We start from the raw sequence: 56,648 nt of genomic DNA on the forward strand, positions 1-56,648 counted from the left end.
GCGTGACCCCGGACATCCTGACCAGCGCCAAGAGCCTGGGCGGTGGTTTCCCGATCGCGGCGATGCTGACCACCGAAGACCTGGCCAAGCACCTGGTCGTCGGCACCCACGGCACCACTTACGGCGGCAACCCGCTGGCGTGCGCTGTCGCGGAAGCCGTGATCGACGTGGTCAACACCCCTGAGGTGCTGGCCGGTGTCAACGCCAAGCACGACAAGTTCAAGGCCCGCCTTGAGCAGATCGGCGAGAAGTACGGCCTGTTCACCAAGGTTCGTGGCATGGGCCTGTTGATCGGTTGCGTCTTGAGCGATGCCTGGAAAGGCAAGGCCAAGGACATCTTCAACGCCGCTGAGCAAGAAGGCCTGATGGTCCTGCAAGCCGGCCCGGACGTGGTGCGTTTCGCCCCGAGCCTGGTGGTGGAAGACGCCGATATCGATGCCGGTCTCGACCGCTTCGAACGTGCCGCAGCAAAACTGACGCAAGCCTGATAGATCCTTCGATGCCTGACCTTTCAGGCGTCGAACCCAATTTTGATGCCGGTCCCGCTTTTCTGTAGGAGCGAGCCTGCTCGCGATGGTGTGTCAGTCGACATCTTTGTTGCTGACCCACCATCGCGAGCAGGCTCGCTCCTACCAAGGTCTTCAAAAGGCAGGGCTGGCTTATTTTCCTCAAAGAGTTTTTCGAAAAAGGAGTGACACCATGCTGGTGATGCGCCCTGCGCAAATGGCTGATCTGGGCGAGGTACAGCGTCTGGCTGCGGACAGTCCGATTGGTGTCACTTCCTTGCCGGATGATGTTGAACGCCTGAGCGACAAGATCGCCGCAAGCGAAGCCTCGTTCGCCGCCGAAGTGAGTTTCAATGGTGAGGAAAGCTATTTCTTCGTCCTCGAAGACTCTGTCACCGGCAAGCTGGTCGGTTGCTCGGCCATCGTGGCGTCGGCCGGTTATTCCGAGCCGTTCTACAGCTTCCGCAACGAAACCTTCGTGCACGCTTCCCGCGAGCTGAAGATTCACAACAAGATCCACGTGCTCTCGCAGTGCCATGACCTGACCGGCAACAGCTTGCTGACCAGCTTCTATGTGCAGCGCGAGCTGGTGGGTTCGCCGTGGTCGGAGCTCAACTCCCGTGGCCGTTTGCTGTTCGTGGCCAGCCATCCGGAGCGTTTTGCCGATTCCGTGGTGACCGAGATCGTCGGTTACAGCGATGAAAACGGCGACTCGCCATTCTGGGATGCCATCGGTCGCAACTTCTTCGACCTCAACTACGCCGAGGCCGAGCGTCTGTGCGGGCTGAAAAGCCGTACGTTCCTCGCCGAACTGATGCCGCATTACCCGATCTACGTGCCATTGCTGCCGGACTCAGCTCAAGAAGCCATGGGCCAGGTGCATCCACGGGCGCAGATCACCTTCGACATCCTGATGCGCGAAGGTTTCGAGACCGATCACTACATCGACATCTTCGACGGCGGCCCGACCTTGCACGCCCGTGTCTCGGGGATCCGTTCGATCGCCCAGAGCCGTGTGGTACCGGTGAAGATCGGCGAGCCGGTCAAAGGCGTCGGTCGCCAGTATCTGGTGGCCAATGCCCAGTTGCAGGACTACCGCGCTGTGATGCTCGAGCTCGATTACGCGCCAGGCAAACCGGTAACCCTGGACCTGGAAGCGGCCGAAGCCCTGGGCGTCGGCGAGGGTGCCAGCGTGCGCCTGGTCGCGGTTTAACGTCGCAATTGATGCCTAGAAAGCAGCGAAGTTTCACGGGTGGCGCAGGCGGCCCGTTTGAGGAGATAGCATGATCGTTCGTCCCGTACGCAGCAGCGATTTACCCGCTCTGATCGACCTGGCCCGCAGCACCGGCACTGGCCTGACCACCTTGCCGGCCAACGAAGAGCGGCTGGCCCATCGGGTCGGCTGGGCCGAGAAGACCTTTCGCGGCGAAGCCGGGCGGGGCGACGCGGACTACCTGTTCGTGCTCGAAGATGACGACGGTCGCGTGGTGGGTATTTCCGCCATTGCCGGCGCCGTCGGTCTGCGTGAGCCCTGGTACAACTTCCGGGTCGGTCTGACGGTCAGCGCTTCGCAAGAGCTGAACATCTATCGCGAAATCCCGACGCTGTTCCTGGCCAACGACCTGACCGGCAACTCCGAGCTGTGCTCGCTGTTCCTGCACGCCGATTACCGTACTGGCCTCAACGGCCGCATGCTGTCCAAGGCGCGGATGCTGTTCATCGCCGAGTTCCCGCAAATGTTCGGCAACAAGATCATTGCCGAAATGCGCGGTGTGTCCGACGAAGCCGGGCGTTCGCCGTTCTGGGAAAGCCTGGGTCGGCACTTCTTCAAGATGGAATTCAGCCAGGCGGACTACCTGACCGGCGTTGGCAACAAGGCGTTCATCGCCGAACTGATGCCGAAATTCCCGCTGTACACCTGCTTCCTGTCGCCGGATGCGCGCAACGTGATCGGTCATGTTCACCCGGACACCGAGCCAGCGTTGGCCATGCTCAAGAGCGAAGGTTTCAGCTACCAGGGCTACGTCGATATCTTCGACGCGGGCCCTGCGATCGAGTGCGAAACCAGCAAGATCCGCGCCGTGCGCGACAGCCAGGCGCTGGTGCTGGCCGTCGGCACACCGGGTGACGACGCCACGCCATTCATCATTCACAACCGCAAGCGCGAGGACTGCCGCATCACTGCTGCACCGGCACGTCTGGCCGCCGGCACCCTGGTGGTCGATCCGCAGACCGCCAAACGTCTTCAACTCAACGCTGGCGATCAAGTGCGCGCCGTGGCGTTGTCCGCAGCTCGGGAGTCGAAATAATGAAGTCGCTTTACATCGCAGGTGAATGGCTGGCAGGTGGGGGCGAAACCTTCGAGTCGCTGAACCCGGTGACCCAGCAGGTGCTGTGGTCCGGTGCCGGTGCCACCGCCGCTCAGGTCGAGTCGGCTGTGCAAGCTGCGCGTCAGGCGTTCCCGGGCTGGGCGCGGCGTACCCTGGAAGAGCGTATTTCGGTTCTGGAAGCCTTTGCCGCCGCGCTGAAGAATCACGCTGACGAACTGGCCCGCACCATCGGTGAAGAGACCGGTAAACCCCTGTGGGAAGCGGCGACCGAAGTCACCAGCATGGTCAACAAGATCGCGATCTCGGTGCAAAGCTACCGCGAGCGTACCGGCGAGAAGAGCGGCCCCCTGGGCGACGCCACCGCTGTGCTGCGCCACAAGCCTCACGGTGTGGTGGCGGTATTTGGTCCTTACAACTTCCCGGGTCACCTACCGAACGGACACATCGTGCCGGCACTGTTGGCCGGTAACAGCGTGCTGTTCAAGCCAAGCGAACTGACACCGAAAGTCGCCGAGCTGACGGTCAAGTGCTGGATCGAAGCTGGCCTGCCGGCCGGCGTATTGAACCTGCTGCAAGGCGCTCGCGAAACCGGTATCGCCCTGGCGGCGAACCCGGGCATCGACGGGCTGTTCTTCACCGGTTCCAGCCGCACCGGTAATCACCTGCACCAGCAATTCGCCGGTCGTCCGGACAAGATTCTGGCGCTGGAAATGGGCGGTAATAACCCGCTGGTGGTCGATCAGGTCGCTGACCTCGATGCCGCGGTGTACACCATCATTCAGTCGGCGTTCATTTCTGCCGGCCAGCGTTGCACCTGTGCCCGTCGCTTGCTGGTGCCGCAAGGTGCTTGGGGCGACACGTTGTTGGCGCGCCTGGTGGCGGTCAGCGCGACTATCGAAGTCGGTGCCTTCGATCAGCAACCGGCGCCGTTCATGGGGTCGGTGGTTTCCCTTGGCGCTGCGAAAGCGTTGATGGATGCGCAAGAACATCTGCTGGCCAATGGCGCCGTGGCGCTGCTGGAAATGACTCAGCCTCAGGCTCAATCGGCCTTGCTGACCCCGGGCATCCTGGACGTGAGCGCCGTTGCCGATCGTCCTGACGAAGAGCTGTTCGGCCCGTTGCTGCAGGTGATCCGCTACGCTGATTTTGAAGCGGCGATCGCTGAAGCCAACGACACCGCCTACGGTCTGGCCGCCGGTCTGCTGTCCGACTCCGAAGCGCGCTACCAGCAGTTCTGGCTGGAAAGCCGTGCCGGTATCGTCAACTGGAACAAGCAGCTGACCGGTGCCGCGAGCAGCGCGCCATTCGGCGGCGTCGGCGCCTCGGGCAACCACCGCGCCAGCGCCTACTACGCGGCGGATTACTGCGCGTACCCGGTGGCCTCGCTGGAAACGCCGAGCCTGGTGATGCCTGCCGCCCTGACGCCTGGCGTGAAGATGGCGTGATGCCCAATCGCGAGCAGGCTCGCTCCTACAGGTTCGATGGTGGACACACATTTTGTGTGCGACACAAATCCTGTAGGAGTGAGCCTGCTCGCGATGGCCGCTACGCGGTCTCAAAGAACAGTTACTGAAGCCTATAACAACAGATTCTCGTGGAGCCTCGCTGATGAAATCCTATGAAGTCAATTTTGACGGTCTAGTGGGGCCGACCCATAACTACGGCGGCCTGTCCTACGGCAACGTCGCGTCCCAGAGCAACAGCCAGCAGTCTTCCAACCCCAAGGAAGCGGCGCTGCAAGGCCTGGCAAAGATGAAAGCGCTGATGGAAATGGGTTTCCAGCAAGGCGTACTGGCACCGCAAGAGCGCCCGGATGTGGCCGCACTGCGTCGCCTGGGCTTTGGCGGCACCGACGCTCAAGTGATCGAGCGCGCTGCCAAAGACGCGATGCCGCTGCTGGTGGCCAGTTGCTCGGCCTCAAGCATGTGGGTGGCCAACGCCGCCACCGTCAGCCCGAGCGCCGACACCGCTGATGGCCGCGTGCATTTCACCGCCGCCAACCTCAACTGCAAATATCACCGCAGCATCGAGCACCCGACCACCAGCCGCGTGCTGGGGGCGATGTTCGCTGACCAGCAACACTTCGCCCACCACGCCGCCTTGCCGGCCGTGGCGCAGTTCGGTGACGAAGGCGCTGCCAACCACACGCGTTTCTGCCGTGAATACGGCGAAGCCGGTGTCGAGTTCTTCGTGTTCGGCCGCAGCGCGTTCGACACCCGTTTCCCAGCACCGCAGAAGTACCCGGCGCGCCAGACCCTCGAAGCGTCCCAGGCCGTTGCCCGTTTGCACGGCTTGAGCGATGACGGCGTGGTCTACGCGCAGCAGAACCCGTCGGTGATCGACCAGGGCGTGTTCCACAACGACGTGATCGCCGTGGGTAATGGCGAAGTGCTGTTCTATCACGAGGACGCGTTCCTCGACACCGAACAGATGCTCGCTGAACTGCAGAGCAAACTCGCCAAAGTCGGTGGGAAATTTCAGTCAGTCTGCGTACCGCGTTCCGCAGTAAGCGTGGAAGATGCCGTTCGTTCCTACCTGTTCAATAGCCAACTGCTGTCGCGTCCTGATGGCTCCATGCTGTTGATCGTGCCGGAAGAATGCCGTGGCAACGAGCGTGTCTGGCAATACTTGCAGGGTTTGACCAGCTCCGGCGGCCTGATCCGCGAAGTGAAAGTCTTCGATCTCAAGCAGAGCATGCAGAACGGCGGTGGCCCGGCTTGCCTGCGGTTGCGCGTCGCACTCAACGAAACCGAACTGGCGGCCGTCAACCCAGGGGTTATCATGACGGCACCGTTGTACGGCACACTGACCGAATGGGTCGAGAAGCACTACCGCGACCGCATGACCGAAAACGATCTGGCGGACCCGCAATTGCTGCTTGAGTGCCGGACGGCACTGGATGAACTGACGCAAATCCTTAAACTGGGCGCGGTTTATCCATTCCAGATCAATTGATCGACGGCGCGCCGCCTTCTACGGCAGCGCGCTGCTTCATCTCAAACGAGAGCGTAAAGACATGAGCGATACCCTGCAGCTGATCCTTGAAGACACCGACGGCACGCAACTGGAGACTTCCTGCACCCGCGTCGCGGTCCTGTGGCAAGGTAAAGAGCTGTGGATCCAGCAGGACGGCCGTGGCCAGTTACTGATCGGTGTGGACGTCGAGGAAGGTGACGCCGAGTACGCCAACCTGCTGTTGCGCCCATTGGCGACTAATCTGGTAAGTCTGCAACTGGAGATGGAACCGGCTGAACTCGGCGACGACGAGGATCACGTTCACGGCCCGGATTGCAACCACGACCACTAAGGAAACCGCTCTATGCTCGCCCTCGGCAAACTGCTTGAACTGACCCTCGCCGGCCGCGAACCGGCGGAGAAGACTCAACTGACTGTCGAAGGCGTGCGCATGCGCTGGTTGAGCGAAGGTGCGCTGGAAGTCCGACCACCTGAAGCGCGTGACAACGGCCTGGACCTGCTGCTGTCGGCGGGGATCCACGGTAACGAAACAGCGCCGATCGAGCTGCTCGATCGTCTGTTGCACGACATTGCCCGCGGCGACTTGAAGCCGCGCGCACGTATTCTGTTCCTGTTCGGTAATCCCGAAGCGATTCGCAAGGGCGAGCGTTTTGTCGAGCAGGACGTCAATCGGCTGTTCAATGGCCGTCACGAACAAAGCAGCGGTTGCGAAGCCCTGCGCGCCTGTGAGCTGGAGCGTTTGGCTGCCAGCTTCTTCAGCCTGCCGGATCGCCAGCGCCTGCACTACGACCTGCACACGGCGATTCGTGGCTCGAAAATCGAGCAGTTCGCCTTGTATCCGTGGAAGGAAGACCGCCAGCATTCGCGTCAGGAACTGGCGCGCCTGCGGGCTGCTGGAATGGAAGCGGTGTTGCTGCAGAACAAACCATCGATCGTCTTCAGTTCCTATACCTACGACAAGCTGGGTGCCGAGGCCTTCACCCTGGAGTTGGGCAAGGCGCGGCCGTTCGGTCAGAACGACGGGGTCAACGTCTCTCTGCTGGAGAAGCGTCTCAAGCAGATCATCGAGGGCACCGAACCAGAACTGACTGAGGGCGCGCTGGACGGTTTGCAGCTGTACAGCGTGGCGCGAGAAATCATCAAGCACAGCGACAGCTTCCGCCTGAACCTGCCGGCGGACATCGAGAACTTTTCGGAGCTGGAAGTGGGTTACCTGCTGGCGGAAGACATCGCCAACACCCGCTGGATCATTGAGGAAAAGGGCGCACGGATCATCTTCCCGAACCCCAAGGTGAAGAATGGTTTGCGTGCCGGCATCCTGGTCGTGCCGACCACGGACGAAAACCTGGCATAAGCCCAACACAAAACCAATGTAGGAGCGAGCCTGCTCGCGAAAGCGATGTATCAGTCAACATATTCGTCGACTGACAGTCCGCCTTCGCGAGCAGGCTCGCTCCTACAGGTTTTTGCGGTGATTACACGGCTACCGCACGCGGCTCACTGCGACGCAGCGAGCGGATCTTCAGCAGCGTATCCGCACAAGTCTTCGCCGCTTCCTGGCCTTTATGCAGGAAATGCTCGAAGAAGAACTTCTGGTGCTCTTCGCCGGCATGGAAGTGGTGCGGGGTCAGGGACACCGAGAACACCGGCACTTCGGTTTCCAGTTGCACCTGCATCAGGCCGCTGACTACCGACTGGGCGACGAACTCGTGACGGTAGATGCCGCCGTCCACCACCAGAGCTGCCGCGACGATGCCGGAATAACGACCGGTCTTGGCCAGCAACTTGGCGTGCAGGGGCATTTCAAAGGCACCGCCGACTTCGAAGAAATCGATGTCGGATTCCTGATAACCCTGGGCAATCATTTCGGCGACGAAGCCTTTACGGCTCTGGTCGACAATGTCCTTGTGCCAGCAGGCCTGGATGAACGCAACGCGCTCGCCGTGATGGTGTTTGCTTTTGCTGTCGATTGCGGTGGGTTGCATGTTCTGACTCCTGTTTGTGTGAAAAACAGGGCGTTATGAATCGAAGGGGATCTGAGGGTACGCACGCTTGCACGAATGCCGGCGGACGGCCCTTTGTTGTCAATCCCGTTCTCTCTTCATCCGGACTATGACCGTCGGCCCCAGGATCACACCGGGTCTGCTGACCTTGCTGCCGGCACCGCCGAAGCCATGCTGTCACCAAGCGCTCGCGGGCTATGCGCATTGCGCGCAATTACCGCCGGTGGGGAGTTGCACCCCGCCCTGAGAACGTTTTTGCCGCCCAAATGTTTGGCGGCGCAGCGTTTTTATCACATATTTCCGGTGTGCGCATGGCCCCTTCTGGATGATTGCTATCGAGTATTTCGCTTTATTAGTGAGCATTATCCGAGCCCAAGGGTTGATTAATCGTCGCCATGCCCGCAGTAATTCCTACCTGAAAGGGATTTCCCCTGCTTACCGAGGCCAGATTCATGAGCGTTATCGATCTTCGCAGCGACACCGTCACCCAACCTTGCGCCGGCATGCTCGATGCAATGACCAAGGCCGCCACCGGCGATGACGTGTATGGCGAAGATCCGACGGTCAATCACCTGGAAGCCGAACTGGCCAGGCGCCTGGGTTTTGCCGCGGCGCTCTTCGTGCCGACCGGCACCATGAGTAACCTGTTGGGGTTGATGGCCCATTGCGAGCGCGGTGACGAGTACATCGTCGGCCAGCAGGCCCACACTTATAAGTACGAAGGTGGTGGCGCGGCGGTGCTTGGCTCGATCCAGCCACAGCCGCTGGAAGTGCAGGCTGACGGTTCGCTGGACCTGGCGCAGGTTGCGGCGGCGATCAAGCCGGACGACTTCCATTTCGCCCGCACCCGTTTGCTGGCGCTGGAAAACACCATGCAAGGCAAGGTTCTGCCGCTGGAGTACCTGGCCCGGGCGCGCAGTTTTACCCGCGAGCATGGCTTGCAACTGCACCTGGACGGCGCACGTTTGTACAACGCGGCAGTGAAACTGGGTGTGGATGCCCGGGAAATCACCCAGTATTTCGATTCCGTCTCGGTGTGCCTGTCCAAAGGCCTGGGTGCGCCGGTCGGTTCGGTGCTGTGCGGCTCGGCCGAGCTGATCGGCAAGGCCCGGCGCCTGCGCAAGATGGTCGGTGGCGGCATGCGTCAGGCCGGTATTCTCGCGGCGGCAGGCCTGTATGCGCTGGATAACAACGTACAGCGCCTGGCCGATGACCATGGCAACGCGCAGTTGCTGGCCGAAGGCCTGCGCGCGGCAGGCTACGAGGTCGAGCCGGTGCAGACCAACATGGTTTACGTGCAGATGGGCGACCAGGCCGGGGCCATCAAGGCCTTTGCCGCCGAGCGCGGGATCAAGCTCAGTGCCGCCGCTCGTCTGCGCATGGTCACGCACATGGACGTCAGCCGCACGCAAATCGAGCAGGTCGTCGCGACATTCGTCGACTTTTCGCGCAAGTGATAGCGTTAGCACTCCAATTGACCGTTTCTATCGTATAAACACGCTGTACCCCGCGCGCAGGGCCGATATAATGCGGCCCTTTGCCGTCGCTTCGTCTGTTGACGTTTCGAACAGGCCTTTGGCCGCAGCCTCCGTGGAAGAACCTAATGAAAAGCGCAGAAATCCGTGAAGCCTTCCTTCGCTTCTTCGAAGAGCAAGGCCACACCCGTGTAGCCTCCAGCTCTTTGATTCCGGGCAACGACCCAACCCTGCTGTTCACCAACGCGGGGATGAACCAGTTCAAGGACTGCTTCCTGGGCCAGGAAAAGCGCGCGTACACCCGCGCCGTCAGCAGCCAGAAATGCGTGCGCGCCGGCGGCAAGCACAACGACCTGGAAAACGTCGGTTATACCGCTCGTCACCACACCTTCTTCGAAATGCTGGGTAACTTCAGCTTCGGTGATTATTTCAAGCGTGATGCCATCAGCTACGCCTGGAACTTCCTGACTTCCGACAAGTGGTTGAACCTGCCGAAGGAAAAGCTCTGGGTCACCGTCTACGCCAGCGATGACGAGGCGTATGACATCTGGACCAAGGAGATCGGGGTTCCGGCCGAACGCATGGTGCGTATCGGCGACAACAAGGGCGCGCCGTACGCCTCCGACAACTTCTGGACCATGGGCGATACCGGCCCGTGCGGTCCTTGCACCGAGATTTTCTACGATCACGGCGCCGACATCTGGGGCGGCCCACCGGGCTCGCCGGAAGAAGACGGCGACCGTTACATCGAAATCTGGAACAACGTATTCATGCAGTTCAACCGCACCGCCGATGGCGTGTTGCACCCGCTGCCAGCGCCGTCGGTCGACACCGGCATGGGCCTGGAGCGGATCAGTGCCGTGCTGCAACACGTTCACTCGAACTATGAAATCGACCTGTTCCAGAGCCTGCTGAGCGCTTCGGCCAAGGCCATCGGCTGCACCAACGACGCCCAGGCGTCGCTGAAAGTCGTGGCTGACCACATCCGTTCCTGCGGCTTCCTGATCGCCGATGGCGTGCTGCCGTCCAACGAAGGCCGTGGCTACGTGCTGCGCCGGATCATCCGTCGCGCTTGCCGCCACGGTAACAAGCTGGGCGCCAAGGGCAGCTTCTTCTACCAGATCGTTGCGGCTCTGGTCGCCGAGATGGGCGAAGCTTTCCCTGAGCTGACATCCCAGCAGGCGCACATCGAGCGCGTGCTGAAGGCTGAAGAAGAGCAATTCGCCAAGACCCTGGAGCAGGGCCTGAAGATCCTCGAGCAGGATCTGGCTGACCTCAAGGGCGACGTGGTGCCGGGCGACGTGGTGTTCAAACTCTACGACACCTATGGCTTCCCGATGGACCTGACCGGCGACATCGCTCGCGAGCGCAGCCTGACCATCGACGAAGAAGGTTTCGAGCGTGAAATGGAAGCCCAGCGCGTCCGTGCCCGTTCCGCCAGTTCCTTCGGCATGGACTACAACAGCCTGGTCAAGGTTGACGTGGCCACCGAGTTCACCGGTTACATCGCTCACAGCGGTTCCGCCAAAATCGTTGCGCTGTATAAAGATGGCCAGTCAGTCGACGTATTGAGCGAAGGCGATGAGGGCGTAATCGTTCTCGACAAGACGCCGTTCTACGCCGAGTCCGGTGGCCAGATCGGTGATTGCGGTTACCTGCAGGCGGGCAGCGCGCGTTTCGACGTGCGTGACACCACCAAGACCGGCGGTGCATTCCTGCACCACGGTATCCTGGATTCGGGTAGCCTGATCGTCGGTACGCCGGTCGAAACCCACGTTGATGCCGAGGTGCGTCACGCCACGTCGTTGAACCACTCCGCGACTCACTTGCTGCACGCCGCATTGCGTCAGGTGCTGGGCGATCACGTTCAGCAGAAAGGCTCGCTGGTAGACAGTCAGCGCTTGCGCTTCGACTTCAGCCACTTCGAAGCCATCAAGCCTGAACAACTGAAAGCGCTGGAAGACATCGTCAACGCCGAGATCCGCAAGAACTCCGAAGTTGAAACCGAAGAAACCGATATCGAAACCGCCAAGCAGAAAGGCGCCATGGCGCTGTTCGGCGAGAAATACGGCGACAACGTGCGCGTGCTGAGCATGGGCGATTTCTCTGTCGAGCTGTGCGGCGGTATCCACGCCAACCGTACCGGCGACATTGGCCTGCTGAAAATCATCAGCGAAGGCGGTGTGGCATCGGGCGTACGTCGTATCGAGGCAGTTACCGGTGCGCAAGCGCTGGCCTACTTGAACGCGGCGGAAGAACAACTCAAGGAAGCGGCCAGCCTGGTCAAGGGCAGCCGCGACAACCTGATCGACAAGCTGTCGGCTGTGCTGGAGCGCAACCGTCTGCTGGAGAAGCAACTCGAGCAGTTGCAAGCCAAGGCTGCCAGTGCTGCAGGCGACGATCTGTCGGCCCAGGCGCTGGACGTCAAGGACGTGAAAGTGCTGGCCGTGCGTCTGGACGGTCAGGATGGCAAGGCGCTGCTGGCGCTGGTCGATCAACTGAAAAACAAACTCGGCCGCGCAGTGATCCTGCTCGGCAGTGTCCATGAGGAAAAGGTCGTTCTGGTTGCAGGCGTAACCAAAGACCTGACTGGCCAACTCAAAGCCGGTGATTTGATGAAGCAAGCCGCTGCGGCAGTGGGCGGGAAGGGTGGTGGTCGTCCAGACATGGCGCAAGGCGGCGGTACCGACGCTGGCGCACTGGATGCGGCACTGGCCCTGACCGTTCCGTTTGTAGAGCAGGGTCTTTAAGGCAGTGCTTGCGGCCCGCAGTCTAGTGGTGGGCCGCAACGCTGTTTGAGTGATTATTTGGGCGCCCTTCATGGGCAGAGGCGGCTTTGAAATGGCTTTGATCGTACAGAAATTTGGAGGCACCTCGGTCGGCACTGTCGAGAGAATCGAGCAGGTCGCCGACAAGGTTAAGAAATTCCGCGATGCCGGCGATGACCTGGTGGTTGTGCTGTCTGCAATGAGCGGCGAAACCAACCGTCTGATCGATCTGGCCAAGCAAATCAGTGGCGACGGCCAACCGGTTCCGCGCGAGCTGGACGTGATCGTTTCCACCGGTGAGCAGGTGACGATTGCCCTGTTGGCCATGGCGCTGATCAAGCGCGGCGTGCCGGCGGTGTCGTACACCGGCAACCAGGTGCGGATTCTGACGGATAGCGCGCACAATAAAGCGCGTATCTTGCAGATTGATGACCAGAAGATTCGCGGTGACCTGAAGGCAGGTCGTGTGGTGGTTGTCGCCGGTTTCCAGGGCGTCGACGAGCACGGCAACATCACCACCCTCGGTCGTGGCGGTTCCGACACCACCGGCGTGGCACTGGCGGCAGCCCTGAAGGCTGACGAATGCCAGATCTACACCGACGTCGACGGCGTTTACACCACCGACCCGCGTGTGGTGTCCGTGGCTCAGCGCCTGGACAAGATCACCTTCGAAGAGATGCTGGAAATGGCCAGCCTCGGTTCCAAGGTGCTGCAGATCCGCGCGGTCGAGTTCGCCGGCAAGTACAACGTTCCGCTGCGCGTACTGCACAGCTTCAAGGAGGGTCCGGGCACCCTCATTACTATTGATGAAGAGGAAACCATGGAACAGCCGATCATTTCCGGTATCGCTTTCAACCGCGATGAAGCCAAGCTGACCATCCGTGGCGTGCCAGACATCCCGGGCGTTGCCTTCAAGATTCTCGGCCCGATCAGTGCCGCGAACATCGAAGTCGACATGATCGTGCAGAACGTTGCGCACGATAACACTACCGACTTCACCTTCACCGTGCACCGCAACGACTACCAGGCGGCGCAGGCCGTGCTGGAAAAAACCGCTGGCGAGCTGGGTGCCCGTGAAGTCGTGGGCGACACCAAGATCGCCAAGGTGTCGATCGTCGGCGTTGGCATGCGCTCTCACGCAGGCGTGGCCAGCCGCATGTTCGAATCCCTGGCCAAGGAAAGCATCAACATCCAGATGATCTCGACTTCGGAAATCAAAGTCTCCGTAGTGATCGAAGAGAAGTACCTGGAACTGGCTGTGCGCGCTCTGCACACGGCTTTCGAACTGGACGCACCGGCCCGCCAGGGCGAGTGATGCGTTTGCCAAAAGGCGCGGTCTGACCGCGCCTTTTGTTTTTTTGAATGGCGTGACCCTCGAGCCTGTTCTTTTGCTCGCGCTAGTCAATACTCAGGCATGTAGGGCTGCGACCGCTCCGGTTGTGGGTCGAGTGCCTTTTTTTTGCAGACTGTTGTCCCTGAAATGTAATGCGTGAGGAGAAAGGTATGCTGATTCTGACTCGTCGGTGCGCAGAAAGCCTGATTATCGGTGATGGCGAAATCACCGTGACCGTGCTCGGCGTCAAAGGAAATCAAGTGCGCATCGGTGTTAATGCCCCCAAAGAGGTGGCTGTTCACCGGGAAGAAATTTACCTGCGTATCAAGAAAGAGAAGGACGAAGAACCAAGCCATTAATTTTTATCGTTTTTTATGTTTGCAAACGGGGAAGAAGCTGGTTAATATACGCCCCGTGTTGCGGAGAGCTGGCCGAGTGGCCGAAGGCGCTCCCCTGCTAAGGGAGTACACCTCAAAAGGGTGTCGGGGGTTCGAATCCCCCGTTCTCCGCCATTATTTGCGTAGTACGTTGTAATCTGGCTTCTTCGGTAAGTTGTTGAAATTACTAGAAAAAGTGTTTGACATAGAGATTAGACGGCCTATAATGCGCGGCAACAAATGCACTCGTAGCTCAGCTGGATAGAGTACTCGGCTACGAACCGAGCGGTCACAGGTTCGAATCCTGTCGAGTGCACCATTTAAGAGTTAGTTGCAGCAATGCAGGTAACTTGGCTTCAACCAGTTGTGATCTGGTCTAAAAACACAAATTGCACTCGTAGCTCAGCTGGATAGAGTACTCGGCTACGAACCGAGCGGTCACAGGTTCGAATCCTGTCGAGTGCACCATACAACAGAAAGCCCGCATTTAATGCGGGCTTTTTGCCGTCTTGGATTTGGCTTTTCCTTTCGTACATCCCCTCTCGTCGAACTCTACCTGTGCGCTGCGACCTCTCTGGGTATCGTAGCGGTAGCTCGTGGCTGAATTGCGAATACTGATCCTGTCCGGCTTGCCGAGGGCGCTTTCGACGTCTTGCTGGCTCATGCCGGCGACCACTCGCTGATTGATGATTGCCTCCCGGCGCTCTCTGGCACTGATCAGGTTTCCACACTTGTCCTGCGCCTGACCGACCACGGTCGGCTCTTTCCTCTGGATTTTAATTCCTGATGTTTCACGGGGTTCGGCCGGCGGCAAAAGCGCCCTCGTGCTGCCAGGGGTGAAGGCACGGACGTCCTGGAGTGAAACGCTCTCTTCCGCGGCACAGCCCAGTGTGGTGAAGGTAATGCGCCCATTGGCCGCCTCGCAGCGCTGAACGGTGGTGGCGAGCGCGAAGGGCAGGGGGTTGAGCAGGGTGAAAAGCAAAAAGAATTGTGCAACTGATGGCATCAGGCGTCCTCCGTGACGTTCCTTTTCAAGGGTAACGGCTACAATTTTCGAATAGGAGGTGTGTTTTCTTTTCTGGATGCTTCGTCGCATTTTCCTGGATCAGGACGATGCTCAGGTTTGTTATGCAAGCGCTTGTTTCAGCCGAGATTTTTTAACGTTTAAAACCGTCAGGCGGTGTATCATTGCGCCCGTCAGCCCCGCCGGGGCTTGTGGAATACCTCCATGGACTTACCCAGTAGTTACTCAGTACCCCGTTTCACCAATCATGAATTGACTGATTGATCCTTCCGGCGTGCCCCGCTGCTGGGAGTGGAGTTCGCCTATGTCCGATGTTGAAGTAAAGAAAACGCAGGAAAGCTTGCAGGATCGCCTGGCTCAGGTGGTTGAGTTGCTGCAGCGCCAGCGAGTTGTAGAAGACCTGACTCACCGCCAGGAAGGCCCGCATCATGACCGGGTCGAGAACCTGGTTCACCGGCAGAACCTCGTCGAGTTGCAACGCAAGCTCGATGACCTGCACTCCGCCGACGTCGCCTACATCCTTGAAGCCTTGCCGCTGGACGATCGTCTGACGCTCTGGCAACTGGTCAAGGCCGATCGCGACGGCGACATCCTCCTTGAAGTATCCGATTCGGTCCGTGAAACGCTGATCGCCGACATGGACGATCACGAGCTCCTGGCAGCCGCCAAGGACATGGATGCCGACGAACTCGCTGACCTGGCCTCCGAGCTGCCGCGAGACGTCGTCCATGAGCTCATGGAGACCCTCGACCAGCAACAACGCGAGCGCGTGCGTTCGGCACTGTCCTACGACGAGGAACAGGTCGGTGCGTTGATGGACTTCGAGATGGTGACCATCCGCGAGGATGTCAGCCTTGAAGTGGTCTTGCGTTACCTGCGCCGTCTCAAAGAGTTGCCGGGCCATACCGACAAGCTGTTCGTGGTCGATTACGACGGCGTCCTCAAGGGCGTATTGCCGATCAAGCGTTTGCTGGTCAACGATCCGGACAAACAGGTTGCCGAGGTGATGGCCAGCGATCCGGTGAGTTTCCACCCGGACGAAGACGCCTACGACGCCGCCCAGGCGTTCGAACGTTACGACTTGATCTCGGCGCCCGTGGTCGACAAGAACGGCAAGCTGATCGGCCGTCTGACCATCGATGAAATGGTCGACCTGATCCGTGAAGAGAGCGAAAGCGAAGTTCTCAACATGGCGGGTCTGCGTGAAGAGGAAGACATTTTTGCGTCGGTCTGGAAATCCCTGCGTAACCGTTGGGCCTGGCTGGCGATCAACCTGATTACCGCGTTCGTGGCTTCTCGGGTGATCGGTTTGTTTGAAGGTTCGATCGAGAAACTCGTGGCGCTTGCGGCATTGATGCCGATCGTGGCGGGGATCGGCGGTAACTCGGGTAACCAGACCATCACCATGATTGTTCGGGCCATGGCGCTGGACCAGGTGAGTACCGGCAATACCTCGCGCCTGATGCGCAAGGAATTGGCGGTAGCGCTGATCAATGGCGTGATCTGGGGCGGGGTGATCGGTGTGGTTGCCTACCTGCTCTATGGCAGTTGGTCATTGGGCGTGGTGATGACCGCCGCGATGATACTCAACTTGTTACTGGCGGCGTTGATGGGGGTTTTGATCCCGATGACCCTGGCGAAGATGGGGCGCGATCCGGCAATGGGTGCCAGCGTGATGATCACGGCCATGACCGACAGCGGCGGCTTCTTCATCTTCCTGGGGCTGGCGACAATCTTCCTGCTCTGAAGTCCGCTTCACTAAAACCCGCCGTTTGGCGGGTTTTTTGTGCCCGGATTTCAGGCAAAAAAAAGCCAGCGATCAGGCTGGCTTGGGCTTTCTGGCTGAATCAGGACGCGTCGGCGGCCATTTCAGCGTCATGGGCGATCAGAGATACCAGGGCGTTCTGCTGTCGATGGGAGAGCTGGCGGAAGCGCTGCAGCAGCTCCCGTTCGTGCAAGGAAAGCTCGGGGCTGTCCAGGCGCATGCTCAACTCTTCTCCCAGTGCGCCTTCCTGAATAAGACTCTGCTCAAGGCGCGCAATGATTTCGGAGTTCATGCTGCGATGATGATTGCGAGCCACCTCGGCAATGCGTTCACGCATTCCGTCTGGCAGACGTACGACGAACTTGTCAGCCGTACGGCTGGAATAAATTGCCTGTTTCAATGGGCGCATATATTTAACCGGTTAGTTCAGGGGAGCGGTTTTCGGGATTGGCCGCAGGATGTCTGGTAGGACAAGCGCTCTGACCAAATGTTCAACCTGAATTGATAGAGGCGCGCATCATGCCTCAAAGCAGCCAGATCCTTGGCGTCAATTCTGTGACAAATATTGAACTGGATAAAGGCGTTCTGCCAGCACCAATTATCAGAAATGCGGACTGGTTTGAAAAGTTCGGCCAAGCCCCATCACTTCCTGCTTTCTCCACCCGACGAAAGGTTTCCGACGAGCAGGAAAAAGTGAACTCGATCCCTGTTCCTTGTCTTTTACAGAATAGTGGCAAATGGCCGATTTACTAGGGGGAGTCGTATGGATGGGGGGAATTCAGGATGGATGGCAGGCCCTTGCAACGGGTCTGCCATGTCGGGATCAGCGCAGTACCGGATCAAACTTGATCTTGCGCCCGGCGATCAATGCGAGCACGAACAGCGCGCTGAATACGCCACAGGCGATCAGGGGGAGGGTGACGACCATGCCCTGGGTCAATGACAGATGAAAAATGCCGCTCGACAAGGCGAGGATGAAGAAACTCGCGGCTGATCTGGACATGCTGTACTCCTGGTGAGGGTCATTCAAAATACCAAACGTTCGGCAGACGGAGCTGGTACCAGGGTGTTTTTCTGGCTGTTCTCCTGACTGACAAAGCCGTGCTGGTCGCTCGTCACTGCCAGCTGTGGTGCCTTCTGCAACTGAAGGTAATGCGGCATGTGTTGGGCAGCCTGCGTAGCGCTGCTCTCGGGAACAAAATGAACTCCCGCTAAAACCGCCAGTGCGATGGCATAGGAGAGTGAAAGGGCGCTCTTCATGGGGCGGGCCTCGGTTGTTCTGTGAGAACAGCAGAAGCAGCTCGCATGCCAGAGTTTATCGGCAATTAAATTCTTTAAAAACAATGAATTAAGTTATTTTTGGTAAAGCGCCATATTGCATTTTGCAATGATGGCTTTTTGCAGTGATGCAATTTGCACGGTAAACAAGTCCGCGCCCGGCCGAGGCGTCTGCCTACACTTAAAAAGCCTACGGACGACATGACAAAAGCCAGCCCGGCCGTTAACATGCACGCCGTCCATCGCACCGCGCATCGGCGCGGTCAACGTGTGTCTCAGTAGCTCAATTGGATAGAGCATCCCCCTCCTAAGGGGAAGGTTGGCAGTTCGAACCTGCCCTGGGACACCATATTTTGCAGCTCCCCCGCCTGTTCCAACGCTTCCTTTTCACGACTTGCACATTACGTTCGAAAGCCCAGGTCCCCGGGATCTATTGACGCCATCAACCCTGCCTTCGCGACTTTCCGTCTCCTCCCCCACGTAGTCTGAATCTCCCATCCCGTCTGGGAGTATCCGCCGATGTGCCGTCTGCGGTGCTTGTTCATAGTTGTGACCAATAGATCAGAAAATGGTCCAAGGTCGACCTCCGATGACTGGACCCCGCCCAGGAGAAAGTCATGGCTATGCGCAAGAAAATCTCATCGCTAACGAATGACCTGACCAGTAACGCCGGTGACCATCCTTCACCCGTCAACCACGACTGGACTTTTACCTACATTCCGACCGTCACCACCAACCTTAAAGACTACGCCCCCGGCAGCACTGCCATCATCACGGCCAGCGGTTTCGCCGCCGGCAGCACAGTGACGCTCGAAGTCGACCACGCTATCGGTGCCGGCGCGGATGGCGTGTGGGGTACGTCCGACGATGTGCTCGATACCAACACCGGAGCGGGTCACGAGCCCTGGTCCGTGACCGACGGCGGCGTCGGCGATCTCGATGGCCAAGTCAACGGCAGCGTCACCACCTCGTGGTACGTGAATCCCGACGACTCGGCAGGCGCAACGTTTCTGCTCACAGCGGCCTCTGCGGGCGCCGATGGAGTGGTCGGCACCGCTGATGACGCCGTGGCGACAATGTCGTTTACGGACAGCGTTTTGGGCGTCGTGGCAACCGGCGAGGACGTTACGCTGGACGAAACGGCCGGATTGCAGAACGCCACTGCCACTCCAACCCCTGCGGGGGACGCTGACGACAATGACATTCTGGTGGCGTCCCTGCCTTCGATCTTCACTACCCGTTTAGCCGCACTGGGGGCAGGTACCGCCACGGGGGCGGCCTTGAGTGGCTATACCGGTGCCGCGGACAACACCGGCAGCAATGCATTCACCATCACCGCTGACCCCGGAGCAAGCAGTATCGATATCAGCTTCGTCGGCTTCTCTGGCGCACCGCTCAATGGCGAGGACAGCGGACTGGATACCCTCGATGGCACCAGCATCCTTCTCTATACGGATACGAACAACAACATCGTTGTGGGCCGAGCCGGGAGTGCAACCGGCGCGATCGTGTTCGCTGCCTATATTGATGAAACCGGATCGCCGGCCACGGGTGGCAAGATCTGGACCGTGGAGTACCAACCGCTCAAACATCCCGTTATGACGAATGCCGATGATTCGCTCAATCTGCTGGATAAGGTTTTCATCGGGGCTAGCCAGGACCTGGAATTCAGTCTGACCGGTGTGCCCTCCGGTTCGAACCTGTTCCTGATGTTCACGAAGGCGAATCCGAACATTGTCGATGACGCTGGTGTGTTGCGGATCACGGATCCCACCATCATCGCCACCGGCAAGGACCCCGCTGACCAGTCAAGCGGCGCCAATATAAACACTGGCGACACGATCATTACCAGCCAGGCGGCTAACCCGACCACCTTAGGCACCAACAACCAGATGATTACGGAACAGGAAGGCATCCGTTTTTCGTTCGTCACGGGTGCCAGGCAGGATCTAACCATTCCCAACCTCAGTCAAAACGAAGCCGATGTTGAATCCAACATCGACTTTACCGACGTCTTCAATGCGAAGATGGCCAGTTTCGACGTTGTGCAGTTGCAAAGTGGCAAGAGTGCCGTGGTAAGAGTCAGCGCATTCAGCACCGCTGCTGAGCCTGGCGCGGATTTCATCAATGGGTATGCGGGTGATGCGTCGGTGGCCATCACCAATGTTCGAGTCTTCAACAATAGCACCGGGCAGGTGATCGAGAATTCAAACGGCTCGGTGAATGATCCGGCCATCACCATCAGCATTGCTGCAGGGGTCGCAACCATCACCGGCGTTAAAGCCGGCTACCAGATTGAATACACCACTACGTCGGACCACAACCGCGTGCTCGTCGAGAACGGCGCGGCCGTCACTGCCAAGGGCAATGAGCACGCCGATTTTGATATTGGTGGTTTCACGCTGGTCCAGGCCTCAATTACAAAAACCGAAATCGGCTCCAGGATCATCTTCGACGACGATGGACCGAGCATTACCACCACCGGCACGGAGCCGACATTGACGGTGGACGAAACGATACTGACGACCAATGACACCCAGAGCTTCGCCGCCAACTTCAACTCGGCGTTTGGCGCCGATGGTGCCGGCACGCTGACCTATGCGCTGGGCGTGGTGGCCGGGGCTTCCGGATTGACGGACACGGCCTCGGGCCAGGCGGTGAACCTGTCGCTCAATGGCACGGTGGTGGAAGGGCATACGGCCCTCAGCAACCTGCTGGTGTTCACGGTCAGCGTGGCCGCCAATGGCAGCGTCACGCTCGACCAGGTCCGCGCCGTGGTGCATGCCAACACCGCCAATCCCGATGATTCGACGAGCCTGACCTCGGACAGCCTGGTGACGCTGACCGCGACCAAGACCGACGGGGACGGCGACAGCGCCCAGGCGACGCTGAATATCGGGCAGAACCTGGTGTTCAAGGACGACGGGCCAAGCATTACCACCACCGGCACGGAGCCAACATTGACGGTGGACGAAACGATACTGACGACCAACGATACCCAGAGCTTCGCCGCCAACTTCAACTCGGCGTTTGGCGCCGATGGTGCCGGCACGCTGACCTATGCACTGGGCGTAGTGGCAGGAGCTTCCGGGCTGACGGACACGGCCTCGGGCCAGGCGGTGAACCTGTCGCTCAATGGCACGGTGGTGGAAGGGCATACAGCCCTCAGCAACCTGCTGGTGTTCACGGTCAGCGTGGCCGCCAATGGCGGCGTCACGCTCGACCAGCTCCGGGCCGTGGTGCATCTCGACCCGACCAATCCGGATGATTCAACGAGTTTGACCTCGGACAACCTGGTGACGCTGACCGCGATCAAGACCGACGGGGACGGCGACAGCGCCCAGGCGACCCTCAACATAGGGCAGAACCTGGTGTTCAGGGACGACGGGCCGGCACTCAGTTTCGGCAACTTGATCGGGACCGGTAGCGTCCTTGCGCAATCCGGGTTCTGGAATATGGCGACGGGAGCCGACGGGCTGGGTGCGGCCGGTCTGGATATCTCGTTGGTCAATGACCACTTCACCCTCGTCAGGCCCGACAACACGACCATGACCGGGACCGGCACGCTCCACGAGCTGGCGCAATCACCGGATGCCAATGGCGCGTACCACTTCGCGGGAACGTTGACCGGTGATTTCGACAACAACACCGCAACCTCGGATACCAACGTCGACTACACGCTGACCGCCTATGCCGATGGTCACTATGCACTGGATCTGGTGCAAGGCTTCAGTTCGACGATCGTGCTTAGCAGTGCAAACGGCTCGCTCGCTGCCGGCGGCCCGGATTCGGTGCGCACATTGTTAATCCCTCACACGGATAACCCGGCTATTCCTTCGACCTCCGAGGAGATCGTGTTCTTTTCCGCAAAGGCGCTTGCGTTGCCTGCGGACATCCTGACCGGCATCGGGCTCGGAGCATCCGACCCCACCGAAGCCACGCTACAGACCAACCCCTTGCCGGCGTACATCGACCCCGCATCCATGAACGTCAGCGCGTCCGGCATCGGCGTCGGCAATAACGTTTTCCAGGGCGATAACCTGGCGGCAATCAGCGCCGCCGATGAAAGTTTCGTCATCAATCCAGAGAGCCTGCTGACGGGCATGAAGGTCTTCATCGACAACTCCGTGGCGGGTTACAACACGGCGACCGAGGATCTGTACTACAGGATCTACTACGCGGATGGCACGCATTCGAACCAAGTCGAGGTGAACACCCTGACGTCGGAGGCTGGCGGCCAGGTGTCCTTCCTCGTCCAGAAGGAGGGTACGGTACTGATCGACGCTGTTCAGCTGACGATGGGCCGGGGCGATGTCAAGATCCCGGTGATCCAGTTCATTCAGCAGAGCGAGAGTCTGGCCAGCGATGTCCAGCTGGCGTTCAGCGCGACGTTGACGGACAAGGATGGGGATTCGGCGACGAGTACGTTTAACGCCAACCTGTTCGCCAACGACCCGGCCAACGCATCCTTCGACTTCTCGCTGGCTGGCACGATCGGAAAGCAGGATGCGTTCAACGTCGACCTGTCAGTCAATGAGAACAGGTACCAGGTCACCGGCTTCGATACGGGGTCTGGCGTGCAAGACAAGCTGGTGCTCAACGGCGACCCGAACGCCGTTGTCCAGATCGACAACTCGGGCGCAAACGGCGTCGTGACGGTTGCCGAGTCTGGCGGACAAGCAACGACCATCACAGTGGTCGGGGCCCATGTTCAGAATACCGACATCTTTTTTGGCAGCGCCTGAGGCTTTGCGCGTGAACGGATGCGAGGGTGGCCTAGGAAACCACCCTCGCATTCTTTTTGCGGTTCAGATACGAGATCCCCATGATCGCATGCGCTGTGAACTGGCGAGCAGCACAAGGCTTGAAAAGCGCGGCGGGTAGGTACAGGTTGGCGTGGCGGAATTTACCGAGAACGACATCAGTATTGCGGGGCACTCTGTCTGACCCGGTCTACCGACAAGGATGGCGGAACGGTGGCGGTCTACCCTCTGAAAGTGAGGAGCAGACCGTCTTGTATCGACTTGAAATTCAATCCAGCTCCACCCAGACGGACTCGGTCGGGGCTTCGTTGGTGAGCCCGTGTTTCAGCGCATACATCAGCAAGTCGATACGGTTGATCAGATTAAGCTTTTGATAGATGTTGCTGAGGTGGTTGTGCACGGTGTGCTCGCTGATCCCCAGGCGCCCGGCGATGCTTACATATTTGGCGGACGGTTCGCCGACGATGGCGCGAATCAGTTCTCTCTCTCGCAGCGTCAACCGCGCCTGTTTCGCCTGCTCCAGATTGCATTTAATGGGCATTTGCCCGGTCACGGCATAGCCGCAAAGGCCGCCAGCCCAGGCTCTGTCCATTGCAAAGTCGCTATGGTGGACCTTGAGGATGGCCTGGATAATCGATTCCGTCGGGTCTTCCGCCAGCACGATGCCGCGAGCGCCAGCCTCTATCGCCTGGGCAGCGGGGACGACTTCGTACAGACCCTTGAGCAGCAGCACTTTCATTTCGGCGCTACGGGTGAGTCCCGCGATGACATCCAGAGGATTCAGCGCATCCGGAAAGAAACTGAAAAAAATCACATCGGGCCGCAGTTGATCGGCAAGATCCAGCGCCTGGGTATAGGTGGTGGCCTGTGCTGTCACTTCCATCCGGGGCTTTCTGGCATTGATCAAGTCGTGAAGGCCCATGAGCACGAGGGGGCGACAATCGATCAACATCACACGAATTGGCTCTTTTTGGTCGGTCATGATCTTCCTGACCCCCTTGAAAAACCAATGATGGCCTCTACCCGCAGATCTTCCTGGGTCAACCATTTGCTCGCCAGGCAGGCGCGATCATTGGTAATCACCGACCCCGGAGCCATTTCCATCAACAGCACCGGCAGGCGACGTGAACGTTTCCAGAAGGCAGCCAAAGCCCGGGAGAGCAGATAAATACGAATAATTATCAGTGGTTTACGCATGATGATGTGCTCCCTCCCGCCTCTCAACTGATTCTAGGCCAACCCGGAGCGCTACCTGCCCGCCCGTCCGTCAGTCCTCGATCCAGGTTCGGTGCGGACAGGACTGTCCGATGCTCTCGAGAAGGGGGAGTAACCCTCGAAAATCAAGGTATTAGGCCTGCCATAGATGGCCAATGGCCAAGATCGGATCCACATCACGATCGTCAACTAATCGACGAGTGGCGTTCACTTAGGAGTGCTAATGTTGACTTAGTCAATTTATCGGCGAAATCTGCCTGGTCAGCCACCGGCAATTGTGGGTGTTCATGCATCAGCACTTTTTTGTGCGCGAGTTCTCGTTTTCAGTAGCGCCTTCGAATATTCAGAGTGAGCGTTGAGGAAGGTTCTCAAGGGAATGCCATGGCTGGCCGATAACACGGCAGTCACGAGCCTCCTCTCGCGGTCGATGCATGTGTTGATTGGCAATGAGAAGGTGTTTGATGGCTAATGGCTACCAGCTATCATCTGCGCGCCAAAATATGGCGCTGCGAAGCTGAGTCCGTCCGTGTATTCGCCTTTGGGTTCTTCTTCTTAAATTGCCTGGAAATCTTCGATGCTGTCGTATCACCAAAAGCGTTTTCTGATCGTCGATGATTTCTCGGACTTCCGCAGTTCGGTCAGGTCGATGCTGCGTGAACTGGGCGTCAAGGAAGTGGACACTGCCGATACCGGCGAGCAGGCGCTGAAAATGTGCTCGCAGAAGGCCTACGACTTCATCCTGCAGGACTTTCATCTGGGCGACGGCAAGAAGAATGGCCAGCAGGTGCTCGAAGACCTGATGGAAGAAAAGCTGATCAGCCATGAAGCGGTGTTCGTCATGGTCACCGCCGAAACCAGCCAGGCCATGGTGCTCAGTGCGTTGGAGCATGAGCCCGATGCCTACCTGACCAAGCCGTTCAACCGTTCCAGCCTGGCCCAGCGTCTGGAGCGCCTGGAGCAACGCAAGACCCTGCTCAAGCCGATCCTGCAGGCCCTCGACCGCGGTAAGCCGATGGAGGTGCTCAACGCCTGTATCGCCCTGTGCAAACAAGACATCCGCTATTCGCCACTGTGCCTGCGCTTTCGCGCCGATGCCCTGCGCGACCTGAATCAGAACGAAGCGCTGGAGCGTCTCTACGACAGCATCATCGCCGACCGCCCGTTGCCATGGGCGTTTGCCGGGTTGGGCAAGTTGCTGTTCAAGCGTGGCCAGGTCGGGCAGGCCAAGGGCATTTATGAAAAAGCCCTGAAAGTCTTCCCGATGATGCCGTCGCTGTATGACGGCATGGCGGATGTACTGGTCGCCGAAGGGGACACCAAGGGAGCACAGCGCGTACTGGAAGAGGCGATTCGCCTGTCGCCGCTGGCGGTGCGTCGCCAGGCATTGCTCGGCAAGCTGGCGATGACCAACGAGGACTTCGACACGGCGGCCAAGGCCTATCGCCAGGCAGTGAGCCAGGGCGCGCAGTCACGGTTCAAGGATGCCGAGAGCAACCTCGGCCTGGCCCACGCCTTGATCAGCAAGGGCAGCGAACGGGGCCTGGACACGCGGACTCGCCTTGAAATCAACACCACATTGAGTGCCGTGGCCAAGGAAAACCCCTCCGATCCGGGCCTGCAAATCCGCGCGCGCCTGATGAAGGCCACCAGCCTGTTGCTCAACGACGCCGAGACGGCCGACAAGCTCACCGAGCAAGCCTTGCTGCGCCTGGATGGCATGGAGCAATTCATGAGCGCCGAAGCGGCCTTGCTGGTGGCCAAGCAGCTGAAACTGCTCGGGCAGACCGAGGCCGGTACCGCGATGCTGAAAAACTGCGTGGAAATCTACGGCGACGATCCTGTGGTCATGAAGGACATCGCCAAGCAGACCGACGACCCGAGCATCCTCAATTCCGGCAACGCCGCCGCGGAGCTCAACCGTCAGGGCGTGCGCGTCTACAAGACCGGCAACCTGGTGGAGGCCCGGCAGGTATTCCGCAAAGCCCTGGCGATGCAACCGAAGAACATCAGTATCGCCCTGAACATGGCGCAGTCGTTGTTGCATGGCACCGATACCAGCGCTCCTTCGGCGGAACTGGAAGAATGCCGAACCTGCCTGAAAATGGTCGGCCTGATGCCCGACTCCGACGCGCGCTATCCGCGTTACCAGAAGCTGAAAAGCAAGGCGTTTGGCCAATGAACGACAACCAACAGGCACTGGATTTCTCCACGGTGATCGCCTCTACCGTGCACGACATGAAGAACTCGCTGGCCATGCTGATGCAGGCCCACAGCCAGTGGCTGGGACGATTGCCGGAGTCGGCGCGGCAGGCGCCGGAGCAGGGTGTGATCGACTTCGAGTTCGCCCACCTCAACGGCATGCTGGTGCAGTTGCTGGGGCTGTACAAGCTCGGCGTCAACCAGATGCCATTGCAACCGGCCTACCATGAGCTGGACGATTTCATCGAAGCGCAACTGGCCTGTCATCAGGAGGTGTTCGCCAGCCGCAGCATCATGGCCACCTATGAAGTGGACCCGCTGAGCCCGCTGGGCTTCTTTGACCGTGAGTTGATCGCGTCGGTATTGGCCAACTGCATCAACAACGCCATTCGCTTTGCGCGGCATGCCGTTTTGATCAGTGTCAGCGACGAAGCCGGGCAACTGGTGTTGACCATCAATGACGATGGCGAGGGATACCCGGCACAGATGATCGAGCGCCAGGCCGATTATGTGCAGGGCATCAATCAAAGCACCGGCAGCACCGGGCTGGGCCTGTACTTTGCCGGGCGAATTGCCGCGCTGCATCAACGCAATGGCGTGGGTGGGCGTACCGAAATCAGCAATGGCGGGCCGTTGGGTGGTGGGGTGTTCCGCCTTTACCTGCCCTGACCGGCAGCAAATTTATCGACGCTGCTTGAAATTCTGAACACGTGGAGCCTATTTTGTACGGTCGCCGTTCGCGGCCCGCACAATAACAAGGATAGCGTCATGACGACCGTTGGCCTGAGTTCACTCGCGCAGCGATTGACGGGCATTGATCAAGTTGAATGTGTTACGCCGGATTTGAATGGCGTTCCACGGGGCAAAGTGATGACCAGCGAGGGTTTTCTCGACGGTCGACGTTTGCAGATGGCGCGGGGCGTACTGTTGCAATGCATCATGGGCGGATATCCGCCGGCACGGTTTTACGGCAGCGATGATGGCGACCTGGCGCTGATCCCGGACCCTGCACAAATCCACCGCTTGCCCTGGAGCCATCCACCACGGGCCTTCGCCATTTGCGATGCGGATGAACTGGGCACCACCACCAGCTCCAATCTGTCGACCCGTGGACAGCTCAAGGCGGTGATTGCCCGTTACGCGGCCCGAGGCCTTGCGCCGGTAGTGGCGACCGAGCTCGAGTTTTTTGTCTTCGCCCCCAACACTGACCCGACTCAGTCGTTCCAGCCGCCACTGGGGCTGGACGGTCGTCGCGAGGATGGTCAGTCGGCGTTCAGCGTCAGTTCCAACAACGGCTTGCGGCCGTTCTTCAATGAAGTCTACGAGTGCATGGCGGCCCTGGGGTTGCCTCGCGATACCTTCATGCACGAAATGGGCGTCAGCCAGTTCGAGATCAATCTGCTACACGGTGATCCGCTGTTGCTGGCCGACCAGACATTCCTGTTCAAGCACTTGCTCAAGGAGGTTGCCCTCAAGCACGGCCTGAGCGTGGTGTGCATGGCCAAGCCGTTGCCGCATACGCCGGGCAGTTCGATGCATATCCACCAGAGCGTGGTCGAAATCGATTCGGGGCGTAACGTGTTCAGCGACGAGGCGGGGCAGGAGACGGCCACCTTCCGCCACTTCATTGCCGGTCAGCAAACGTGTATGGCCGATTTCACTGCGTTGTTTGCGCCGAACGTGAACTCCTATCAGCGCTTGTGCCACCCTTACGCCTCACCGAATAATGCCTGCTGGTCCTATGACAACCGGGCGGCGGGCCTGCGCATTCCGGCCAGTTTGCCGGTGGCCCGTCGGGTCGAGAACCGCTTGCCGGGGGCCGATGCCAACCCGTATCTGGCGATTGCCGCAAGCCTGGCGGCGGGGTTGCATGGCATCGAGAAGGCATTGGAGCCGAGCGCGCCGATCCAGGGTGAGTTCGAAGTTCCGGACAATCTTTCGTTGCCGTGTACCTTGCATGCGGCACTTGAGCGTCTGAAACGTAGCCAGTTGGCCAAGGAACTGTTCGGCGCGGAATTCATCGAAGGCTACATCGCTTCGAAGACCCTGGAACTGACCAGTTTCCATGATGAAATTACTCCCTGGGAAAGGCGTGTTTTAGCAGCCCAGGCCTGACGTCCCGTCGACATCCGGCTATCGTTTAGCGATAGTCGATTCTCACTGCAAGGAGCCGCTCGGAACGCCGATGCGCCAAATCTGGAAATCCTTTCGAGCGCTGTATTTCGCCTCGCTGATGATGTTGATCGGCTCGGGCCTGTTGAGTACTTACCTGGCGTTGCGCCTGGCTGCCGACCATGTCGACAGTCTGTGGGTCGGTGCGCTGATGGCCGCCAACTATTTCGGCCTGGTGCTGGGAGGCAAGATCGGTCACCGGTTGATTGCCCGGGTCGGGCATATCCGGGCCTATTCGGCGTGTGCCGGGATCGTTGGCGCGGCGGTGCTCGGCCATGGCCTGGTGGACTGGTTGCCGGCCTGGCTGTTTTTGCGGGTGATCGTCGGCCTCGGCATGATGTGCCAGTACATGGTGATCGAGAGCTGGCTCAATGAACAGGCCGATGCCAATCAGCGCGGCATGGTCTTCAGCGGCTACATGATCGCTTCGTACCTGGGGCTGGTGCTGGGGCAGTTGATTCTGGTCATGCACCCAGGGCTGGGGCTTGAATTGCTGATGTTGGTCGCCCTGTGCTTCGCGCTTTGTCTGGTACCCGTGGCCCTGACCCGGCGGATTCACCCGGCGCCCTTGCATCCGGCACCGATGGAGCCACGGTTCTTTATCAAGCGCGTGCCGCAGTCATTGAGCACGGTGCTCGGGGCGGGCCTGATCGTCGGTTCGTTCTATGGTCTGGCGCCGCTGTATGCCTCGCAGCAAGGGTTGTCCACCGAACAGGTCGGTCTGTTCATGGGTAGCTGCATTTTTGCCGGGCTGCTGGTGCAGTGGCCGTTGGGCTGGTTGTCCGACCGCTACGATCGGGCCGTGTTGATCCGCAGTTTCGCGTTCAGCCTGGCCCTGGCCGCACTACCGCTGGCCATCATGCCGCAGGTGCCGTTGGAGGTTCTGTTTATCGCCGGTTTCGTCTGTTCGCTGGTGCAGTTCTGCCTGTATCCGTTGGCGGTGGCGTTCTCCAATGACCATGTCGAAGGCGATCGCCGGGTGTCCTTGACGGCAATGTTGCTGGTGACCTATGGCGTGGGTGCGAGTATCGGGCCGCTGGTGGCAGGTGTGCTGATGAAGCTGTTTGGCAGCCAGATGCTCTACGCCTTCTTCAGTTTCTTCGCGTTGGTACTGGTGTGGCGGATTCGCCCGAAAGCAGTGACCAACCTGCATCAGGTCGACGACGCACCGCTGCATCACGTGGCTATGCCGGACAATATGACGAGTTCGCCACTGGTGGCCTGCCTCGACCCGCGTGTTGATGAGCAGGTGGTGCAGGATCAGATGTGCAATCCGGTGAGTCCGGAGCCTCCAGTCGAACCGGAAGCCGAATCAGGACCTGAATCCGATCAGCCTCCAGAAGATCCTGACTCGGGCCGCGAGCAAAGCTTTACCGAGGCCAGGCCTTAAAATCGGGGCACAAAAAAACGGGCAGTCACCGCAAGGGACTGCCCGTTTTTTGTTGACGCTCTATCACATGTCGTCTTTGTCGAAGCGACGCGCCTCGCGTTGCAACTGGTAGACGAAGCGTTCGACCTGACGCTGCACCAGCCCGCTCATGTTGTGGAAGCGAATGCCGGCGAAGGTGGTGGAAATCCTTTCTTCGAAATGCAGATAACGCAACTCGACCGGCGCGGTCATCTTGCCGAAGGGCAGGTCGGCGGTGAAACGGTCGTAGACCTGACCCAGTTGCAGGCTGCCGGTGATGTCGCCGTCGAAACGCAGTTTGCAGCCGGTGGCGGAAATATCCAGCAGCTTGCCGCTGATCGGCGCCTTGAGCTTTTCGCCGTCAAGGTTGACGTTGACCAGTTGTGCCAGCTTCAGCGCGGCGCGGAACGCATTGCGGCGCTGGTGGTACACCACTTCATCGGGCAGGGGGCCGCGGTAGCAGCGGCTGCCAGCGGACTCGTCGATGTTCAACTGGCCGTTGCTTTCCCAGGCAATGCGTACGCCTTCGTGGAAGCCTTCGACCCGGAACGGCTCGCCCGCCAGCAGATAGCGCTCGCCATCACGGGGAATCATTTCGTCCAGGGCAATCATGTTGCTGTCACGGTCCAGGTCCACCAGATAGCTCTGGAAGCGCTGGCTGCGCTCGTGGAACGTGATGATCAGCGGGTCATGGCTTTCGAGCAGCTGGCGCAGGTTGCTGGAGATTTCCAAGGGCGTGGAGAGCACCTTGGGTGGCTGCGGAGCATCATCCACGGATAAGGCATTGGACACGGTTAATCAATCTCCAGACAAAATTTGACTACGGCAGGCTAGCAGTTTGCCAGTATGTTGTGCGTCTTGATAGAGCGGGGGCATTGACCGGCTCATGCCTGACTGAGCGGGCGCGGCTTGGCAAGCTTGGAGAATGTTCCGCTGGCATCGTAAAGCGCCGGGGTTTCACCGCCGTTGAGGATTTTCAGCTGGGTGGCCGTAGCGGCCTGCTGAGTGAGGATCGACTGGCCGTTGTTGGCGTTGATGGCCTGGCACTGGGCCAGGAGATCGGTCAGCACGTCACTTTGCGCCAGCAACTGCTCGCCAATGCTTGACTGGCCGGCCAATTGCTCCAGACCGCCACGGTTGGTCGGCAGGTTGAGGCTGGCGAGGATTTCACTGCGCTTGCGGCCATGCTGTTCGAGCAAAACGACCAACGCCTGTTTCTGCGCCAGGATGTCCTCGAGCAATGGCATGTCGCGACCATGCAATGCGAGGGATTCGGTCTGCAGTAATTCCAGCAGGTGTTGCGCTGGAGCAAAGTCGTCGGTGATCAGTTGCAGTAAATGAGTGTCGTGCATGGCTGGCCTTGGGTTTTAAGCGTCCAAAAGCCTGGCGCCGGCGGTGGCCTAGCGCTGGGCTTCGAAGTTGAGCAGTTTGCTGGCTACACGGTTGCTGTCGACTTTATAGCTGCCATCGGCAATCGCTGCTTTCAACTCGGCCACGCGGGCGTTGTCGACGGCAGGCTGATCGCGCAGCTTGTCAGTGACCTTCTGCAACTGTTGAGCCTCATTGCTGAGATGTACCGATTCCCCGCTTTTGACGGTACTGGCCTGTTCGGCCGCGGTCTCCAGCGGCGCGGATTTGCCGGCCTCGGCGCTTTCCTTACTGGTGCTGGTACGTGTACTGCCCGTCAGGGACGAGGAGCTGTTCAAACGGCTGAAATCGATGACCATGATAAAAAACCTCTGGGAATTTGGACGCTTGCCATGGTTTCGGCCATTCCCTGGAAAACTTTAGGCCCATTTATCAATGAACCTTGCGCGCGTCAGCGCTTGCCCTGCATGGAGCACAGTCTAGGGAACCGCCGCGGCAAGCGCCACATTCAGATGAACAGAGCGCTTTACATGGACACTTCCACCTGCCCCGGCGCCATGACCTGCGCCTTGATGACTCGTTGGGAATTGAGGTTTTTCACCCGGATCTGCTCGCTCAGGCTGCCGTTTGACAGCGCTTCGCCCGGCATGCGCACGCTGAGGGTACCGCTGCGGGCGGTTATCACCACCTGATCACCCTTGCGGATGACTTCGGCCTGTTCGATATGCACCAGGGTAATCACCTGGTCGGCGACCATTGGTCGGGTCAGTCGCTGCCCGATCGCCTGATCCAGGGAGGTCAGGTAGCCCTGGCTGGTGAGGCTGATATCGCGCTCGCGCAGGACCACATCCCCAGGCTCGACAATGGCGGCGCGGCGCAGTGGTCGGGCGCTGGTCACGACATCGCGAAACAGGCGGACTTGAGCGGGTACGAACACCGTCCAGGGGGACGCGCCCTCGCAGCGAACCTTGACCGTGACCCGTCCCAGCGGCTTGGGACTCTCGAGCGTTGCTGTCAATTCCTTGTCGCACATGGGCATGTGCATGCGCGGATCGAGCTGGTTGACCTGGATCTCGTAGCGACCTTCCGTTTGACTGGTAGCCAGATAGTCTTCTACGGTGAATTCAAGAAAGCCCTGAGTGACGCCGATAAGCATGTCAGGCAAGGTAACCGCGTCAGCAAGGGCAGGGCTGCCAGCGTTGAACAGGCAAACAGCCGCCAGCACGCCGAGCAATTTGCGATAGGGTGTGGTCAGGCGTCGAAAAAATGTCGGTTCTGTGTTCATAACGATTAAAAAAGCAAGCGCCGTGCCGTTTAGTGATGAAGGCGCGTCGCAACAACACTTGGCGTTGGCGTAGGAGTCTGGGCATGGCTGGTGTAATGGATTCGGTAAACCAGCGCACGCAACTGGTGGGGCAGAATCGCCTTGAACTGTTGTTGTTCCGTCTCGACGGCCAGCAACTGTACGGGATCAACGTGTTCAAGGTTCGGGAGGTGCTGCAATGCCCCAAACTGACGCTGATGCCCAAGTCCAGTCCTGTCGTGTGCGGCGTGGCGAACATCCGGGGGGCGACCATTCCAATCCTTGATCTGGCGATGGCAACTGGCTCCGGCGCGTTGAAGGACAAGAACAACCCCTTCGTGATCATCACGGAGTACAACACCAAGACCCAGGGTTTCCTGGTGCGCTCGGTGGAGCGCATCGTCAACATGAACTGGGAGGAGATCCATCCACCGCCCAAGGGCACCGGGCGCGATCACTACCTCACGGCGGTGACGCGGGTCGACAATCAGTTGGTCGAAATAATCGACGTCGAGAAGGTGCTGGCGGAAGTGGCGCCGACGCCGGAAGCGATTTCCGTCGGTGTAGTGGATGTCGAAACCCAGCACAAGGCGCTTTCGTTGCGCGTGCTGACGGTCGACGACTCGTCGGTGGCGCGCAAGCAGGTCACGCGTTGCCTGCAAACGGTCGGCGTCGAAGTGGTGGCGTTGAACGACGGTCGGCAAGCGCTGGACTACCTGCGCAAACTGGTCGACGAGGGCAAGAAGCCGGAAGAAGAGTTCCTGATGATGATCTCCGACATCGAGATGCCGGAGATGGACGGGTACACCCTGACGGCGGAAATCCGCAACGACCCGCGCATGCAAAAGCTTCATATCATCCTGCATACTTCGTTGTCGGGGGTATTCAATCAGGCGATGGTCAAGAAGGTCGGTGCCGATGACTTCCTGGCCAAGTTCCGTCCTGATGACCTGGCATCCCGGGTAGTCGACCGGATCAAAGCAGCAGATATCAGCTAGGGGCCCGTGCTCCTGGCAGTCAACACGATTTAAGAGGCGGCATCATTGTCTACGGGTAATTTGGATTTCGAACAGTTCCGGGTATTCCTGGAAAAAGCCTGTGGCATTTTGCTCGGTGAAAACAAGCAGTACCTGGTCTCCAGCCGTCTCAACAAACTGATGGAACAGCAAGGCATCAAGTCTTTGGGGGAACTGGTTCAGCGCATGCAGACCCAGCCGCGCAGCGGTCTGCGCGAGCAGGTGGTGGATGCCATGACCACCAACGAAACCCTGTGGTTTCGTGACACCTACCCGTTTGAAGTCTTGAAGAACAAGGTACTGCCCGAAGCGATCAAGGCCAGTCCCGGCCAGCGCCTGCGCATCTGGTCGGCAGCGTGCTCGTCGGGTCAGGAACCGTATTCGCTGTCGATGTCCATCGACGAGTTCGAGCGGGTCAACATGGGCCAGTTGCGGATGGGCGTGCAGATTGTTGCCACCGATCTGTCCGGCACCATGCTGAACAACTGCAAGACCGGCGAGTACGACAGCCTGGCCATCGGCCGCGGTCTGTCGCCTGAGCGCCTGCAGCGTTATTTCGACCCGAAAGGGCCTGGGCGCTGGGCGATCAAGGCGCCGATCAAGAGTCGGGTGGAGTTTCGCTCGTTCAACCTGTTGGACAGCTACGCGAGCCTCGGCAAGTTCGACATCGTGTTTTGCCGCAACGTGTTGATCTACTTCTCCGCCGAGGTAAAGAAGGACATCCTGCTGCGTATCCACAGCACGTTGAAGCCAGGCGGTTACCTGTTCCTCGGCGCTTCCGAAGCGTTGAACGGTTTGCCGGATCATTACCAGATGGTCCAGTGCAGCCCGGGGATCATTTACCAGGCGAAGTGATTTCGTTGGTGTTGTCAAAAAAACGGGAGTCCTCAGGGGCTCCCGTTTTTTTGTCCGCAATATCTCTCCCACACACCGCAAATCCCCTGTAGGAGTGAGCCTGCTCGCGAGAGCGGTTTCACATTCGACATATCCGGTGACTGATACACAGTCATCGCGAGCAGGCTCACTCCTACAACAGTTGTTCGGTGGTGTTGGTGAGATGGGTGCCAAGCGGCAGAAAAGCGGCATCCGGCGGAAAACCGTTGCCGCTTTTCTGGCATTGCCGCGTTGCCATGGCCGGCAAAGCCCCGGTTTCCGGGGTTTTTTGAATTGGCATGGGGCTTGCTAAGTTGATCCTACGAAAAATCAGGTCACCCGAAGGTTTCCCGACATGAGCATCAGCTTCGATAAAGCGCTCGGTATCCACGAACAAGCCCTGGGCTTCCGCGCCCAGCGTGCCGAAGTTCTGGCCAACAACATTGCCAACGCCGATACCCCGAACTACAAGGCTCGGGACCTGGACTTCTCGAAAGTGCTCGCCGAGCAGAACGAGAAAACCAAAAGCGGCACCTTCGCCTTGAACATGACCAACAGCCGTCATATCGAAGCTGAAGGCCTGGGCAATGGCGACGAATCGTTGCTGTATCGCACGCCGATGCAACCGTCGATTGACCAGAACACCGTGGACGCCCAGCTGGAGCAGTCGAACTACGCGGAAAACGCGATCGGCTTCCAGGCCAGCTTCACCCTGCTCAACAGCAAATTCAAAGGGCTGGTGTCAGCCCTGCGCGGAGAGTAAGCCATGTCTCTATCCAGTGTTTTCAACATTGCCGGTAGCGGCATGAGTGCGCAGACCACGCGCTTGAACACCGTCGCTTCGAACATCGCCAACGCCGAGACGGTCTCGTCGAGCATCGACCAGACCTACCGTGCACGCCACCCGGTATTCGCCACCATGTTCCAGGGCGGGCAGAGCGGCGGCAGTGATTCGCTGTTCCAGAGCCAGGACGCCGCCGGTCAGGGCGTTCAGGTGCTGGGTGTGGTCGAAGACCAGAGCAATCTTGAAGCGCGCTACGAGCCGAATCATCCGGCGGCCGATGCCAAGGGTTACGTCTACTACCCGAACGTCAACGTGGTGGAGGAAATGGCCGACATGATTTCCGCGAGCCGTTCGTTCCAGACCAACGCCGAAATGATGAACACCGCCAAAACCATGATGCAGAAGGTCCTGACCCTCGGTCAGTGATAAGGGGCGACTCAGATGAGTATTAACGATAGCACCAGTGCTTTGAGCCTCAAGGACATCCTGGCCAACTCTTCGATCAAGAACACCGCCACGACTGATGGTCTGGCATCGGCCACCAACAGCCCCACGGGCAACAAAGCCCTGGGCAAGGATGCATTCCTGCAGTTGCTGGTGACCCAGCTGAAAAACCAGAACCCGCTGGAGCCGCAGGACAACGGCGCTTTCGTGGCCCAGTTGGCGCAGTTCAGCAGCCTGGAAGGCATCACCACGCTCAACGATACCGTGAGCGGGCTGGCCAGCAACTACAACTCGTCCCAGGCATTGCAGGCTTCGTCGCTGGTGGGGCGTTCGGTCATTGCACCCGGTGACAAGGCTGTGGTCGACACGTCGAAGAGCCTCAGCGGTACGGTGGTGGTGCCATCGTCGGTGGCCGCCGCCACCCTGAAGATCACTGATGCGAGCGGCAAGACCGTACGCACCATCGACTTGGGCGCTCAGAAGGCAGGCAACGCCAGTTTCATCTGGGACGGCAAGAATGACGCGGGCGAAACGGCAGCTGCAGGTACTTACACCTTCGGCGCTACCAGCACGATCGACGGGAAGTCCGTGGCGCTGATCACCAACCTGCCAGCGACCGTCAACAGCGTGACCATCAGCCAGACTGGCGGTGAGTTGATGCTCAATCTGGCCGGGCTGGGCACCGTCGCTCTGTCCAAAGTACAAACCATTGGTATGTAAGGCCGACTAACCCGGCACAAAGGAGTGGATTATGTCTTTTAATATCGGCCTTAGCGGTCTCTTTGCATCCAACAAACAACTGGACGTGACCGGCAACAACATCGCCAACGTCGCGACCACCGGTTTCAAATCGTCCCGTGCAGAATTCGAAGATGTGTACTCGGCAACCCGCCTGGGCACCGGCAGCAAGACCGTCGGCAACGGCGTGCGCCTGGCCAACATTTCCCAGCAGTTCGGCCAGGGAGACGTGAATAACACCGGCAACGTGCTCGACATGGGTATCCAGGGCAATGGCTTCTTCGTCCTGAGCAACAACGGTTCGCTGACCTACACCCGTGCCGGTACGTTCAAGACCGACAAGGATGGCTACGTGACGAACAGCGACGGTACGGCCCGTCTGCAAGGTTATGGCGTGGACTCCAATGGCAAGATCCTCAATGGCGTATTGACCGACCTGCGGATCGACACCTCCAATCTGGCGCCGAAATCCACCAGCACCGTTTCGTCGACGATCAACCTGAACTCTACGGCCGTGGTGATTGACCAGTCGGTTGCCACCAACAAATTCGATCCGACCAAACAGGCAACTTTTACCAAGCAGTTCAGTACCCCGGTTTTCGACACTCAGGGTAACCAGCACACCATGGATCAATACATGGTCAAGACCGGGCCGAATACTTGGGATACCTACACCCTGATCGATGGTCGTAATCCGGACGGTTCCTCGCCTACCGGTACGGGTGCAGTTGATCCAATTGCTTCGACCATGACATTTGATACATCCGGCAAACTGGTTTCGGTCAGCACGCCAGTGACGCCACCGACGACCCCGCCAACATCGACCACCAGCAATGACCTGAAAATCAGCAACTGGACGCCGGGTACCGTCACCAACGGTGTCTGGGCAGCCAACGGCGCGGCAGCCGATCCGGCGGGCCTGACCATCGCCATGGGCAACACCACCCAGTTCAACGCCGACACCGCGCGTTCGATTCCATCGCAGAACGGTTATGCCACTGGCCAGATCACCAACCTGACCATCGACGGTAGCGGCGTACTGCTGGCCAACTTCAGCAACAACCAGACCAAGCCAATCGGCCAGATTTCGCTGGCAAGTTTCACCAACGAACAAGGTCTGCAGCCGGTGGGTGGCACCAGCTGGAAAGAAACCTACACCTCGGGTATTCCGGGCTACGATGCGCCGGAAACCGGAACGCTGGGTTCCGTCGTTTCGAACTCCCTGGAAGAGTCCAACGTCAACCTGACCAACGAACTGGTCGACCTGATCAAGGCGCAGAGCAACTACCAGGCAAATGCCAAGACCATCTCCACCCAGAGCACCATCATGCAGACCATCATTCAGATGACTTGATGCTGGAAAGTGCAGTGCAAGGAGCCCCTCATTAGAGGGGCTTTTTTGTTGGTGCGCCAGGCATGGCGCGTTGCGCGTAAGCGCAACCAGCTTGGCTGTGGTGGCCACGCTGGTGACTTGGAGGTGAAAGTCCTCTACACACCCGGCAAGGGGAAGTGTTAGCCAGAGGCAAGGGTGTCGCGGGTGACTGCGAATCTGAAGGAAGCCCGAGGCAAAATGCTGGCCTGACGAACAGGAAGCGGATAGAGGCGGCGCAGCGGGGTAAGAAGGCCAATATCTTCAAAGCCCGATACTTGCACGGAACGCTGCGACGTAGATCCGACAGGCATAAGCAGGAAGGTCGCGCGAATTACCCTGGGAGATCTGTTTAGCCTGCCATGTGCTACCGGCGTCGCGAGATGACGGGATGGGCGACAGAAGTCAGCAGAGGCCGTAGTAGTTGCTCGAAACCGGAGTAATGAAGGGCTGAACCTGCCATGAGTGGATAGTCGGGTGTGATCTCTGTTGGAGCGTAAAGCAGAAACTCCGCGTAGCGGAGGTCAAGACCATTAGGAGGTAGGAGCCGGAAGCTCCGAGGGCCGGTCTGGGCGCTTAGATACCGCAGGCGACACATCAACGGAACCAAGCTCGCTGACGTTGTTTGTCAGTAGGCAGGAACCGCCGTATACGGAACCGTACGTACGGTGGTGTGAGAGGACGGCGGGGGCAACCCCGCCTCCTACTCGATTCTTGGGTTTTGTATTGGAGGTAATGGCCTCATCGCGAGCAGGCTCGCTCCTACAGTTGATCGTGTTTATCTGGAAAGACCCGGTCCCCTGTAGGAGCGAACCTGCTCGCGATAGCGTCAGTACAAGCCCTCATTTCCTTCAGGCAAAAGAAAACCCCCGACCCGCCAGAGGCTGATCGGGGGTTTCGAGTAAGCGCCTTGCGACGCTTACCGGCTCAGCTTATTGGCAAGCTTCGCAATCCGGCTCGTCGATGGCGCAAGCCTTTGGCACTGGAGCAGGGCCGGCAGGAGCTGCCAGGACCGAGTCGTCACCGTGGTTGCCGCCGCTGGAAACAGCGTTCAGCTTGCCGGTGTTGATGGTCGACTTCTCGGTGCTGGTCGCAGCCAGGGCGCGGAGGTAGTAAGTGGTTTTCAGACCACGGTACCAGGCCATGCGGTAGGTCACGTCCAGCTTCTTGCCCGAAGCGCCGGCGATGTACAGGTTCAGCGACTGAGCCTGGTCGATCCACTTCTGACGACGGCTGGCGGCGTCGACGATCCACTTGGTGTCCACTTCGAAGGCAGTCGCGTAGAGCTCTTTGAGTTCTTGCGGGATGCGCTCGATCTGCTGCACCGAACCGTCGTAGTACTTCAGGTCGTTGATCATGACCGAGTCCCACAGACCGCGAGCCTTCAGGTCGCGAACCAGGTACGGGTTGATCACGGTGAATTCGCCCGACAGGTTCGATTTCACATACAGGTTCTGGTAGGTCGGTTCGATCGACTGCGATACGCCGGTGATGTTGGCGATGGTCGCGGTCGGTGCGATGGCCATGATGTTCGAGTTACGGATGCCTTTCTGTACACGGGCACGAACCGGTGCCCAGTCCAGGGATTCGTTCAGGTCGACATCGATGTACTTCTGGCCACGGGACTCGATCAGGATCTGTTGCGAATCCAGCGGCAGGATGCCTTTGGACCACAGCGAACCCTGGAACGTCTCGTAGGCGCCGCGCTCGTCGGCCAGGTCGCAGGAAGCCTGGATCGCGTAGTAGCTGACCGCTTCCATCGACTTGTCGGCGAACTCGACGGCAGCGTCGGAGCCGTAAGGGATGTGCTGCAGGTACAAAGCGTCCTGGAAGCCCATGATGCCCAGACCGACCGGACGGTGCTTGAAGTTGGAGTTCTTCGCTTGCGGCACCGAGTAGTAGTTGATGTCGATCACGTTATCGAGCATGCGCACGGCGGTGTTCACGGTGCGTTGCAGCTTGGCGGTGTCCAGCTTGCCGTCGACGATGTGGTTCGGCAGGTTGATCGAGCCCAGGTTGCAAACGGCGATCTCGTCCTTGTTGGTGTTCAAGGTGATCTCGGTGCACAGGTTCGAGCTGTGGACCACGCCCACGTGCTGTTGCGGGCTGCGCAGGTTGCACGGGTCCTTGAAGGTCAGCCATGGGTGGCCGGTTTCGAACAGCATGGACAGCATCTTGCGCCACAGGTCTTTGGCCTGGATGGTCTTGAACAGCTTGACCTTGCCCGGGTACTCGGTCAGGGCTTCGTAGTACTCGTAGCGCTCTTCGAAGGCCTTGCCGGTCAGGTCGTGCAGGTCCGGTACTTCGGACGGCGAGAACAGGGTCCACTTGCCGTCATCGAAGACGCGCTTCATGAACAGGTCAGGGATCCAGTTGGCGGTGTTCATGTCGTGGGTACGACGACGATCATCACCGGTGTTCTTGCGCAGTTCGATGAACTCTTCGATGTCCATGTGCCAGGTTTCCAGGTAGGCACACACAGCGCCTTTGCGCTTGCCACCCTGGTTAACGGCAACGGCAGTGTCGTTGACGACTTTCAGGAACGGCACGACGCCCTGGGACTTGCCGTTGGTGCCCTTGATGTACGAACCCAGCGCACGAACCGGTGTCCAGTCGTTGCCCAGGCCACCAGCGAATTTCGACAGCATGGCGTTGTCGTGGATCGCGTGGTAGATGCCCGACAGGTCATCCGGCACGGTGGTCAGGTAGCAGCTCGACAGCTGTGGACGCAGGGTACCGGCGTTGAACAGGGTCGGGGTCGACGACATGTAGTCGAAGGACGACAGCAGGTTGTAGAACTCGATCGCACGGTCTTCTTTCTGCTTCTCTTCGATCGCCAGGCCCATGGCCACGCGCATGAAGAAGATCTGCGGCAGTTCGAAACGCACGCCATCCTTATGGATGAAGTAACGGTCGTACAGGGTTTGCAGGCCCAGGTAGGTGAATTGCTGATCGCGCTCGTGGTTGATCGCCTTGCCCAGTTTTTCCAGGTCGAAGGAGGCCAGCACAGGGTTCAGCAGTTCGAACTCGATACCTTTGGCGATGTAGGCCGGCAGTGCCTTGGCGTACAGGTCGACCATCTCGTGGTGAGTGGCGCTTTCGGCCACACCGAGGAAGCCCAGGCCTTCGGCACGCAGGGTGTCCATCAGCAGGCGGGCGGTCACGAACGAGTAGTTCGGCTCACGCTCAACCAGAGTACGGGCGGTCATCACCAGGGCGGTGTTGACGTCGGTCAGGGCCACGCCGTCGTACAGGTTCTTCAGGGTTTCGCGCTGGATCAGGTCGCCGTCGACTTCTTCCAGGCCTTCGCACGCTTCGGTGACGATGGTGTTCAGGCGGCCCATGTCCAGCGGCGCCAGGCTGCCGTCGGCACGGGTGATGCGGATCGACGGGTGAGCGTTGACCGCTTCTTCGGTTGGTGCGTGGGCAGCGCGCTCTTTCGAACGACCGTCACGGTAGATCACGTAGTCGCGAGCGACTTTTTGCTCGCCGGCACGCATCAGGGCCAGTTCGACCTGGTCCTGGATTTCTTCGATGTGGATGGTGCCGCCCGATGGCATGCGACGCTTGAAGGTCGCGGTGACCTGTTCGGTCAGGCGGGCAACGGTGTCGTGGATTCGCGACGAGGCAGCAGCGGTGCCGCCTTCAACTGCGAGGAACGCTTTGGTGATGGCGACGGTGATCTTGTCATCGGTGTAGGGAACGACAGTGCCGTTACGCTTGATCACACGCAGTTGACCTGGCGCGGTGGCGGACAGATCCGAATTCGAATCGGCGGCCTGCGGCAAGGTGCCCTGCGGGTTCTCGCGAGTTGTGTCGGTTTGCATGGGGGGTGTCTCCACATTCTCTATGTTTGTTTGGGCACCATCACGGTGCCCACCGTTCCGTCCTGAAGCACTACAACCGGCGAGCGCCGGGCATAACAACTTCGGGACAGATCAGGAAGGGGGCTATAGGGCGCCGCTTCCATGCCGAAGTCTTTGGTCTCGTGCCGTGGGCGCAAGACCGGGGGTCCTTTGAGGTGACAGTTCAGGACTGCAACACCCGTACCGTTTTCACCACTTGGGGTCGAAATACAGTAGCCATCCGCACGCGCGGTTTGGTCTTTCAAAAATACGTATGGTTCAACCGGACAGAGGCAATAAAAGCGCTTGAAATTGGTGTCTGGTTTGTGTTTGGTTTTTTGCGCAAAACCCTACATCTAGGGGTTTTTTAGCGCCGGGGTACAAGATAATGCGTTTTAGGGGGGGATTGCAACGTACTACCTGTGGATAAACCTGTGCGTAAATTGTGTGTGAAAGAGGTAACCGGCGTGTAGGCCGCGACGCTGCTGGACCGGACCTTTTTTCAGCGATTTTCAACCATCGAAATCGCCCGGGCGGATTTTTAAGGGCGCGAACCCTATCACAAAAAACCCTGTTGTCCGAACGCATTTACCCGCTTGTGTTCTCGACGGGCGGCGTTTATACAATCGGCCCAGCGTGTATACATATTTATCCCCCCGAATCATTACAAAAAGACGGGCGGATCCTTCCTTATTAGTGTTTTTGGCAAGCAGAGGTCACCCGTGGAGCAAGAAGCCTGGCAGGTATTGATTGTGGAGGACGACCAGCGACTGGCCGAACTGACCCGCGATTACCTGGAAGCCAATGGCCTGCGTGTATCGATCGAAGGCAATGGTGCGCTCGCGGCGAATCGCATCATCAAGGAACAGCCGGACCTGGTGATCCTCGACCTGATGCTCCCCGGTGAAGATGGCCTGAGCATTTGCCGCAAGGTCCGCGCCCGCTATGACGGCCCGATCCTGATGCTCACTGCCCGCACCGATGACACTGACCAGATTCTCGGCCTGGACCTGGGGGCTGACGACTACGTCTGTAAACCGGTACGCCCGCGTCTGTTGCTGGCGCGCATCCAGGCGCTGCTGCGCCGTAGCGAAACGCCCGAGGTCGCCCCGGAAAAACAGCGGCGTCTACAGTTCGGCCCGCTGATCGTCGACAACGCCTTGCGCGAAGCCTGGTTGCAGGGCAACGGCATCGAGCTGACCAGCGCCGAATTCGACCTGCTCTGGCTATTGGTGGCCAATGCCGGGCGCATCCTCTCCCGGGAAGAGATCTTCACCGCGCTGCGGGGCATCGGCTATGACGGTCAGGACCGCTCCATTGATGTGCGCATCTCGCGCATCCGCCCGAAGATCGGCGATGACCCGGAGCATCCACGGCTGATCAAGACCGTGCGCAGCAAGGGCTATCTGTTCGTTCCCGAGGCTTGCGTAGACCCGTCCCTGTGAACTCGATCTTCCTGCGTATCTATGGCGGCATGTGCGCCGCGCTGATTCTGGTGGCGGTGCTCGGTGTGCTGGCGTTGCACCTGCTCAATGAGGTCCGCAGCGAGCAATACCGCGAGCGCCTGGCCCACGGCACGTTCTCGCTGATGGCCGACAACCTGCAACCGATGAACCAGACCGAGCGCCACCGGGCTTTGCTGGTGTGGGAGCGGCTGCTGGGGATTCCGCTGGCGCTGAAAACCTTTGCCGAGACCGACCTCGACTTGACCCAGCGCACCCGTGTATTGCGCGGCCAGGCATTGGTGGAACAGACCGGGCCGCATGCGGCGAAGGTCTACAAACTGGTCAGCGACAAGGAGCAGTTGATGCTCACCGGGGAAGTGCAGCAGATCAGCGAGCAACTGGCCCGGGCGACCATCTACCTGTTGACCGATGAACTGGTGCGCACCCCGGTTGCCGACCAACCCTTGCGCCTGGCGCAATTGAAGGAAAGCAAAGGCTTCGGCTTCGACCTGCGGCTGGTCACGGTTGACGAGGCGGACATGGACGAAGACCAGAGCCGCCGGGTATCCGAGGGCGACACGGTGATGGCGTTGGGCAAGGGGGGCGATTCGATCCGGGTGTTTGCCGGCATGGTGGGCACGCCGTGGGTCCTGGAAATTGGCCCGTTGTATCAGATGAATCCTTATCCGCCGGAGTGGCTGGTGCTGATTGCCGCGCTGGGCCTGACGCTGATCGGTTTGATCGTCTATCTGTTGGTGCGCCAGCTCGAGCGACGCTTGCGTGGCCTGGAAGCCGCCGCCACGCGCATCGCCAAGGGCAGCCTGGAAACCCGCGTGCCGGCGCGCGGTGCGGACTCGGTGGGGCGGCTGGCGTCGGCGTTCAACGGCATGGCCGAACACTTGCAGCAGTTGCTGGCGATCCAGCGCGAACTGGTGCGCGCGGTGTCCCACGAATTGCGCACGCCGGTGGCGCGCCTGCGCTTTGGCCTGGAGATGATCGGTTCGGCCACCACGCCGCAAGCTCTGGAAAAATACTGCCAGGGCATGGACCACGACATCGAGGACCTCGACCGGCTGGTGGACGAGATGCTGACCTACGCGCGGTTGGAGCAGGGCTCGCCGGCGCTGAACTTTCAACGCATCGATCTGGATGCCTTGGTCGATCAGGTGATCGAAGAACTGTCACCGTTGCGCGCCGACGTCACGGTGCAACGCGGGTTGTGCTTGTCGGCCGCCGATAACGACGATGCCTGGGTCGAGGCCGAACCGCGCTATCTGCATCGGGCGATCCAGAACCTGGTGACTAATGCCATGCGTCACGCGCAATCCCGGGTGACCATCAGCTATCAGGTGGGGCAGCAGCGATGCCGGGTGGATATCGAGGATGACGGGCCGGGTGTGCCGGAGTTGGCGTGGGAGAAGATATTTACGCCGTTCCTGCGCCTCGACGACAGCCGCACCCGCGCGTCTGGAGGCCATGGGTTAGGCCTGTCCATTGTGCGACGCATCATCCATTGGCATGACGGGCGCGCGTTGATCGGCAAGAGCAAGAGCCTGGGCGGGGCGTGCTTCAGCCTGAGCTGGCCGCGCAATCAGGAGAAGCGTTGAGTTTTTTGGTGACTGTTTTGCCCGCGATGTGGGCCCGACAGGCGCCAAAAAACTCAGGCCTTGATGCTGACCAGACTCAACAACTGCCCGTCCTTGACCCCAAACTGCGCATCCAGCTCGGTGCCATTGCGCCATTCGCTGGACAAATCAGTGAGCAATCGCAACCGCACCTCACCCGACTCACGCCACTCCAGCACTTCGGCGTGTTCGAAATAAAAGCGTTGCTGAACGATCGGATAGAGCGCCTTGAACAGGCTTTCCTTGACCGAGAATGTCAGGGTGACCAGCAACGCCCGTTGATCGTGATCACCGGCCGCCAAGCGCTGGAGCTCCGGTGGATTGAGGATTTCCCCGGCCAGGCGTTCGGCCCGTTCGGCATTGAGCAGGTTTTCCAGATCCATGCCCAGGCCGCGCCAATGGCTTTTGTTCGCCACGATTGCCGCGGCCCGGCCTGTGCTGTGGGTGATCGAGCCTGTGATATGACCAGGCCAGACCGGTGCCCGGTCTTCACCGATGGCCGGAATGAAGCTCAAGCCTTCCAGTCGCTGTAGCGCGGCCCGGGCACATACCCGTCCGGCGAGAAACTCCGCCTGTCGTTTGGCCACCGAGCGCTGGATGCTTGCCGGCACTTCGACAGAGCTGCGCTGAAAGTCATCGCTGGCCAGTTGGGTGCTATCGAAATGAGTACTCAGCAGGACCGTATCGGGCAGCACAAACGGCAGCGGCCAATGGTCATCGAGGGGCGTACAGCAGGCAGGCAGGACGGGGGCTGGATTCATGTCGGGCATTTTGCCGTTAAGCACCAAGGCTGGGTAGTAGCGGCGTGGCTTTTGTGGCGAGGGAGCTTGCTGTGGCGAGGGGGCTTGCCCCCGTTGGGTGGCGAAGCCACCCTAAAACCTGCAATCGCATTGTGTCAGATAGGGCGCGTTTGCCGGATATACGACTGCTTCGCAGCCGAACGGGGGCAAGCCCCCTCGCCACAGGGAGCCTTGCTCAGCTTCAGTCGCTGTATCTCAACCAAAGATCTTCTTGAAAAACGCCTGCATGTCCGCCCATGATTTTTCATCCGCGGCCTTGTTGTAGCCTATGTCCGGCCCGCCATGATCGCCATGGCCCAGTCGATCGGCATCCGGGTTGGTGAAGCCGTGCCTGGCGCCGTCGAGGCTGACGAACTTGTAGTCGGCACCTGCCTTGTCCATCTCACTTTTGAACGCCGTGATGTTTTCCGGGGTGACGATGCTGTCCAGCGCCCCGTGTTCCACCAGTATTTTCGCTTTGACACTGCCCGGCGTTGCTGGCGTGTTGGTCGCCAGCGCGCCATGGAAACTCACCACGCCCGCCAATGGCACGCCCTGTCTTGCGGCATTGAGCACCACGGCACCGCCGAAGCAGTAGCCGATGGCGGCGATTTTATGCGGGTCGGTCTGTGGCTGTTTTTTCAGCAGGTCGAGCCCGGCCTGAAACCTTGCGCTCGACACGGCACTGTCTTTCGCCACGGCTTGCATGAAAGCCATGGCGTCCTTGGGATGCTCGGTATTTTTACCGTCGCCGTACATGTCGATGGCCAGGGCGCTGTAGCCCAGGCCGGCGAGATCACGGGCGCGACGCTTGGCGTAGTCGTTCAGGCCCCAGAACTCATGCACCACCACGACCCCGGGGCGCGGGCCTTTGATGGCATCGTCATAAGCGTAATAGCCGATCATTTTCGTGCCGTCGGCACTTTGGTAGGGGATTTCCCGGGTCTGGATAGCGGCCTGGCTGAGCCCGCTCAGGGCCAGCAGGAGGACGGCGAGGAACAGGCGCATGGTCGGATCTCCTGTTGAAACGTGTCGAAACATACGGAAGGGGGCGGTTCAGCCCAGGTTCAGAGTGCGTTCAGGGGGAGTTCAGGGCGCGGTGCGTAACCTTGCCTCGTACCCAAAAAACAAACGGCACATGAGGAAACTCCCCAATGACTGGATTCAAAAAACTGCTTCTGGCATTCACGGTTCTGGGCGCAAGCACCGCAGCTTTCGCGTCCGACGACAACTTCGCCAGTCTTACTCTTGGACAGACCAGCGACAAGGTCAAAAAATCCCACGCCCTGAACGACAACCTCAATCACCCGAACGCCGATGGCGTAATCGGCAAGGACACCACCTGGGGTGTTCGTCTGGGCCAGCAAAACACCAAGGGCCGCTACTACGCCACTTACGACAATGTGTCGGGCTCCCACAATGGCATTAAACTGCGTCAGGAAAACCTCCTGGGCAGCTACGATCTGTTCTACCCGGTGGGCGGCAGCACCAAGCTGTTCGGTGGCGCCACGGCCGGCCTGACCAAAATGACTCAGGAGTCGCCAGGCTTCAGCCGCGACAGTGATATCGGCTACGCCATCGGTGGCCAGATGGGTGTGCTGCAACAGGTTTCGCAGAACGCCTCGGTTGAACTGGGTTACCGTTACCTGCGCAGCAACGCCAGCACCGAGATGAGTGAGCGCGGCGGTAGCAAGCAGGGTTCGCTGGACCTGACCAGCAGCGCCCAGACTTATCTGTCCGCCAACTACGCTTTCTGACAAGCGTTTCGTGAACGGCCTGCGCCGGATCAGCCCGAGTGACTGATCCGGCGTTGCCATGTTAGCTATTGAGGTGCGACGTTGCGCCTCTGGAGATATTGATTTGCCCGGGAGTGCAATATGAAATTGCTGGTCGTCGAAGATGAAGCGCTGCTGCGTCATCACCTGCAAACCCGTCTGACGGAGAGCGGCCACGTGGTCGAGTCCGTGGCCAACGCCGAGGAGGCGCTGTACCAGACCGCACAGTTCAACTTTGACCTGGCGGTGATCGACCTCGGTTTGCCGGGCATGAGCGGGCTCGACCTGATCCGCCAGTTACGCTCAGGTGGCAAAACCTTCCCGATCCTGATCCTCACCGCGCGTGGCAACTGGCAGGACAAGGTTGAAGGCCTGGCCGCGGGTGCCGATGATTATCTGGTCAAGCCGTTTCAGTTCGAAGAACTGGAGGCCCGCCTGAATGCCTTGCTGCGACGTTCCAGCGGTTTCACCCAGTCGACCATCGTCGCTGGCCCGTTACTGCTGGACCTGAACCGCAAGCAGGCGTCCCTCGACGAACAGCCGCTGGCACTGACCGCGTATGAGTACCGTATTCTCGAATACCTGATGCGCCATCATCAGCAAGTGGTGCCCAAGGATCGCTTGATGGAGCAGCTCTACCCGGATGACGACGAGCGTGATCCGAATGTGATCGAGGTGCTGGTCGGCCGTCTGCGCCGCAAACTGGAGGGGCCTGGCGGGTTCAAGCCGATCGACACCGTGCGAGGCCTGGGCTACCTGTTCAACGAGCGTTGCACTTGATCCGTTCGCTGCGCATACGCTTGATGCTCGCCGCCACGCTGTTGGCGGTGTTGTTCATGTTGGCGTTGCTACCGGCGATGCAAGGCGCCTTCAGCCTGGCGCTGCAGGACTCCATCGAGCAGCGTCTGGCATCCGACGTGACCACGCTGATCTCGGCCGCCCGGGTGGAGAACAACAGCCTGCAGATGCCGGCGCAATTGCCTGACGAGCGCTTCAACCTCACCGACAGCCGATTACTCGGCTACATCTATGACCGTGAAGGACATCTGGTGTGGCGTTCGAAGGCGACCCAGGAAGAACGTATCAACTACAAGCCGCGCTACGACGGACGTGGCAGTGAGTTTGCGCGGATCCGCGAAGCCAATGGCCAGGAGTTCTTCGTCTACGACGTCGAGGTCAAGTTGCTTGGCGGCAAAAGTGCAGCCTTCAGCATCGTGGCGTTGCAGCCGGTTCGCGAGTACGAGCTGACCCTCGAAGGCCTGCGGGAAAATCTCTATCTGGGTTTTGGCGCGGCACTGCTGGTGCTGCTGGCGTTGCTGTGGATCGGCCTGACCTGGGGCTTGCAGGCTTTGCGGCGCTTGAGCCAGGAGCTGGACCAGATCGAAGGTGGCACCCGCGAAAGTCTCAGTGAGGAACATCCCCGGGAATTGCTGCGCCTGACCGGCTCCCTCAACCGTTTGCTGCACAGTGAGCGTGAGCAGCGCAGTCGCTACCGTGATTCTCTCGACGACCTGGCCCATAGCCTGAAAACGCCACTGGCGGTGTTGCAAGGCGTCAGTGAAGACCTGGCCCAGCGTCCCGAGGATCGCGATCAGGCCTGGGTGCTGCAAACCCAGATCGAACGCATGAGCCAGCAGATCAGCTACCAACTGCAGCGCGCCAGCCTGCGAAAAAGCGGCCTGGTACGTCATCAGGTGCACTTGCGACCGGTACTGAAAAGCCTGTGCGACACGCTGGACAAGGTCTATCGCGACAAGCGTGTGCACGTCGCGTTCGATTTGCCCGACCCGTGCTACGTGCCGATCGAACAGGGCGCTCTGCTGGAGATGATGGGCAACCTGCTGGAAAACGCCTATCGCCTGTGCCTGGGCGAAATACGCATCAGTGTGCGCGAAACCCTCAGCGGCACTGAGTTGTGTGTCGAGGATGACGGCCCCGGCGTACCACAGAATCAGCGCGCACGGATTCTCGAGCGCGGAGAGCGCCTGGACCGCCAGCACCCTGGGCAGGGTATCGGCCTGGCGGTGGTCAAGGACATCATCGAAAGCTACAGCGCCAAGCTGACCCTGGGGGATTCACCGATGGGCGGGGCGGCGTTCCGGATTCATTTTCCGGCGGTGTGAACGGATATTTGATAGCAGTCTTTTCGGGCTACAGGTATCAGGCGTTAAACGACCGGCAACAATGTTTTGTTGGCGTTCCGCCGTTTGGTGGCAAGTAATAAGCCCCGCCTTATTGACGACATGCACACGCAGAGCCTGTGTTGGTTGCATGAGTGGATAGGGGCTGAAGCGTTACAAGCCACCAATGGAGATAAAAATGGAAAGGAAGAAAGTTTGGCTGACGTTTGACGACGGTCCTCGGCAAGCCCAGACCGAAACCGTGCTCGAAACACTGGAGCTGTTTGATATCAAGGCAACGTTTTTTATTGTTGGCAATCTGGTTGCCAGGCATGGCGAGCGTATCAAGCGCATCCTGGACGAAGGGCACCGGATCGGCAATCACACTTACGATCATCTAAGACTGGTCGGTCAGGACAAAGATACCATCATCGATCAAATCAAGATGACGGAGCAGGCACTGACTCCCTACCAGCAGCCGGACCTGATCATGAGGCCGCCTTATGGCGCTCACGATGCGATGGTCGATCGCACTGTCGCCGAGTTGGGGTATCGGCAGGTTCTCTGGAGCGTGGATACCCTGGACTGGAGCAGCAACTATCAACCTGGGGGCTGGGTATCCCATGGTGTTGAGCAAATAAGGAAAAGAAAGAACTCCATTGTGCTGATGCATGACATACACGCGACCACGGCCAATAATCTTGGCCGGTTCATCGGACAAATAAAACTGCTGGGCGATGTGGATTTCGAATCACCAGCCACACTGGCGATTCCGCCGGTCAGTCAGTTGAATATGTATGTGGTTGTAAGGGGCGATACATTGTCCAAAATTGCCAGAGAGTTTTATGGTGATGCTGCCAAGTACCCACTGATCTTTAATGCGAACAGGTCGGCGCTGGATCATCCAGACAAAATTTACCCTGGCTTGTCACTGATCATCCCGCCTCTGGAGTAAGCGTTCGCAAATCCTGGACGGGGTATTACCGGGTGCGTTCGGGAGACGCCAGTGATCACTGCGCAACGCAGGTGCTGAAACTCAGCTCTCCTGCGCCCGATATGCCCCTGGCGTCAGCCCCGTCCACTTCTTGAACGCCCGGTGAAACGCCGACGGCTCGGAAAACCCCAGCTGCTCGGCGATCTGTTGCAACGACAGGTCGGCGCGGCTCAGGTGATAAATCGCGATATCCCGGCGCAACTGGTCCTTCAATTCCTGAAAGCTCGAACCCTCTTCCCGCAAATGCCGGCGCAGGGTCTGCGGGCTGATGTGCAGGTGCGCGGCCACGGCTTCAAGGTCAGGCCAGCGTGAGCTGTCGCGACTGAGCAAGCGCCGCAGGCGGCTGCTCAAACTGTCGCCATCGTCCGGGCGCGAGAGCAGGTCGGCGGGGGAGCGCTCGAGGAAATGCTTGAGGGTACGTTCGTCCTGCAGCAGCGGCATGGCCAGGTAGCGGCTGTGAAACAACAGGCTGCTCTGGGGCCTGGAAAACTCAAGCGGGCAGGAAAACAGCAGGTCGTACTCGGCGCCGTGTTCCGGCCGGGGGTAGCTGAACGTGGCCTGCTCCAGGCGAATGCGCTGGCCGATCAGCCAGCTGCCGAAGCGGTGCCAGATCACCAGCAGGCTCTCGCTGAGGAAATGATCCGGGTCCCAGAGTTGTGAGTCGTCCAGGCTCAGGCGCACCCATTCATCTTCGCGGCTCAGGGTCAAACGCGGAGCCCCGGGGAATAGGCTATAAAACAATAAGCCGCGATGGAGTGCCTTATCCAGGTTGCGGCAGTGAATCACGGCATGGCACATCATCGCGAAGCTGCCCGGCCTGCTTGGGGCTTGCCCGAACCCCAGGTACTCGTCGTCCAGCGCCAGCCACAACGCCTGGATCAATTGGGTGAATTGCTCCGGAGCGATGCGTGCCCGGGGCTCGTCCAGCAACTCGGGGCTGATTCCCAGTTGCTGTAGCAGGTCCGAATAGTCGTAGCCGTGCCGATGCGCACCACCCAGGGCGGCGCGGGCGAAATGACTGGCGATGGTGCGTTCGCGCATGGCAGTAGATCTGACCGTTGATCGACGGATGTTAGCTGCGCACCGCGGGCATGAACAGGGCGGATATCCGCCAAATAGCAGGACGACTGTTAATGGAAGGGCGGAAATCCGCCACATGCTTATAACCGTTCGGTGACAGGGAGTTCGCTGCAACCCCGGAGATCAAAAGGCTTGCAGGGTTTTTACGGAAGGTGGCACGGGCCTTGCGATACAACGAGCAGATGCCTGCCGTTGCGCAGCTCGAAAAAACAAATCCCTCCAGTGCAGGAGGGTTCGCAATTGCGGTGTTGCGGGCAACAGATGGATGTTGTCACCGGGCACCCTTGAGGAACTTTGCAATGACGACTCGTCAGCCACTGTACAAATCCCTGTATTTCCAGGTGATCGTTGCAATTGTCATCGGTATTTTGCTCGGTCACTTCTATCCGCAGCTCGGTGTGGCGGTAAAGCCGCTGGGTGACGGGTTCATCAAACTGATCAAAATGATCATCGCCCCGATCATCTTCTGCACCGTCGTCAGCGGTATCGCCGGCATGCAGGACATGAAAGCGGTCGGCAAGACTGGCGGTTACGCACTCCTTTACTTTGAAATCGTTTCGACCATCGCATTGCTGGTGGGTCTGGTCGTGGTCAACGTCGTGCAGCCAGGCGCGGGCATGCACATCGACGTAAGCACCCTGGATGCCTCCAAAGTCGCTACCTACGTAGCGGCTGGTGCTGATCAAAGTGTCATCGGCTTCCTCCTCAACGTGATCCCGGCCACCATCGTTGGCGCATTCGCCACGGGCGACATCCTGCAAGTGCTGATGTTCTCGGTGATCTTCGGTTTCGCCCTGCATCGCCTGGGTGCCTACGGCAAGCCGCTGCTGGACTTCATCGATCGCTTCGCCCATGTGATGTTCAACATCATCAACATGATCATGAAGCTCGCGCCGATCGGTGCTTTCGGTGCCATGGCGTTCACCATCGGTGCCTACGGTGTCGGCTCGCTGGTGCAGCTGGGTCAACTGATGGCGTGCTTCTACATCACCTGCCTGCTGTTCATCCTGATTGTGCTGGGCTCCATCGCCCGTCTGCACGGCTTCAGCGTGCTGAAAATGATCCGCTACATCCGTGAAGAACTGCTGATTGTGCTCGGTACTTCTTCTTCGGAATCGGTGCTGCCACGCATGCTGGTCAAGATGGAGCGTCTGGGCGCGCAGAAATCTGTCGTGGGTCTGGTGATCCCGACCGGTTACTCGTTCAACCTCGACGGTACCGCCATCTACCTGACCATGGCCGCGGTGTTCATTGCCCAGGCAACCGATACGCACATGGACATCACGCACCAGATCACCCTGCTGGTGGTGTTGCTGCTGTCCTCCAAAGGCGCTGCGGGTGTGACCGGTAGCGGCTTCATCGTACTGGCTGCCACCCTGTCCGCCGTGGGCCACCTGCCGGTCGCCGGCCTGGCGCTGATCCTCGGTATCGACCGCTTCATGTCCGAAGCCCGTGCCCTGACCAACCTGGTCGGTAACGCCGTGGCCACCATCGTTGTGGCCAAGTGGGTCAAGGAACTGGACACCGACGTGTTGCAAGCGGAGCTGGCATCGGGCGGTCGCGGCATCGCCGACGAGCCTAAAGACGATGCACTGGGCCACGTCGAAGGGGCAACCCCGACGAACGCCAAGTAAGCCTTGTTGTAATGAAAAACCCGCTTCGGCGGGTTTTTTCATGCCCGGCGATTGAGCGCAACGGTCACTGCACGTGGCGTATAAGGTGATTGCTGCAAAGCAATCGGCTGCCTAGGCTGTGGGCATCGTTAAGGGAGAACGCTCATGTTCGGTCCACTGGCATCACTCAAGGTTCTGGATTTCTCGACACTGCTGCCGGGGCCGTTCGCCTCGTTGCTGCTGGCGGACATGGGCGCCGAAGTGCTGCGCATCGAATCACCGACCCGCATGGACCTGCTGCGGGTGTTGCCGCCCCACGATCAAGGTGTGTCAGCCAGTCATGCCTACCTCAATCGCAACAAGCGCAGCCTCGCCCTGGACCTCAAGCAGCCTGAGGCGCTGGAGGTGATCAGGTCGTTGCTGCAGGACTACGACATTGTGCTCGAGCAGTTCCGCCCAGGTGTCATGGAGCGTCTGGGCCTGGGTTACGAAGCCCTGAGGGCGATCAATCCGAAATTGATTTATGTGTCGATCACCGGCTATGGCCAGACCGGCCCCTACAAGGACCGCGCCGGCCATGACATCAACTACCTGGCCCTGTCCGGGCTGGCGAGCTACACCGGCCGTGCCGACACCGGGCCGCTGCCGTTGGGCATGCAGGTGGCGGATGTCGCCGGTGGTTCGCTGCACGGAGTGATTGGTTTGCTGGCGGCAGTCATTGCCCGGCAGCAAACCGGTCAGGGTCAGCACCTGGATGTCAGCATGACCGACTGCGCGTTCAGCCTGAATGCGATGGCAGGTGCCGGGTATCTGGCCTGTGGCGTCGAGCCGGCTCCGGAAAACCAGGTGCTCAACGGTGGCAGTTTCTACGATTACTACCGCTCCCGGGATGGGCGCTGGCTGTCGGTGGGCAGCCTGGAACCGGTATTCATGAAACAGTTGTGCACGGCATTGGGGCTGGAGGAATTGGCCGGCCTCGGCCTGTCACCGCAACCGGCGCATCAGAAACAGCTTAAAGACGCGCTGAGGGTCGAGTTCGAAAAGCATGACTTTGCCGAGTTGCGTACGCTGTTCGCCGAACGGGATGCGTGTGTCGAGCCGGTATTGAGCCTGGGAGAAGCGCTGCATCATCCACAGTTGCAAGCGCGGGAGTTGGTGACCGACGTGCCCCGTGGCGATGGCTCGTCCCAGGCGCAGATGGCGTGTCCGCTGAAGTTTTCGCAAGGGTTGCCTGAGCCCCGGCATATTGGCGCGGCGCTGGGGCAGCATACGGATCAGGTGTTGGGGGAGTTGGGGTTCAGTGCTGAGCGGATTGCTCAATTGCGGTTCGCCAAGGTAGTTCTCTAGCGTCTGCCTGCGAAGAGGTTAGTACGGCCAGCACACATCCCGCTACTCGACCCGCATCTCCCCACTGAACACCAAGGTATTGCGACACCGCCGGCACAGGTACCGCCGTCCCTGCCGAACCAGGCTGTGGCGCTGTGCCGAGAACGGGAAGTCGCTGTCGGCGCACGGACACTTGTAGATGTAGCGGGTCACGCTGCGGCGTTTGACATCATAGGTGTGGCAGCGGTTGGGCGGCAGTTCGTACACGCCGCGCATGATCAATTGCCACTCTTCGCCATGGGGCTGGATGCGGTCGCCGAACAGCTGGTGGGCGATCAGATGTGCGACTTCATGGGCCACGGTCTGCTTGAGGAAATCTTCGGTGTTTTCCCGGTACAACTGCGGGTTGAAGCGCAGCAGGTTCTCGTGCAAATGCGCGACACCGGCTTTTTGCCCGCGCAGCTTGAGGCTCACCACGGGGCGCTTGAAAGGTCGTTTGAAAAAGGATTCGGCTAGTTGGAAACAGTCTTCGACGCGGGTATTGAGTTGCTCGGGCATGCTTGATGGATCTCCAGAGCGGTCGAGTATGCCGCAACCCTGGGACCTTGCGAATCGCCAAGGTGCCGAATGGTCGTGTGCCGTCTCGTTGCTGAAGAATGAAAAGGCCGCCTTGCGGCGGCCTTTGTCAGCAGTTCCGATTTTCAGTGATGAGCGACTAACTGGTGTAGACCGGGCCCACGCCGAGTCCCCAGACAATGACTGTGAACGCCATGATGGCGACCAGCACCACCAGGCCTACGGCGAGCACCGAACTTGAAAACAGGAAGCCCTCGTCAGATGGAATGTTCATGAATGTCGGCAAGCCCACATACAGCAAATACACCGTGTAGCAGATGGCGGCGGTGCCGACGATCATCCCCAGCCACAAGTGCGGGTACAAGGCAGCGAGTCCGCCGATGAACAACGGTGTGGCGGTGTAGGTTGCAAACGCAATGCAGCGGGCGAGGCTTGGGTTGGCGTCATAGGTGCGGGCCATCCAGTGGATGAACGCGCCCATTACCGCAACACCACCGAGCATCGCCACGTACGACATGATCGTCATCCATATCGCGCTTTCTACGGTCAGCATCACGGGAGCCCGATTGCCGATGACCCAGCCGACCTGCGTGGTGCCAATAAAGGCAGACACGGCGGGGATCGCCGCCAGAATCAGTGTATGGGTCAGGTACATGTGGCTGATGCTTTCCTCCTGGTCGCCACGGATTTCTTTCCATTCTTGGTCAGGGTGGGTGAAGAGCCCCACTACGTGATGGATCATGCCAGTCACTCCTCTTGTTTTACCGTCGCCCCCCAGTGGAGCGCCTACGGGCCAATGCGGCCAAGTAAGTCATAGGTCTGAATTTGTATGTGACCTTATGTCGCAGTATAGGGAGGAGTTTCCCCAGAGGGAGTAGGGGCTTTAGAGCAAATCGCGCTGTAAACCCGGTTGTTAATCGCTGCAGGGTCTGTAGGTGAGCTGGAGATGTTGCCCCCTCGCCACAAGTGCAAAGAATTTGCGTAAAATGCCGGCCTTTCGTCACACCTCACGGATTTCGCGTCATGGGCACTCTCACGGTCAACCAGAACAAACTGCAAAAGCGCCTTCGCCGACTGGCCGGTGAGGCAGTTGCCGATTTCAACATGATTGAAGACGGCGACAAGGTCATGGTCTGCCTGTCCGGTGGCAAGGACAGCTACACCATGCTCGATGTGCTGATGCACTTGCAGAAGGTCGCGCCGATCAAGTTCGAGATCGTGGCCGTGAACATGGACCAGAAGCAGCCGGGTTTCCCGGAGCACGTGCTGCCGGCCTACCTCAAGGAACTGGGGATCGAGTACCACATCGTCGAGAAAGACACTTACTCGGTGGTCAAGGAACTGATTCCGGAAGGCAAGACCACCTGCTCGCTGTGCTCGCGCCTGCGTCGCGGCACGCTCTATACCTTCGCCGATGAAATCGGCGCGACCAAGATGGCTCTTGGTCACCACCGCGACGACATCGTCGAAACGTTCTTCCTGAACATGTTCTTCAACGGTTCGCTCAAGGCCATGCCACCGAAGCTGCGCGCCGACGATGGTCGTAATGTGGTGATCCGCCCGCTGGCCTACTGCAACGAAAAAGACATCCAGGCCTACTCGGACTTCAAGCAATTCCCGATCATCCCGTGCAACCTCTGCGGTTCCCAGGAGAACCTGCAGCGTCAGGTGGTCAAGGAAATGCTGCTGGACTGGGAACGCAAGACCCCGGGCCGTACCGAGAGCATTTTCCGCAGCCTGCAGAACGTGATCCCGTCGCAACTGGCGGATCGCAATCTGTTCGACTTCACCAGTCTCAAGATCGACGAAAGCGCCGCATCGCGCTTCGTCAATGTGGTCAACCTCTAGTCAAAAACTGTAGGAGTAAGCCTGTGGCGAGGGGGCTTGCCCCCGTTGGGCTGCGAAGCGGCCCCAAATCTCTGATGAGCCAAAGATTTTGTGAGTGCTGCGCACTCAAACGGGGGCAAGCCCCCTCGCCACAGG

51 protein-coding genes, 4 tRNA genes and 1 riboswitch (1 of these 56 only partly in view) are annotated in these 56,648 nt (G+C 59.4%); of the genes, 37 read left to right on the forward strand and 18 right to left on the reverse strand.

The window, feature by feature from the left end; genetic code table 11:
- From KGA96_RS07355 to astE, 7 genes are all read left to right on the forward strand, one after another.
- Positions 1-488, forward strand: partial view of an aspartate aminotransferase family protein gene (locus KGA96_RS07355; RefSeq protein ID WP_046042321.1) — the 3' end only. 733 nt of this gene lie to the left of the window's left edge; only the last 488 of its 1,221 coding nucleotides appear in the window; the start codon falls outside the window, past its left edge; the stop codon is at positions 486-488.
- Positions 489-699: 211 nt separating this feature from the next.
- Positions 700-1,719, forward strand: coding sequence for an arginine/ornithine succinyltransferase subunit alpha (gene aruF / locus KGA96_RS07360; RefSeq protein WP_223512154.1), 1,020 nt, complete (start codon positions 700-702; stop codon positions 1,717-1,719).
- A 70-nt stretch (positions 1,720-1,789) separates the two neighbouring features.
- Positions 1,790-2,815 carry an arginine N-succinyltransferase gene (gene astA, locus KGA96_RS07365; protein ID WP_223512156.1) on the forward strand — a complete coding sequence of 342 codons (1,026 nt, stop codon included), beginning with the start codon at positions 1,790-1,792 and terminating at the stop codon, positions 2,813-2,815.
- Complete coding sequence (gene astD / locus KGA96_RS07370) at positions 2,812-4,281, forward strand: succinylglutamate-semialdehyde dehydrogenase (RefSeq protein ID WP_185754822.1); 1,470 nt, start codon at positions 2,812-2,814, stop codon at positions 4,279-4,281. Before astA ends, astD begins: the two co-directional genes overlap by 4 nt.
- A gap of 163 nt (positions 4,282-4,444) precedes the next feature.
- The gene (gene astB, locus KGA96_RS07375) at positions 4,445-5,791 is read left to right on the forward strand and encodes an N-succinylarginine dihydrolase (protein ID WP_046042325.1); all 1,347 of its coding nucleotides are present in this window, start codon (positions 4,445-4,447) and stop codon (positions 5,789-5,791) included.
- 61 nt (positions 5,792-5,852) lie between these two features.
- The gene (locus KGA96_RS07380) at positions 5,853-6,143 is read left to right on the forward strand and encodes a hypothetical protein (protein ID WP_046042326.1); all 291 of its coding nucleotides are present in this window, start codon (positions 5,853-5,855) and stop codon (positions 6,141-6,143) included.
- 12 nt (positions 6,144-6,155) lie between these two features.
- On the forward strand, positions 6,156-7,166 hold the full coding sequence (gene astE / locus KGA96_RS07385) for a succinylglutamate desuccinylase (protein WP_046042327.1): 1,011 nt from the start codon (positions 6,156-6,158) through the stop codon (positions 7,164-7,166).
- Between the two features lie 121 nt (positions 7,167-7,287).
- Here the strand turns inward: astE and KGA96_RS07390 are convergent, their stop codons facing one another.
- The gene (locus KGA96_RS07390; RefSeq protein WP_046042328.1) at positions 7,288-7,797 is read right to left on the reverse strand and encodes a 6,7-dimethyl-8-ribityllumazine synthase; all 510 of its coding nucleotides are present in this window, start codon (positions 7,795-7,797) and stop codon (positions 7,288-7,290) included.
- A gap of 103 nt (positions 7,798-7,900) precedes the next feature.
- Positions 7,901-8,070: riboswitch (FMN riboswitch) on the reverse strand.
- A gap of 197 nt (positions 8,071-8,267) precedes the next feature.
- Here KGA96_RS07390 and ltaE point away from each other — a divergent pair.
- From ltaE to KGA96_RS07425, 7 genes are all read left to right on the forward strand, one after another.
- Positions 8,268-9,272 (forward strand): low-specificity L-threonine aldolase, encoded by a 1,005-nt coding sequence (ltaE, locus tag KGA96_RS07395; protein ID WP_223512158.1) that lies wholly within the window; start codon positions 8,268-8,270, stop codon positions 9,270-9,272.
- Between the two features lie 146 nt (positions 9,273-9,418).
- Positions 9,419-12,040 carry an alanine--tRNA ligase gene (gene alaS, locus KGA96_RS07400; RefSeq protein ID WP_223512160.1) on the forward strand — a complete coding sequence of 874 codons (2,622 nt, stop codon included), beginning with the start codon at positions 9,419-9,421 and terminating at the stop codon, positions 12,038-12,040.
- Between the two features lie 91 nt (positions 12,041-12,131).
- Complete coding sequence (locus KGA96_RS07405; RefSeq protein ID WP_007971040.1) at positions 12,132-13,373, forward strand: aspartate kinase; 1,242 nt, start codon at positions 12,132-12,134, stop codon at positions 13,371-13,373.
- Positions 13,374-13,561: 188 nt separating this feature from the next.
- Positions 13,562-13,750 (forward strand): carbon storage regulator CsrA, encoded by a 189-nt coding sequence (gene csrA, locus KGA96_RS07410; protein WP_002554426.1) that lies wholly within the window; start codon positions 13,562-13,564, stop codon positions 13,748-13,750.
- A 62-nt stretch (positions 13,751-13,812) separates the two neighbouring features.
- Positions 13,813-13,903, forward strand: a tRNA-Ser gene (locus KGA96_RS07415).
- 107 nt (positions 13,904-14,010) lie between these two features.
- Positions 14,011-14,087 (forward strand) — tRNA-Arg (locus KGA96_RS07420).
- A 72-nt stretch (positions 14,088-14,159) separates the two neighbouring features.
- Positions 14,160-14,236: transfer RNA gene (locus KGA96_RS07425), tRNA-Arg, on the forward strand.
- 19 nt (positions 14,237-14,255) lie between these two features.
- On the opposite strand, the gene KGA96_RS07430 is transcribed toward KGA96_RS07425, so the two are convergent.
- A complete protein-coding gene (locus KGA96_RS07430; RefSeq protein WP_046042332.1) occupies positions 14,256-14,774 on the reverse strand; it encodes a SmpA/OmlA family hypothetical protein in 519 nt (172 codons plus the stop codon).
- Between the two features lie 322 nt (positions 14,775-15,096).
- Here KGA96_RS07430 and mgtE point away from each other — a divergent pair, with 322 nt between their 5' ends.
- Complete coding sequence (gene mgtE, locus KGA96_RS07435) at positions 15,097-16,539, forward strand: magnesium transporter (RefSeq protein WP_046042333.1); 1,443 nt, start codon at positions 15,097-15,099, stop codon at positions 16,537-16,539.
- Positions 16,540-16,639: 100 nt separating this feature from the next.
- Here the strand turns inward: mgtE and KGA96_RS07440 are convergent, their stop codons facing one another.
- Entirely contained in the window at positions 16,640-16,966 is a 327-nt protein-coding gene (locus KGA96_RS07440) for an Arc family DNA-binding protein (RefSeq protein WP_003178899.1), read from the reverse strand.
- Positions 16,967-17,076: 110 nt separating this feature from the next.
- On the opposite strand from KGA96_RS07440, the gene KGA96_RS07445 reads away from it, so the two are divergent.
- Positions 17,077-17,310, forward strand: a complete 234-nt coding sequence (locus tag KGA96_RS07445) for a hypothetical protein (RefSeq protein WP_080925351.1) — start codon at positions 17,077-17,079, stop codon at positions 17,308-17,310.
- A 70-nt stretch (positions 17,311-17,380) separates the two neighbouring features.
- Here KGA96_RS07445 and KGA96_RS07450 read toward each other — a convergent pair whose 3' ends face one another.
- Together KGA96_RS07450 and KGA96_RS07455 are read right to left on the reverse strand one after the other, a co-directional pair.
- Positions 17,381-17,560 (reverse strand): PA3371 family protein, encoded by a 180-nt coding sequence (locus KGA96_RS07450; RefSeq protein ID WP_046042334.1) that lies wholly within the window; start codon positions 17,558-17,560, stop codon positions 17,381-17,383.
- 23 nt (positions 17,561-17,583) lie between these two features.
- Positions 17,584-17,817, reverse strand: a complete 234-nt coding sequence (locus tag KGA96_RS07455; RefSeq protein ID WP_046042335.1) for a hypothetical protein — start codon at positions 17,815-17,817, stop codon at positions 17,584-17,586.
- Between the two features lie 290 nt (positions 17,818-18,107).
- On the opposite strand from KGA96_RS07455, the gene KGA96_RS07460 reads away from it, so the two are divergent.
- Together KGA96_RS07460 and KGA96_RS07465 are read left to right on the forward strand one after the other, a co-directional pair.
- Positions 18,108-18,184, forward strand: a tRNA-Arg gene (locus KGA96_RS07460).
- A 268-nt stretch (positions 18,185-18,452) separates the two neighbouring features.
- Positions 18,453-22,580, forward strand: coding sequence for a DUF5801 repeats-in-toxin domain-containing protein (locus tag KGA96_RS07465; RefSeq protein WP_411741585.1), 4,128 nt, complete (start codon positions 18,453-18,455; stop codon positions 22,578-22,580).
- Between the two features lie 286 nt (positions 22,581-22,866).
- On the opposite strand, the gene KGA96_RS07470 is transcribed toward KGA96_RS07465, so the two are convergent.
- Entirely contained in the window at positions 22,867-23,580 is a 714-nt protein-coding gene (locus KGA96_RS07470; RefSeq protein WP_046042358.1) for a response regulator transcription factor, read from the reverse strand.
- Entirely contained in the window at positions 23,577-23,795 is a 219-nt protein-coding gene (locus tag KGA96_RS07475) for a hypothetical protein (RefSeq protein WP_223512162.1), read from the reverse strand. Before KGA96_RS07475 ends, KGA96_RS07470 begins: the two co-directional genes overlap by 4 nt.
- Positions 23,796-24,387: 592 nt before the next feature.
- Between KGA96_RS07475 and KGA96_RS07480 the strand changes: the two genes are divergently transcribed.
- The 4 genes from KGA96_RS07480 (at position 24,388) to KGA96_RS07495 (ending at position 29,574) form a co-directional block, all read left to right on the forward strand.
- Positions 24,388-25,992 carry a tetratricopeptide repeat-containing response regulator gene (locus KGA96_RS07480; RefSeq protein ID WP_223512164.1) on the forward strand — a complete coding sequence of 535 codons (1,605 nt, stop codon included), beginning with the start codon at positions 24,388-24,390 and terminating at the stop codon, positions 25,990-25,992.
- Positions 25,989-26,681, forward strand: a complete 693-nt coding sequence (locus KGA96_RS07485) for a sensor histidine kinase (RefSeq protein WP_223512166.1) — start codon at positions 25,989-25,991, stop codon at positions 26,679-26,681. Before KGA96_RS07480 ends, KGA96_RS07485 begins: the two co-directional genes overlap by 4 nt.
- Before the next feature lie 201 nt (positions 26,682-26,882).
- On the forward strand, positions 26,883-28,127 hold the full coding sequence (locus KGA96_RS07490; protein ID WP_185754823.1) for a glutamine synthetase family protein: 1,245 nt from the start codon (positions 26,883-26,885) through the stop codon (positions 28,125-28,127).
- Positions 28,128-28,197: 70 nt separating this feature from the next.
- Entirely contained in the window at positions 28,198-29,574 is a 1,377-nt protein-coding gene (locus KGA96_RS07495; RefSeq protein WP_223512168.1) for an MFS transporter, read from the forward strand.
- Positions 29,575-29,637: 63 nt separating this feature from the next.
- On the opposite strand, the gene KGA96_RS07500 is transcribed toward KGA96_RS07495, so the two are convergent.
- The 4 genes from KGA96_RS07500 to flgA all read right to left on the reverse strand — a co-directional run bounded on the left by KGA96_RS07500 (position 29,638) and on the right by flgA (position 32,245).
- Positions 29,638-30,384, reverse strand: coding sequence for a flagellar brake protein (locus tag KGA96_RS07500; protein WP_046042363.1), 747 nt, complete (start codon positions 30,382-30,384; stop codon positions 29,638-29,640).
- Between the two features lie 92 nt (positions 30,385-30,476).
- Complete coding sequence (locus KGA96_RS07505; protein WP_046042364.1) at positions 30,477-30,944, reverse strand: flagella synthesis protein FlgN; 468 nt, start codon at positions 30,942-30,944, stop codon at positions 30,477-30,479.
- 48 nt (positions 30,945-30,992) lie between these two features.
- Entirely contained in the window at positions 30,993-31,319 is a 327-nt protein-coding gene (gene flgM, locus KGA96_RS07510; protein ID WP_223512176.1) for a flagellar biosynthesis anti-sigma factor FlgM, read from the reverse strand.
- Positions 31,320-31,486: 167 nt separating this feature from the next.
- Entirely contained in the window at positions 31,487-32,245 is a 759-nt protein-coding gene (gene flgA / locus KGA96_RS07515) for a flagellar basal body P-ring formation chaperone FlgA (RefSeq protein ID WP_046042365.1), read from the reverse strand.
- Positions 32,246-32,328: 83 nt separating this feature from the next.
- On the opposite strand from flgA, the gene KGA96_RS07520 reads away from it, so the two are divergent.
- Both KGA96_RS07520 and cheR read left to right on the forward strand, forming a co-directional pair.
- A complete protein-coding gene (locus KGA96_RS07520) occupies positions 32,329-33,261 on the forward strand; it encodes a chemotaxis protein CheV (protein WP_007980130.1) in 933 nt (310 codons plus the stop codon).
- A gap of 45 nt (positions 33,262-33,306) precedes the next feature.
- Complete coding sequence (gene cheR / locus KGA96_RS07525; protein WP_007980127.1) at positions 33,307-34,134, forward strand: protein-glutamate O-methyltransferase CheR; 828 nt, start codon at positions 33,307-33,309, stop codon at positions 34,132-34,134.
- A 172-nt stretch (positions 34,135-34,306) separates the two neighbouring features.
- On the opposite strand, the gene KGA96_RS07530 is transcribed toward cheR, so the two are convergent.
- Positions 34,307-34,453 carry a hypothetical protein gene (locus tag KGA96_RS07530; protein ID WP_223512178.1) on the reverse strand — a complete coding sequence of 49 codons (147 nt, stop codon included), beginning with the start codon at positions 34,451-34,453 and terminating at the stop codon, positions 34,307-34,309.
- A 54-nt stretch (positions 34,454-34,507) separates the two neighbouring features.
- On the opposite strand from KGA96_RS07530, the gene flgB reads away from it, so the two are divergent.
- The 4 genes from flgB to flgE are packed head-to-tail and all read left to right on the forward strand — an operon-like array spanning position 34,508 to position 37,472.
- On the forward strand, positions 34,508-34,915 hold the full coding sequence (gene flgB, locus KGA96_RS07535; RefSeq protein WP_008051530.1) for a flagellar basal body rod protein FlgB: 408 nt from the start codon (positions 34,508-34,510) through the stop codon (positions 34,913-34,915).
- A 3-nt stretch (positions 34,916-34,918) separates the two neighbouring features.
- The gene (flgC, locus tag KGA96_RS07540; protein ID WP_007980123.1) at positions 34,919-35,362 is read left to right on the forward strand and encodes a flagellar basal body rod protein FlgC; all 444 of its coding nucleotides are present in this window, start codon (positions 34,919-34,921) and stop codon (positions 35,360-35,362) included.
- A gap of 15 nt (positions 35,363-35,377) precedes the next feature.
- Positions 35,378-36,100 carry a flagellar hook assembly protein FlgD gene (gene flgD / locus KGA96_RS07545; RefSeq protein ID WP_223512180.1) on the forward strand — a complete coding sequence of 241 codons (723 nt, stop codon included), beginning with the start codon at positions 35,378-35,380 and terminating at the stop codon, positions 36,098-36,100.
- Between the two features lie 31 nt (positions 36,101-36,131).
- The gene (gene flgE / locus KGA96_RS07550; protein ID WP_046042367.1) at positions 36,132-37,472 is read left to right on the forward strand and encodes a flagellar hook protein FlgE; all 1,341 of its coding nucleotides are present in this window, start codon (positions 36,132-36,134) and stop codon (positions 37,470-37,472) included.
- A gap of 947 nt (positions 37,473-38,419) precedes the next feature.
- On the opposite strand, the gene KGA96_RS07555 is transcribed toward flgE, so the two are convergent.
- On the reverse strand, positions 38,420-41,314 hold the full coding sequence (locus KGA96_RS07555; RefSeq protein ID WP_046043035.1) for a ribonucleoside-diphosphate reductase subunit alpha: 2,895 nt from the start codon (positions 41,312-41,314) through the stop codon (positions 38,420-38,422).
- A gap of 740 nt (positions 41,315-42,054) precedes the next feature.
- On the opposite strand from KGA96_RS07555, the gene KGA96_RS07560 reads away from it, so the two are divergent.
- Together KGA96_RS07560 and KGA96_RS07565 are read left to right on the forward strand one after the other, a co-directional pair.
- Positions 42,055-42,777, forward strand: a complete 723-nt coding sequence (locus tag KGA96_RS07560) for a response regulator (protein WP_008051517.1) — start codon at positions 42,055-42,057, stop codon at positions 42,775-42,777.
- The gene (locus KGA96_RS07565; RefSeq protein ID WP_223512187.1) at positions 42,774-44,384 is read left to right on the forward strand and encodes an ATP-binding protein; all 1,611 of its coding nucleotides are present in this window, start codon (positions 42,774-42,776) and stop codon (positions 44,382-44,384) included. Before KGA96_RS07560 ends, KGA96_RS07565 begins: the two co-directional genes overlap by 4 nt.
- 53 nt (positions 44,385-44,437) lie before the next feature.
- Here the strand turns inward: KGA96_RS07565 and KGA96_RS07570 are convergent, their stop codons facing one another.
- Both KGA96_RS07570 and KGA96_RS07575 read right to left on the reverse strand, forming a co-directional pair.
- Positions 44,438-45,163: a 4'-phosphopantetheinyl transferase gene (locus KGA96_RS07570; protein ID WP_221174497.1), complete on the reverse strand. Its 726-nt coding sequence runs from the start codon at positions 45,161-45,163 to the stop codon at positions 44,438-44,440.
- A gap of 234 nt (positions 45,164-45,397) precedes the next feature.
- Positions 45,398-46,189 (reverse strand): dienelactone hydrolase family protein, encoded by a 792-nt coding sequence (locus KGA96_RS07575; RefSeq protein ID WP_223512203.1) that lies wholly within the window; start codon positions 46,187-46,189, stop codon positions 45,398-45,400.
- Between the two features lie 146 nt (positions 46,190-46,335).
- Between KGA96_RS07575 and KGA96_RS07580 the strand changes: the two genes are divergently transcribed.
- The 4 genes from KGA96_RS07580 (at position 46,336) to KGA96_RS29860 (ending at position 50,031) form a co-directional block, all read left to right on the forward strand.
- Positions 46,336-46,938 (forward strand): membrane protein, encoded by a 603-nt coding sequence (locus tag KGA96_RS07580; protein ID WP_046043030.1) that lies wholly within the window; start codon positions 46,336-46,338, stop codon positions 46,936-46,938.
- Between the two features lie 120 nt (positions 46,939-47,058).
- Positions 47,059-47,736, forward strand: a complete 678-nt coding sequence (locus KGA96_RS07585; RefSeq protein WP_046043028.1) for a response regulator transcription factor — start codon at positions 47,059-47,061, stop codon at positions 47,734-47,736.
- The gene (locus tag KGA96_RS07590; RefSeq protein ID WP_223512205.1) at positions 47,733-49,079 is read left to right on the forward strand and encodes an ATP-binding protein; all 1,347 of its coding nucleotides are present in this window, start codon (positions 47,733-47,735) and stop codon (positions 49,077-49,079) included. Before KGA96_RS07585 ends, KGA96_RS07590 begins: the two co-directional genes overlap by 4 nt.
- 196 nt (positions 49,080-49,275) lie before the next feature.
- Positions 49,276-50,031, forward strand: coding sequence for a polysaccharide deacetylase family protein (locus KGA96_RS29860; protein ID WP_052960579.1), 756 nt, complete (start codon positions 49,276-49,278; stop codon positions 50,029-50,031).
- Between the two features lie 81 nt (positions 50,032-50,112).
- Here KGA96_RS29860 and KGA96_RS07605 read toward each other — a convergent pair whose 3' ends face one another.
- Positions 50,113-51,111 (reverse strand): AraC family transcriptional regulator, encoded by a 999-nt coding sequence (locus KGA96_RS07605; protein ID WP_046043026.1) that lies wholly within the window; start codon positions 51,109-51,111, stop codon positions 50,113-50,115.
- Between the two features lie 338 nt (positions 51,112-51,449).
- Between KGA96_RS07605 and KGA96_RS07610 the strand changes: the two genes are divergently transcribed.
- Entirely contained in the window at positions 51,450-52,784 is a 1,335-nt protein-coding gene (locus KGA96_RS07610; RefSeq protein WP_046043025.1) for a dicarboxylate/amino acid:cation symporter, read from the forward strand.
- A 144-nt stretch (positions 52,785-52,928) separates the two neighbouring features.
- Positions 52,929-54,110, forward strand: coding sequence for a CaiB/BaiF CoA transferase family protein (locus KGA96_RS07615; protein ID WP_046043024.1), 1,182 nt, complete (start codon positions 52,929-52,931; stop codon positions 54,108-54,110).
- 42 nt (positions 54,111-54,152) lie between these two features.
- Here the strand turns inward: KGA96_RS07615 and KGA96_RS07620 are convergent, their stop codons facing one another.
- The gene (locus KGA96_RS07620) at positions 54,153-54,647 is read right to left on the reverse strand and encodes a SprT family zinc-dependent metalloprotease (protein ID WP_046043022.1); all 495 of its coding nucleotides are present in this window, start codon (positions 54,645-54,647) and stop codon (positions 54,153-54,155) included.
- Positions 54,648-54,804: 157 nt separating this feature from the next.
- Entirely contained in the window at positions 54,805-55,407 is a 603-nt protein-coding gene (locus KGA96_RS07625; RefSeq protein ID WP_046043020.1) for a Yip1 family protein, read from the reverse strand.
- 281 nt (positions 55,408-55,688) lie between these two features.
- Here KGA96_RS07625 and ttcA point away from each other — a divergent pair, with 281 nt between their 5' ends.
- A complete protein-coding gene (gene ttcA, locus KGA96_RS07630) occupies positions 55,689-56,513 on the forward strand; it encodes a tRNA 2-thiocytidine(32) synthetase TtcA (RefSeq protein ID WP_008051493.1) in 825 nt (274 codons plus the stop codon).
- Positions 56,514-56,648: the final 135 nt, after the last annotated feature.

Origin of the sequence: Pseudomonas sp. GL-R-26 (assembly GCF_019947365.1) — a bacterium.
Taxonomy (GTDB): Bacteria; Pseudomonadota; Gammaproteobacteria; order Pseudomonadales; family Pseudomonadaceae; genus Aquipseudomonas.

Coding starts and splice junctions, on each gene's coding strand:
- aruF (WP_223512154.1), top strand. CDS start 700: ATGCTGGTGATGCGCCCTGCGCAAATGGCTGATCTGGGCGAGGTACAG.
- KGA96_RS07480 (WP_223512164.1), top strand. CDS start 24,388: ATGCTGTCGTATCACCAAAAGCGTTTTCTGATCGTCGATGATTTCTCG.
- flgC (WP_007980123.1), top strand. CDS start 34,919: ATGTCTCTATCCAGTGTTTTCAACATTGCCGGTAGCGGCATGAGTGCG.
- KGA96_RS07585 (WP_046043028.1), top strand. CDS start 47,059: ATGAAATTGCTGGTCGTCGAAGATGAAGCGCTGCTGCGTCATCACCTG.
- KGA96_RS07390 (WP_046042328.1), bottom strand. CDS start 7,797: ATGCAACCCACCGCAATCGACAGCAAAAGCAAACACCATCACGGCGAG.
- mgtE (WP_046042333.1), top strand. CDS start 15,097: ATGTCCGATGTTGAAGTAAAGAAAACGCAGGAAAGCTTGCAGGATCGC.
- KGA96_RS07380 (WP_046042326.1), top strand. CDS start 5,853: ATGAGCGATACCCTGCAGCTGATCCTTGAAGACACCGACGGCACGCAA.
- KGA96_RS07495 (WP_223512168.1), top strand. CDS start 28,198: ATGCGCCAAATCTGGAAATCCTTTCGAGCGCTGTATTTCGCCTCGCTG.
- KGA96_RS07490 (WP_185754823.1), top strand. CDS start 26,883: ATGACCAGCGAGGGTTTTCTCGACGGTCGACGTTTGCAGATGGCGCGG.
- astB (WP_046042325.1), top strand. CDS start 4,445: ATGAAATCCTATGAAGTCAATTTTGACGGTCTAGTGGGGCCGACCCAT.
- KGA96_RS07580 (WP_046043030.1), top strand. CDS start 46,336: ATGACTGGATTCAAAAAACTGCTTCTGGCATTCACGGTTCTGGGCGCA.
- ttcA (WP_008051493.1), top strand. CDS start 55,689: ATGGGCACTCTCACGGTCAACCAGAACAAACTGCAAAAGCGCCTTCGC.
- KGA96_RS07530 (WP_223512178.1), bottom strand. CDS start 34,453: ATGCCAATTCAAAAAACCCCGGAAACCGGGGCTTTGCCGGCCATGGCA.
- KGA96_RS07615 (WP_046043024.1), top strand. CDS start 52,929: ATGTTCGGTCCACTGGCATCACTCAAGGTTCTGGATTTCTCGACACTG.
- KGA96_RS07470 (WP_046042358.1), bottom strand. CDS start 23,580: ATGACCGACCAAAAAGAGCCAATTCGTGTGATGTTGATCGATTGTCGC.
- KGA96_RS07440 (WP_003178899.1), bottom strand. CDS start 16,966: ATGCGCCCATTGAAACAGGCAATTTATTCCAGCCGTACGGCTGACAAG.
- astA (WP_223512156.1), top strand. CDS start 1,790: ATGATCGTTCGTCCCGTACGCAGCAGCGATTTACCCGCTCTGATCGAC.
- KGA96_RS07610 (WP_046043025.1), top strand. CDS start 51,450: ATGACGACTCGTCAGCCACTGTACAAATCCCTGTATTTCCAGGTGATC.
- KGA96_RS07570 (WP_221174497.1), bottom strand. CDS start 45,163: ATGAATCCAGCCCCCGTCCTGCCTGCCTGCTGTACGCCCCTCGATGAC.
- KGA96_RS07575 (WP_223512203.1), bottom strand. CDS start 46,189: ATGCGCCTGTTCCTCGCCGTCCTCCTGCTGGCCCTGAGCGGGCTCAGC.
- KGA96_RS07450 (WP_046042334.1), bottom strand. CDS start 17,560: ATGTCCAGATCAGCCGCGAGTTTCTTCATCCTCGCCTTGTCGAGCGGC.
- KGA96_RS29860 (WP_052960579.1), top strand. CDS start 49,276: ATGGAAAGGAAGAAAGTTTGGCTGACGTTTGACGACGGTCCTCGGCAA.
- flgE (WP_046042367.1), top strand. CDS start 36,132: ATGTCTTTTAATATCGGCCTTAGCGGTCTCTTTGCATCCAACAAACAA.
- flgA (WP_046042365.1), bottom strand. CDS start 32,245: ATGAACACAGAACCGACATTTTTTCGACGCCTGACCACACCCTATCGC.
- flgM (WP_223512176.1), bottom strand. CDS start 31,319: ATGGTCATCGATTTCAGCCGTTTGAACAGCTCCTCGTCCCTGACGGGC.
- KGA96_RS07555 (WP_046043035.1), bottom strand. CDS start 41,314: ATGCAAACCGACACAACTCGCGAGAACCCGCAGGGCACCTTGCCGCAG.
- KGA96_RS07620 (WP_046043022.1), bottom strand. CDS start 54,647: ATGCCCGAGCAACTCAATACCCGCGTCGAAGACTGTTTCCAACTAGCC.
- astE (WP_046042327.1), top strand. CDS start 6,156: ATGCTCGCCCTCGGCAAACTGCTTGAACTGACCCTCGCCGGCCGCGAA.
- alaS (WP_223512160.1), top strand. CDS start 9,419: ATGAAAAGCGCAGAAATCCGTGAAGCCTTCCTTCGCTTCTTCGAAGAG.
- KGA96_RS07520 (WP_007980130.1), top strand. CDS start 32,329: ATGGCTGGTGTAATGGATTCGGTAAACCAGCGCACGCAACTGGTGGGG.
- KGA96_RS07605 (WP_046043026.1), bottom strand. CDS start 51,111: ATGCGCGAACGCACCATCGCCAGTCATTTCGCCCGCGCCGCCCTGGGT.
- KGA96_RS07430 (WP_046042332.1), bottom strand. CDS start 14,774: ATGCCATCAGTTGCACAATTCTTTTTGCTTTTCACCCTGCTCAACCCC.
- KGA96_RS07505 (WP_046042364.1), bottom strand. CDS start 30,944: ATGCACGACACTCATTTACTGCAACTGATCACCGACGACTTTGCTCCA.
- KGA96_RS07445 (WP_080925351.1), top strand. CDS start 17,077: ATGCCTCAAAGCAGCCAGATCCTTGGCGTCAATTCTGTGACAAATATT.
- KGA96_RS07465 (WP_411741585.1), top strand. CDS start 18,453: ATGGCTATGCGCAAGAAAATCTCATCGCTAACGAATGACCTGACCAGT.
- KGA96_RS07475 (WP_223512162.1), bottom strand. CDS start 23,795: ATGCGTAAACCACTGATAATTATTCGTATTTATCTGCTCTCCCGGGCT.
- flgD (WP_223512180.1), top strand. CDS start 35,378: ATGAGTATTAACGATAGCACCAGTGCTTTGAGCCTCAAGGACATCCTG.
- ltaE (WP_223512158.1), top strand. CDS start 8,268: ATGAGCGTTATCGATCTTCGCAGCGACACCGTCACCCAACCTTGCGCC.
- KGA96_RS07455 (WP_046042335.1), bottom strand. CDS start 17,817: ATGAAGAGCGCCCTTTCACTCTCCTATGCCATCGCACTGGCGGTTTTA.
- KGA96_RS07625 (WP_046043020.1), bottom strand. CDS start 55,407: ATGATCCATCACGTAGTGGGGCTCTTCACCCACCCTGACCAAGAATGG.
- KGA96_RS07485 (WP_223512166.1), top strand. CDS start 25,989: ATGAACGACAACCAACAGGCACTGGATTTCTCCACGGTGATCGCCTCT.
- flgB (WP_008051530.1), top strand. CDS start 34,508: ATGAGCATCAGCTTCGATAAAGCGCTCGGTATCCACGAACAAGCCCTG.
- KGA96_RS07405 (WP_007971040.1), top strand. CDS start 12,132: ATGGCTTTGATCGTACAGAAATTTGGAGGCACCTCGGTCGGCACTGTC.
- csrA (WP_002554426.1), top strand. CDS start 13,562: ATGCTGATTCTGACTCGTCGGTGCGCAGAAAGCCTGATTATCGGTGAT.